The organism is Cronobacter muytjensii ATCC 51329 (assembly GCF_001277195.1).
Taxonomy (GTDB): domain Bacteria; phylum Pseudomonadota; class Gammaproteobacteria; order Enterobacterales; family Enterobacteriaceae; genus Cronobacter; species Cronobacter muytjensii.
This window is the reverse complement of the sequence record NZ_CP012268.1, coordinates 3,716,421-3,774,091: the sequence shown is the minus strand read 5'-3', so window position 1 is coordinate 3,774,091 and position 57,671 is coordinate 3,716,421. Positions and strand designations below refer to the sequence as shown.

The window sequence follows — 57,671 nt, the reverse complement described above, 5'->3', positions numbered from 1 at the left end:
ATCCTGTGGTTTGACGGGCAGACCAGCCTGTCGATGTGGTGCTTCGCCATGATTGCCGCCATCCTTCCTTATATTCTGCTGAACCTCGGCGCGTTCGGGCGGCGATATAAAGTCTTTATGGGCGATGCGGGCAGTACGCTTATCGGGTTTACCGTTATCTGGATCCTGCTGGAAACCACACAGGGGAAAACGCATCCGATAAGCCCGGTGACCGCGCTCTGGATTATCGCGATTCCGCTGATGGATATGATAGCCATCATGTATCGCCGTCTGCGTAAAGGCATGAGTCCTTTCTCGCCGGACCGTCAGCACATTCATCATCTGATCATGCGCGCCGGCTTTACTTCTCGTCAGGCGTTTGTCCTTATCACGCTCGCCGCCGCGCTGCTGGCTGGCATTGGCGTAGCGTCGGAATATGCCGCGCACATTATCCCTGAATGGGTAATGTTGGCATTATTCTTGCTAGCATTTTTCTTCTACGGCTACTGTATTAAACGGGCATGGAAAGTGGCGCGCTTTATTAAACGCGTTAAGCGTCGCATGAAGCGCGGAAGCAACAAGCCCACCGCTAATTAAAGAAAAACGGGGACGTGATGAACCAAAAAGTGCCGGGCACTCCACCTGGAGTGGCAGATAATGAACTGGATATTCGGGGTCTGTTTCGAACGCTGTGGGCGGGGAAATTCTGGATAGTCGGAATGGCCGTACTGTTTGCGCTGATCGCTCTCACTTACACGTTCTTCGCGCGGCAAGAGTGGAGCGCGATGGCAATCACAGACCGCCCCACCGTCAACATGCTGGGCGGCTACTATTCGCAACAGCAGTTTCTGCGCAATCTGGATGTGAAAGCCAATCTGGCGCCGGTGGATCAGCCCTCGGTGATGGACGATGCCTATAAAGAATTCATCATGCAGCTCTCGGCGTGGGATACCCGCCGCGATTTCTGGTCGCAGACGGACTATTACAAACAGCGCAAAGTCGGCAACAGTAAAGCCGACGCCGCGCTGCTGGATGAATTTATCGACAATATTCAGTTCACCGCAGGCGACGTCACCCGCAATCAGAACGATAACATCCGGCTTATCGCGGAAACCGCGCCGGACGCCAACAACCTGCTGCGTCAGTACATCGCCTTCGCCAGTCAGCGTGCCGCCAGCCATCTTAACGATGAGCTGAAAGGCGCGTGGGCGGCGCGCACCGTACAGATGAAAGCGCAAGTGAAGCGCCAGGAAGCGGTAGCGAAATCCATTTTCGATCGCCGCGTGCACAGCGTTCAGCAGGCGCTGCAGGTGGCGGAGCAACACAACATTTCTCGCAGCGAAACGGATGTTCCCGCAGACGAGCTGCCGGATTCTGAACTGTTCATGCTGGGACGCCCGATGTTGCAGGCACGACTGGAGAATCTCCAGGCCGTAGGGCCGACCTATGACATCGACTACGATCAGAACCGGGCGATGCTGGCGACGCTGAACGTCGGGCCGACGCTGGATCCGCGTTTCCAGACCTATCGCTATCTGCGCACGCCGGAAGAACCGGTTAAACGCGACAGCCCACGTCGCGCATTCCTGATGATCATGTGGGGAGCCGTTGGGGCGTTGACTGGCGCTGGCGTGGCTCTGGTCCGCCGCCGCCGCACCGCATAAGCACGCGTCCTGGATGAAGGCGCGCGTCGCCTTCATCGCCAACTGAAGAGAATCGTTGTGAGAGTATTAACCGTTTTTGGCACGCGACCAGAAGCTATCAAAATGGCGCCGCTGGTACATGCGCTGGCCCAGGATCCCGCGTTTGACACACGGGTATGCGTCACGGCTCAGCATCGTGAGATGCTGGATCAGGTGCTGCATCTTTTTTCTATTGTGCCGGATTACGACCTGAACATCATGAAGCCCGGCCAGGGGCTCACGGAGATAACCTGCCGCATTCTGGAAGGGCTGAAACCGATCCTGACTGAATTCCGCCCGGACGTGGTGCTGGTGCATGGCGATACGACGACGACAATCGCCACCAGCCTTGCGGCATTTTACCAGCGGATCCCCGTTGGTCATGTCGAGGCGGGGCTGCGCACCGGCGAGCTCTATTCGCCGTGGCCGGAAGAAGCCAACCGCACGCTGACAGGTCATCTGGCGATGTACCACTTTGCGCCAACGGAGCTCTCGCGCCAGAACCTGCTGCGTGAAAATATCCCCGACGCGCGGATCTTCGTGACCGGCAATACCGTGATCGACGCGCTGATTGCTGTGCGCGACCGCGTAATGGCCGATGAGCCGCTGCGTCTGCGTCTCGAAACGCAATACCCCTTCCTGGACGGCGATAAGAAAATGATTCTGGTCACGGGCCACCGTCGCGAAAGCTTCGGGGAAGGGTTTGAACAGATCTGCCGCGCGCTGGCGGATATCGCCGCGCAAAACCGCGATGTACAGATTGTCTATCCGGTCCACCTCAATCCCAACGTCACCGAGCCGGTTAACCGGATTCTGGGCCACGTCGAAAACGTGGTGCTTATCGAGCCGCAGGAGTATCTGCCGTTTGTCTGGCTGATGAATCACGCCTGGCTTATTCTGACTGACTCCGGCGGGATTCAGGAAGAGGCGCCGTCGCTCGGCAAACCGGTGCTGGTGATGCGTGAAACCACTGAACGGCCGGAAGCGGTCGAGGCGGGCACGGTGCGACTGGTCGGCACGGACACGCGGCGCATCGTCGACGAAGTGACACGGCTGCTGCACGATGAGGCGGCGTATCAGGCCATGAGCCACGCCCATAACCCTTATGGCGACGGCCAGGCATGCGAACGGATATTACATGCACTTAAAAATAATCGGGTATCACTATGAGTTTTAATACCATTTCGGTGATTGGTTTGGGTTATATCGGTTTACCCACCGCGGCGGCTTTCGCCTCACGAGAAAAACAAGTCATCGGCATCGACATCAACCAGCATGCGGTCGATACCATCAACCGGGGTGAAATTCATATTGTCGAGCCGGAGCTCGATAACGTCGTGAAAGCCGCCGTGGAAGGCGGTTTTCTGCGCGCGAGCACGCAGCCTGTCGAGGCGGACGCCTATCTTATCGCCGTGCCCACGCCGTTTAAGGGCGACCATGAGCCGGATATGGCTTACGTGCAGGCGGCGGCGGAATCCGTCGCGCCGGTGCTGCGTAAAGGCGCGCTGGTGATCCTCGAATCCACGTCCCCTGTCGGTGCCACCGAGCAGATGGCGCAGTGGCTGGCGGCCCTGCGCCCGGATCTCACTTTCCCGCAGCAGGCGGGCGAGGCGGCGGATATCAATATCGCTTACTGCCCGGAGCGCGTGCTGCCGGGTCAGGTTATGGTCGAGCTCATTAAAAACGACCGCGTGATCGGCGGCATGACGCCAGTCTGCTCAGCGCGCGCCAGCGAACTCTACAAAATTTTCCTTGAAGGCGAGTGTGTCGTGACGAACTCCCGCACCGCCGAAATGTGCAAGCTCACCGAAAACAGTTTCCGCGACGTTAACATCGCGTTCGCCAACGAGCTGTCGCTGATCTGTGCCGACCAGGGCATTAACGTCTGGGAGCTGATTCGTCTCGCCAACCGCCACCCGCGCGTCAACATTTTGCAGCCGGGCCCCGGCGTCGGCGGCCACTGTATCGCGGTCGATCCGTGGTTCATCGTGGCGCAGAACCCACAACAGGCGCGGCTCATCCGCACTGCGCGCGAAGTAAACGATCACAAACCGCACTGGGTTATCCAGCAGGTGAAAAGCACGCTGGCAGATTGCCTCGCCGCGACCAACCGCCGCGCCAGCGAGGTGAAAATCGCCTGCTTTGGCCTGGCGTTCAAACCGAATATCGACGACTTACGCGAAAGCCCGGCGATGGAAATCGCAGAGCTTATCGCTGACTGGCACAGCGGCGAAACGCTGGTGATCGAGCCGAATATCCATACGCTGCCGGCGCGCCTTGAAGGTAAATGCCGTCTGGCTGCGCTTGATGATGCGCTGGCGCAGGCCGACGTGCTGGTCATGCTGGTCGACCATCAGCAGTTCAAAGCCATTGACGGCGCTACGCTCAACCACGCCTGGGTCGTCGACACCAAAGGAGTCTGGCGATGAAACGCTTTCTGGTAACGGGCGGCGCCGGGTTTATTGGCTCCGCCGTGGTCAGACACCTGATCCAGAACACCGAACACGCCGTGCTGGTGGTGGATAAACTCACCTACGCCGGTAATCTCGGCTCGCTGGCGCCGGTGGCTCAGGATCCGCGTTTCGCCTTTGAACAGGTCGATATCTGCGACGCGCAGAGTCTCGATCGCCTGTTCACGCAATTCCAGCCGGATATCGTGATGCATCTGGCTGCGGAAAGTCACGTCGACCGTTCTATCGACGGCCCGGCGGCGTTTATCGAAACCAACATCGTCGGCACCTATACGCTGCTTGAAGCCGCGCGTCGCTACTGGAGCGCGCTGGGCGATGCGCAGAAAGCGGCGTTTCGCTTTCACCATATCTCGACGGACGAGGTGTACGGCGACCTGCACGGGCTGGATGATTTCTTCACTGAAACTACGCCGTATGCGCCAAGCAGCCCATACTCCGCCTCCAAAGCGGGCAGCGATCACCTGGTGCGCGCCTGGCGGCGCACCTACGGCCTGCCGACGCTGGTCACGAATTGCTCCAATAATTACGGGCCGTATCACTTCCCGGAAAAGTTAATTCCGCTAACCATTCTTAACGCGCTGGCGGGCAAACCGCTGCCGGTGTATGGCAACGGGCAGCAGATCCGCGACTGGCTGTATGTGGAAGATCACGCGCGCGCGCTCTGCCTGGTGGCGATGCAAGGCGACGTGGGCGAAACCTACAACATCGGCGGCCATAACGAGCAGAAAAACCTCGACGTGGTGAAAACCATCTGCGCGCTGCTGGAAGCGCTGGCGCCGCAGAAACCCGCAGGCGTCGGAGCTTACAGCTCGCTCATCACGTTTGTTCAGGACCGTCCCGGCCACGATCTGCGTTACGCTATCGACGCCAGCAAAATCGAGCGCGAGCTCGGCTGGCGCCCGCAGGAAACTTTCGAAAGCGGCATGCGTAAAACGGTGCAGTGGTATCTCGACAACGAGACCTGGTGGAAGCAGGTGCAGGACGGCAGCTATCAGGGCCAGCGTCTGGGGCTTGCGCGTTAAACACGACGGGAGACCGGCATGAAAGGCATTATTCTGGCGGGCGGCTCTGGCAGCCGCCTTCATCCTATTACTCGCGGCGTTTCCAAACAGCTTCTGCCCATCTATGACAAGCCGATGATCTACTATCCGCTGTCTGTGCTGATGCTGGCCGGGATCCGCGAGGTGCTCATCATTACCACGCCTGAAGACCAGAGCTATTTCCATCGCCTGCTGGGCGATGGCTCCGCGTTTGGCATTTCGCTGGAGTACGCCGTCCAGCCGAGTCCGGATGGTCTCGCGCAGGCGTTTATCATCGGTGAAAGCTTCCTCGCGGGCGGGCCGTCGTGTCTTGTGCTGGGCGATAACATCTTCTTCGGTCAGGGTTTCAGCCCGAAATTGCGCCATGTCGCCGCGCGTACCGACGGCGCGACCGTGTTCGGCTATCAGGTGATGGACCCGGAACGTTTCGGCGTCGTTGAGTTTGACGATGAGTTCCGCGCTGTCTCCATTGAAGAAAAGCCGACGAACCCGAAATCCCGCTGGGCGGTCACCGGTCTCTACTTCTACGACAGCAACGTGGTGGAATACGCGAAGCAGGTTAAACCTTCCAGCCGCGGCGAACTCGAAATCACCTCCATTAACCAGATGTATATGGAGGCGGGCAAGCTGAACGTCGAGCTTTTGGGCCGCGGTTTCGCCTGGCTGGACACCGGCACGCACGATAGCCTGATTGAGGCCAGCACCTTTGTTCAGACTGTCGAAAAACGGCAAGGCTTTAAAATTGCCTGTCTGGAAGAGATAGCCTGGCGCAACGGCTGGCTGGATGACGACGGCGTGAAGCGCGTCGCGCAGCAGCTTGCCAAAACCGGCTATGGCCAATATCTGATGGAGCTCCTCCGTGCCCGTCCGCGCCAGTATTGAACCCCTTGAGTGGGAGAGCCAGTTTTTCGGCGTTGACAGCGCGATTGTCCGTTTCTCCGATACCGCAGCGGCGTTAGACGTGGCGCAATTAGACGCCTGGCCGCGCGTGCAGGCGAAGGTGCCCGCCGCCCGCAGCGATCTGCTGGATGGCCTGCTGTCGCTCGGGTTTCAGCTGGTCGAAGGCGAGGTGGATTTCGCGCTGCCGCTGACGCCTGACGCGTCGGCCAATGACGCGCAGGCGATAATCGCGACCCTGGACGATATTCCGCTGCTGCGCGACGCGGCGGCGCAAGCCTTCGCCATGAGCCGGTTTCGGGCGCCCTGGTATGCCCCGGACGCCAGCGGACGATTTTACGCGCAGTGGGTAGAAAACGCAGTCAAAGGCGCGTTCGACCACGAATGCCTGATCCTGCGCACGCCGCAGGGCGCGCTTCGCGGTTTTGTCACGCTGCGCCAGATTAATGAACAAGAAGCCCGCATCGGCCTGCTGGCCGGTCGCGGCGCCGGAGAAGCCCTGATGCAGGCGGCGCGCCAGTGGTGCGTCGCGCGCGGGCTTTATACATTGCGGGTAGCGACCCAGGCGGGCAACCGCGCCGCGCTGCGTCGCTATATCGCCAGCGGCGGCAACATTGAAAGCACCGCTTATTGGTTATACAGGTAACTATCATGATTCCATTTAACGCACCGCCCGTGGTTGGCACGGAAATCGACTATATGCAGTCTGCAATGAGCAGCGGCAAACTGTGCGGCGACGGCGGTTTCACCCGCCGCTGCCAGCAGTGGATGGAGCATCGTTTCGGCAGCCCGAAAGTGCTGCTGACGCCCTCCTGCACCGCATCGCTGGAGATGGCGGCGCTGCTGCTGAACATTCAGCCGGGCGATGAAGTGATTATGCCGAGCTTTACGTTCGTCTCCACCGCCAACGCCTTCGTGCTGCGCGGCGCGAAAATCGTCTTCGTTGACGTGCGTCCGGATACCATGAACATCGACGAAACGCGGATTGAAGCGGCCATTACCGACAAAACTCGCGCGATTGTACCGGTGCATTATGCGGGCGTGGCCTGTGAAATGGACGCCATCATGGCCATTGCCGAAAAGCATCAGCTCTTTGTGGTGGAAGATGCCGCGCAGGGCGTGATGTCGACGTATAAGGGGCGCGCGCTTGGCACCATCGGGCACATCGGCTGCTTCAGCTTCCATGAAACCAAAAACTACACCGCGGGCGGTGAAGGCGGCGCGACGCTGATAAACGACCCGACGCTTATTGAGCGCGCGGAGATCATCCGCGAAAAAGGCACCAACCGTAGCCAGTTCTTCCGTGGCCAGGTAGATAAATACACATGGCGCGATATCGGCTCCAGCTACCTGATGTCCGATTTGCAGGCGGCGTACCTCTGGGCACAGCTTGAGGCGGCAGACCGCATCAATCAGCAGCGCCTGACGCTGTGGCAGACTTACTACGACGCGCTGGCGCCGCTGGCGCGCGCCGGGCGCATCACGTTGCCATCGATCCCGGAGTCCTGCCGTCATAACGCGCATATGTTTTACATTAAGCTGCGCGATATCGACGATCGCAGCAAGCTTATCGCGTACCTCAAAGAGGCGGAGATCCTGGCGGTGTTCCACTACATTCCGCTGCACGCCTGTCCGGCTGGCGAACAGTTCGGCGAATTCCACGGCGAGGATCGCTTCACCACCGCTGAGAGCGAGCGCCTGCTGCGTTTGCCGCTGTTCTTCAACCTCGCGCCGGTGAACCAGCGTACGGTTATCAATACGTTGCTGAGCTATTTCGGCTGATATGTCCCTCGCTAAAGCTTCCGTGTGGACCGCCGGGTCCACGCTTATCAAGATCGGCGCGGGCCTGGTCGTCGTGAAACTGCTGGCGGTCGCGTTTGGCCCGACGGGCGTCGGTCAGGCAGGGAATTTCCGCCAGCTGATTACGGTACTCGGCGTACTGGCCGGCGCGGGCATTTTCAACGGCGTCACGAAACTGGTCGCGCAGCATCAGAACGATGCTGCGGGGCTGCGGCGCGTCACGGGCACGGCCTCGGCGATGGTGCTGGGCTTCTCAACCTTACTGGCCGTGATTTTTCTGCTGGCGGCGGGGCCGATAAGCATCGGCCTGTTTGGACATGATCGTTACCAGAACGTCGTGCGAATGGTGGCGTTCATTCAGATGGGCATCGCCTGGGCCAACCTGGCGCTCGCGATTATCAAAGGCTTTCGCGACGCGGCGGGTAATGCGCTGGCGCTGATTATCGGTAGCCTGACTGGCGTTGCGGCGTATTACGCCTGTTTTCGCGCAGGCGGCTACGAGGGCGCGCTGCTCGGTCTGGCGCTGGTGCCTGCGCTGGTGGCGGTCCCGGCGGTCTGGATGCTGATGCGCCGCGAGCATGTGCCGCTGCGCTATCTGAAACCCTCATGGGACGGTCAGCTTGCGCGCCACCTTGGCAAATTCACGCTGATGGCGCTGATGACAGCGGTGACGCTGCCGGTCGCTTACGTGATGATGCGTAATTTGCTGGCCGCCCGGTACGGGTGGGATGCCGTCGGCATCTGGCAGGGCGTGAGCAGCATCTCCGACGCCTACTTACAGTTTATTACCGCGTCATTCAGCGTCTGGCTGCTGCCGACGCTGTCGCGCCTTGAGGCGAAACGCGACATTACCCGTGAAATTGGGCGCGCGCTGAAGTTTGTGCTGCCAGCAGTCGCGACGGCGAGCCTCGCGGTTTACCTGTTGCGGGATTTTGCTATCTGGCTGCTGTTTTCGCCACAGTTCACTGCGATGCGCGATCTCTTCGCGTGGCAACTGGTGGGCGATGTGCTGAAAGTGGGCGCTTACGTATTCGGTTATCTGATTATCGCGAAAGCCTCGCTGCGCTTTTATATTTTGACGGAAATCAGCCAGTTTGCTTTATTAACCGGCTTTTCATACTGGCTGATCCCGGCGCACGGCGCGGCGGGCGCGGCGCAAGCCTATATGGCGACCTATATTGTCTATTTCGCCCTCTGTTGTGGCGTATTTTTACTCTGGCGCAGACAGACATGACAGCATTGATTCACGTTCTGGGGTCCGATATTCCCCATCATAACCAGACGGTACTGCGTTTCTTTAACGATGAACTGGCCAGCGATAACGAACAGGCGCGCCGCTTTATGGTGGTATGCGCCGATGAACAGCTCGGCCAGCAGTATGAGGCGCTTTCGCTTCGCGTTTATCCGGATAAAAAATCGCTGGCACGCGCGGTCGTGGCGCTGGCGCGGGAAAACCGTCGTCAGCGCTTTTTCCTGCATGGTCAGTTTAATGCGCCGCTGTGGCTGGCCATGCTGAGCGGCGGGCTGAAACCGGCGCAGGTGAGCTGGCATATCTGGGGCGCGGATCTCTACGAAGCCTCGCGCAGCCTGAAGTTTCAGCTCTTTTACCGGCTGCGCCGCCTGGCGCAGGGGCGCGTCGGGCATGTTTTCGCCACGCGCGGCGATCTCAGCCACTTTGCAAAGCGCCACCCTGGCGTGCCGGGCGAATTACTCTATTTCCCGACGCGCATGGACGAAGGACTAAACCAGTTGCCGCCCCCGGAGCGCGACGGGAAACTGACGATCCTGGTGGGTAACTCCGGCGATCGAAGCAATGACCACATCGCGGCGCTGAACGCGGTGCATCAACAATTTGGCGATAACGTTAAGGTGATTGTGCCGATGGGTTATCCGGCCAACAACGCGGCGTGGATTAATGAAGTCACGCAGGCGGGGCTTGCGCTGTTCAGCCCGGAGAACCTGAACGTGCTGCGCGAAAAGCTCGATTTTGACGCCTATCTCGCGCTGTTGCGCCAGTGCGATCTCGGCTATTTCATTTTTGCGCGTCAGCAGGGAATCGGTACGCTGTGTCTGCTTATTCAGGCGGGCGTGCCATGCGTACTGAGCCGCGAAAATCCGTTCTGGCAGGATATGGTGGAACAGAATCTGCCGGTGCTGTTCACCGGCGATAAGCTTAACGAGGTGACGGTGCGCGAGGCGCAGCGTCAGTTGCAGATGGTCGATAAATCGCAAATCGCGTTCTTTAAGCCCAACTACCTGACGGGCTGGCATCGCGCGCTGCGTATCGCTTCGGGAGACGTGGCATGAGCTTACTGCAATTTAGCGGCCTGTTTATCGTCTGGCTGCTGGCGACGCTGTTTATCGGCACGCTCACCTGGTTTGAGTTCCGCCGCGTGCGCTTTAACTTTAACGTCTTTTTCTCGCTGTTGTTCCTGCTGACGTTTTTCTTCGGCTTTCCGCTGACCAGCATCCTGGTGTTTCGTTTCGATGTGGCGGTAGTACCTGCGGAAGTCCTGTTGCAGGCGTTGCTGTCGGCGGGCTGTTTCTACGCGGTCTATTACGTCACCTATAAAACCCGCTTACGGGCGGCGAGGACAACGGCGCGCCCGTCAGGCGGCGGGCTGTTTACCATGAACCGCGTCGAAACCCATCTGGCGTGGATAATGATGATGACGGTCGCGCTGGTGAGCGTCGGCATTTTCTTTATGCATAACGGCTTTTTGCTGTTCCGGTTGCACTCCTACAGCCAGATTTTTTCCAGCGATGTCTCCGGCGTGGCGCTAAAGCGCTTTTTCTACTTCTTTATTCCGGCCATGCTGGTGGTTTACTTCCTGCGCCAGGACAGCCGCGCGTGGCTCTTTTTCCTCGTCAGTACCGTCGGGTTCGGGTTGCTGACTTACATGATTGTCGGCGGTACGCGCGCCAACATTATTATCGCCTTCGCCATTTTCCTGTTTATCGGGATTATTCGCGGCTGGATCTCGCTTGGGATGCTGGCGGCGGCAGGAGTGATGGGGATTGTCGGGATGTTCTGGCTGGCGCTGAAGCGCTACGGCCTGAACGTCAGCGGCGACGAGGCGTTTTACACCTTCCTTTATCTCACGCGCGATACGTTCTCGCCGTGGGAGAACCTGGCGCTGCTGCTGCAAAACTACGGCAATATTGAGTTTCAGGGGCTGGCGCCGATTGCCCGCGACTTCTATGTGTTTATCCCGTCCTGGGTGTGGCCTGACAGGCCGCATATCGTGCTGAATACCGCCAACTATTTCACCTGGGAAGTATTGAACAACCATTCGGGACTGGCTATCTCGCCGACGCTGCTCGGCTCGCTGGTGATAATGGGCGGCGTGTGGTTTATTCCGCTTGGCGCGGTGGCGGTCGGGCTGATTATCAAATGGTTCGACTGGCTGTACGAGCGGGGCAACCGCGAGTCGAACCGCTATAAAGCGGCGATTTTGTATAGTTTCTGCTTTGGCGCCATTTTCAACATGATCGTGCTGGCGCGCGAAGGACTGGATTCCTTTGTGTCGCGCGTGGTCTTTTTTATGCTGGTGTTCGGCGCCTGTTTGTTGCTCGCGAAGCTCCTGTACTGGCTGCTGGATAACGCCGGGTTGATTCAGCCGCGCCGACGTCGCGCGGAACCGCTGTCGCCGACGGAAACGCTTTAAGGTAAGGAATATGATCTCTGAAAACGTCACCGCTCCGGTGTATTTGCTTCGCGGATTGCCGCTGCTGGGGTGGCGCGATATGCAACACGCGCTCGATTATCTCTATGCCGGCGGCGCGCTGCGCCACGGCACACTGGTTGCCATCAATGCGGAAAAGATGCTGACGGTGGAGGCGAATGCCGACGTCCGTGCTCTTATCGAAGCGGCGGAGTTTAAGTATGCCGACGGCATCAGCGTCGTGCGCTCGGTACGTAAAAAGTATCCGCAGGCGCAGGTGTCGCGCGTGGCGGGCGCCGATCTCTGGGAGGCGCTGATGGCGCGCGCGGGCCGCGAAGGCACGCCGGTCTTTCTGGTGGGCGGTAAACCGCAGGTGCTGACGCAGACCATTGAAAAGCTTAAACGCCAGTGGAATGTGAATATCGTGGATGCGCAGGATGGCTATTTCAAGCCAGAGGAGCAGGCGGCGCTGTTTGCACGCATTCGCGACAGCGGCGCGCAGATCGTGACGGTGGCGATGGGCTCGCCGCGCCAGGAAATTTTCATGCGCGACTGTCGTCTCGTTCACCCGAACGCGCTTTATATGGGCGTTGGCGGTACCTATGACGTCTTTACCGGCCATGTGAAACGCGCGCCGAAAGTGTGGCAAAATCTGGGGCTGGAGTGGCTCTACCGTTTGCTCTCTCAGCCAAGCCGCCTCAAACGCCAGCTGCGGCTGCTGCGTTACCTCGGCTGGCACTACACCGGCCAGCTGTGATTTTCCGGCGGCGTCTGCCGACGCCGCCGCTTTTCCCTTCTGATGGTTTATTGCGCAGTGAGCGTATTTTTGCCACGCATTATTTGCCATTTACTAAAAATTGCGGAACCATTCGCCCGCACTTTGCCGGGCGGCGGTACCGTTCTGCTCCCCGCAAACGCACTCAGGTATTAACCATCACAATAACCAGGTTCACCTGGACGCACGTGAAACACAACACAGAGGATCTATGGCAGAGAATAAACCGGAACTACAGCGAGGGCTGGAGGCCCGACATATCGAGCTGATTGCGCTCGGCGGAACTATCGGGGTGGGGCTGTTTATGGGCGCCGCCAGTACGCTGAAGTGGGCGGGGCCGTCCGTGCTGCTGGCCTATATCATCGCCGGGCTGTTCGTCTTTTTCATTATGCGCTCAATGGGCGAAATGCTGTTCCTTGAGCCGGTCACCGGTTCGTTCGCCGTTTACGCGCATCGTTACATGAGCCCGTTCTTCGGCTATCTCACCGCATGGTCTTACTGGTTTATGTGGATGGCGGTAGGTATCTCGGAAATTACCGCCATCGGGGTTTACGTGCAGTTCTGGTTCCCGGAGATGGCGCAGTGGATACCCGCGCTGATTGCCGTAGGGCTGGTCGCGCTGGCCAACCTCGCCGCGGTGCGCCTGTATGGCGAAATTGAATTCTGGTTCGCGATGATTAAAGTCACCACCATTATCGTGATGATTATCGTCGGGCTGGGCGTGATTCTCTTCGGCTTCGGCAACGGCGGCCATGCGATTGGCTTTGATAATCTGACCTCGCACGGCGGCTTCTTTGCGGGCGGCTGGAAGGGTTTCCTGACGGCGCTGTGTATTGTGGTGGCGTCTTATCAGGGCGTTGAGCTTATCGGCATTACTGCGGGCGAAGCGAAAAACCCGCAGGTAACGCTGCGCAGCGCGGTCGGCAAAGTGCTGTGGCGCATCCTGATTTTCTATGTGGGCGCGATTTTCGTGATCGTCACTATCTTCCCGTGGGACGAGATTGGCAGCAACGGCAGCCCGTTCGTGCTGACCTTTGCCAAAATCGGGATTACCGCAGCGGCGGGGATTATTAACTTTGTGGTACTGACGGCGGCGCTCTCTGGCTGCAACAGCGGCATGTACAGTTGCGGGCGTATGCTTTATGCGCTGGCGAAGAACCGTCAGTTGCCGGCGGCGATGGGCAATGTCTCGCGCAACGGTGTGCCAGTGGCGGGCGTGGCGCTCTCTATCGTTATTCTGCTGGTGGGCTCGTGCCTGAACTACATTATTCCTAATCCGCAGCGCGTGTTTGTTTACGTCTACAGCGCCAGTGTGCTGCCGGGGATGGTGCCGTGGTTTGTCATTCTGATTAGCCAGCTGCGCTTTCGTCAGGCGCACCAGGCGGCGATTGCCGCACATCCGTTCCGCTCCGTGCTGTTCCCGTGGGCCAATTACCTGACAATGGCGTTTCTGGTCTGCGTACTGGTGGGCATGGGCTTTAACGATGATACGCGGCTGTCGCTCATTGTCGGGGCGATTTTCCTGGCGCTGGTAAGCGTGGTTTATAAGCTTTTTGGGTTCGATCGGCACGTTCCGACACCCAAAGTGGACGTATAAACGCCAGAGTGCGCAAAGCATAACCAAACGCGCATTTTCTTCAAAAAAGCACTAGACAGCAGGGCGCGAAGTCCGTAGTATCCCCACCCGCAACGGCGCTACGCGCCCGTAGCTCAGCTGGATAGAGCGCTGCCCTCCGGAGGCAGAGGTCTCAGGTTCGAATCCTGTCGGGCGCGCCATTTAACCCGGCGCTTGAGCTGCGGTGGTTTTAATACCGCGTGAAAGAATACAGTGGTGGCTATAGCTCAGTTGGTAGAGCCCTGGATTGTGATTCCAGTTGTCGTGGGTTCGAGTCCCATTAGCCACCCCATTATTTAAGAGTTTGTGGCGATGCGAAGGTGGCGGAATTGGTAGACGCGCTAGCTTCAGGTGTTAGTGTCCTTCGGACGTGGGGGTTCAAGTCCCCCCCCTCGCACCACTACTTGATTGAACAAAAAAGTCAAAAAGCAGTATCCGGCGAGTAGCGCAGCTTGGTAGCGCAACTGGTTTGGGACCAGTGGGTCGGAGGTTCGAATCCTCTCTCGCCGACCACTTTTGAACCTCGCTTCGGCGAGGTTTTTTGTTTTCTGTCGTTTGCCGTTTCGCTTCCCGGATTTATTTTTCCTCACTGCGTTTGTTTTTTTCATCTTGCCCGGGCGTAGTAATGCTTTTCTCCTGCCTCTCTTTTCTCACCAGACAATGTAATCACGATCACAAAATCCGTTTAGCATTATTAATCTCTTGCTTTGCTAAGTAATAGCGTTGCCGTTGCGTTAAAACGCCTTTTTTTTATATTAAAATGATGCGCTTTATAAGAAACGACTTCTCTGTGCGGTTAAATTTTTCATTAAAGAAAAATTTATTATTTATGATGGCATATCAATTTTAGTGCTGCGTTTTTTAGATAACTCTCGCTAATGTTCAATAAATATCAACCCATTGATTTTTAGGGAAATTAAAGAAAACCATCATCAACTTCATGCCTGAAATATATTCTCCAGTTGATTTGATCTTTTGCCAGCACCCATTACAACTATTACATATCCATAGATAACGCTGTCGGGATTGAATGCCTGGGCACCTCCACGCGTTGCTGTCACTCCTGTTTATGTGCGCTATTTCTGCGCGTAACTCAATTTTCCTCTTCCCGTAGTGTGTGGAACCGTTCTGTTAAGACATGGGTGACAATAATAAGCGAGGGGTTATGGCAACGATTCTGAATGGGAGCGCGACAGCGCAGGCGGTGACAATTCAAACGGTGGCGCGACACGGTGGCGAAATCATTACCACCGTGCAGGCGCAGGGTACCCGGACATTATTGCTTTCCGAGCCTTCCGTGGTGCGTGTGCAGGCGTCACCTGATGCGGTGCTGCGCTATGAACGCCAGGGCGAAGACTTAATTTTGCATATGCAGGATGGCAGCACGGTTATCTGCAAAAACTATTTTCTGGAGCAGGACGGCTATCACAGCGAATTATTGTTTGATGACGGCAAAAATCCGCCCGTTCATGCCGTTTTTTCTTCCAGCGACACCCTTGCCGCCAGCGCGCCGGGGCTGACGCCGGAATATCAAGCGGTTGAGAGTATTGAGCCGCTCCTGATTAGCGACAGTAATACGATGACGGTACTCGGCTCCATTCTGGGCGCGGCAGCGCTGGGCGGCGTGATCGCCGCGGCGGGAGCCGGTGGCGGTGGCGGCGGTGATGAAGATGATGGCGACGATGGGGGTGGAAACAGCGGCAGCAACGGCACCATTACGCTTGATACGCTTTCCGGCGACGGCATGCTGAATGCCGAAGAGGCGCAAAACGCGCTGTTGATAAGCGGCCAGACGGTCAACGTCGCGCCCGGCACCACGGTGACGGTAACTCTTAACGGCAAAACCTATACCGCCACAGTAAGCGCGGACCACAGCTGGTCTTTGACCATTCCAGCCGCTGATGTGCAAAACTTTCCGGACGGCCCGCTGCAAGTCCGCGTGACCGCCACCGACACCGCCGGGCGTGAAATCAGCGCCGGGTCGACGTTAGACGTAGCGGCGCAATTCCTCCCGGAGCCGCAGATAGCCCCGGTGTTTGGTGACGACATGCTGGTGCTGAGCGAAAGCCAGGGCAACCAGACGATTAACGGCACCACGGGCATCACCGGCGAGGGCCAGAGCGCGGTAGTGATGATTAACGGCGTCTCCTATCCGGTGGAGGTCGACAGCCAGGGCAACTGGAGCCTGACGCTGAACCCTGCGCAGCTCAGCGCGCTCCCGCAGGGCGAGCTGCCGATTACCGTTATCGTCACCGACGCGGCGGGCAATACCGGCAGCAATACGCTGATCGCGACGGTGGATACCCTCCCGCCGCCGGTCACCGTCGCGCCGCTGACGGGCGATAACCTGGTCAATGCCATCGAAAGTCAGCTGCCCCTGACCATTAACGGCACGTCGGAACCCGGCGCGCAAATTACGGTGAGCTATAACGACACGCAGTACACCACCACGACGGATGAAAATGGGGCGTGGAGCGTGCAGATCCCGGCGGACGCCCTGAGCGGCATGGCGAACGGCAACTATCCGCTCACCGTCACCGCGAAAGACGCCGCTGGAAATACAGGCACGACCAGTGAAACCGTGACGATGGCGCTTACGCCGCCCACGCCTACGCTGGATACCCCCTTCGGCGATGACGAACTCAACGATAACGACACCAACGTCACGCAACTGCTGACAGGTAAAACCGGCGCGTTCGGCAGCGCGCAGGGTGTGGTTATCAACATTGGCGGGCTGGATGTCATCAGCAACGCGCAGCCGGTGCGGGGCAGCGACGGAAAATGGTCGCTGAATATCGATCCGGTAGCAGGCGGCAATAACTATCTGGCGACAGTAGATGAGAACGGCAACTGGCAGCTGGCGCTGCCGCCCGATGTTCTCAGACAGTTTGCTGATGGCGAACTCACTATCACTGTGGTGGCCGTAGACGGCGCAGGCAATATCGGCGCCGCGCCGCAACAGACGTTCGAAGTAGATACTACACCGCCTGTGCTGACCATCTCGCCGGTAACCGGCGATGACCTTATCACGGCGCTGGAAAGCGGCGCGGACGTTGTGATCAGCGGGAGCAGTAGTGGCCTTGAGAGCGGGCAGAGCGTCGATGTGCTGATAAACGGCATAACATATGTTACCGCTGCCGGGCCCGATGGTAGCTGGAGCGTGACGATCCCCGCAGCGCAGGTGCAGGCGCTGCCGCAGGGCGACATCCCCATCTCTGTGATTGCCAGCGATACGGCAGGCAACCGCGGCAACGCGGCCAGCACCGTCACGGTGGATACGGAAGTGACGCTAACGGTTAATCCTGTTGCAACTGACGATATTATCAACTCGCTGGAGATTGCAGGCGACGTGCCGGTCAGCGGCACCGCCTCGCCGGAGGATGTCGGCCGGACGGTCACCGTCACGCTAAACGGTCAGGATTACATCACTACGGTGCAGCCGGACGGCAGCTGGACGCTTAATTTGCCCGCCGCCGATCTCCAGGCGCTTGCCGACGGCACACAACCGCTCGCGGTTTCGCTGAGCGACGCGGCAGGTAACAGCGTCACGGTTAATCATCCGGTAATCATTGACGCTGCCGCCGCAACGCTCCCTGTGCTGATCCTCGATCCTATCTCCGGTAATGGCTATATCAGCGCGTTTGAGCATACTCAGCCGCTGCTGCTAAGCGGCACCAGCACTAATGTCGAGGCGGGCCAGACGGTGACGCTGACGCTTAACGGCAAAACCTATACCGCGACAATCGGAAGCGATGGCACCTGGAGTGTGGAAGTGCCTGCCGCCGATGTGCTGGCGCTGACGGACCAGACATGGACGGTGGACGGCAACGTGACGGACACCAGCGGCAACCCCGCCGCCGCGAACGGCGATGTCACGGTTGTTGCGCAGAACCTGCCCATTATCTCGGTCGATCCGATCGCTGGCGATAACGTCATTAATGCTGTTGAGCAGGGCGTGGGCCTGACGGTCACTGGCACCACGTTAGGGATTCAGGCCGGCCAGACCGTGGAAATGCTATTTAACGGCAAACTCTACAGTGCGCTGGTGGGCAGCGACGGCACCTGGAGCATTCCCGTACCGGCGCAGGCGATGCAGGAACTGCCGGACGGGCCATTGATTGTCGCCGTGGGCGCCGAAGATATTGCCGGCAATCAGGCAACGGCGCAGCAAAACGTCACGGTGGATACCGTCGTGACGCTGACGGTGGATACGGTCGCCATTGACGACATTATTAGCGATTCCGAATCTCAGGCTGACGTGCCGGTCACCGGCACCGCCTCGCCAGCCGATGCCGGACGCACGGTGACCGTGACGGTCACGCCTGGCGGCAAAGACTACAGCGCCACGGTGCAGCCCGACGGCACCTGGCGCGTTGACCTCCCTGCGGGCGATGTGCAGGCGCTGGCGGATGGCGAACTTATCCTCACCGCCTCGCTTACCGATGCCGCAGGTAACGCTGTCAGCGTCGATCATACCGTTACGCTCGATACTACCGCGCCGGTAGTCACGATTAACCCGATTGCTGTAGACGATCTCGTCAGCGAGGCGGAAGCGGGCGCGCTGGTGACGCTCAGCGGCACGGCGGAGGCCAACAGTAGCGTCGTGATTACCATCGGTTCGCTGACGTTTAACGCCACGGCCAACGCAAGCGGCGTCTGGACGACTGACGTATCGCTGGCGACGCTCGCGGACGGCGGCTACACCGCGAATGTGGTGGCGACTGACGCGGCGGGCAACAGTGGCGCGGCGAACCGGCCTTTTGAGATGCTCACCACGCCGCCTGCGCCGACGGTTGAAGCGTTACCGTTCGGCAACGCTTTTCTCTCACAGGCTGAGTCGCAAACCGACCAGATAGTGACGGGCACGGTGGGCACGGCGAACCCGGTGAGCGTAGAAGTGGAAATTAACGGCGTGACGTATCCCGCTACCTTCGACGCCAGCGGCAACTGGCAGATAACCGTTCCGGCGGCGGATTTGCAGGCGATGCCCGCCGACGGCTCGCAAATCCCGATAGTGGTGATGGTCACTGACACCGCAGGCAATACCGGCAGCGGCGATAACAGCTTCAGTGCCGATTTCGTGCCGCCTGCGCTCACCGTCAATGACGTTACCGGCGACAATTTTATAAACCCGACCGAAGCGGCAGGCGTTATCACCGTTTCCGGCACTTCCGATCCAGGCAGCATTATCACTTTCACGCTGAACGGTGTGAATTATGGCCCGACCACCACGGCGGGCAACGGCAACTGGAGCATCGCTATTCCCGCGGGCCAGCTTTCGTCGCTGGGCGATGATGTCTACGACATGGTGGTGACCGCGCAGGACGACGCGGGCAACACGCTTACAGAAACGGTGCCGCTCACTATCGACTTCACCGCGCCGGTGGTCACTATCGACGAGCCGCTGGCGGTGGATGGGTACATCAGCCAGGCGGAGGCGCAAAGCGGCGTGACCATCACCGGCACCGGCGAGGCGAATCTGTCGCTGACGTTGACACTTAACGGCGCGAACTATAACACCACGGTACAGCCCAACGGCACCTGGAGCGTGCTGGTGCCCGCAAGCGCCCTGGGCGCAACGCCTAATGGCGATTACACAGTGAGCGCGACCCAGGCCGACGCTGCCGGCAACAGCGGCGGCGGCAGCGCGCCGGTGACGGTGCTGCGCACGCTGCCTGCGCCAACCATCGCGCTGGCCTACGGCGACGGCTTTCTGAACGAGGCGGAATCGCTCACCGCGCAAACCCTTACCGGCACGACCGGCCTGAACGCTGGCGATCTGGTCGCGTCCGCGACGGTTACTGTCGGCGGGGTTGCTTATACGCCCACGATTAACAGCGACGGCACCTGGAGCGTAACGCTGACGCCCGAGCAGCTTCAGGCGTTGTCGCAGGGATCGGTGCCCATTCGGGTGGATATCACTGATGTGGCCGGCAATGCGGGCACCCGCCAGACGTTTTCAACTATTGATACCCAGACGCCGACCATTAACGTGGCGCCTGTGACGGGCGACGACATCATCGATCAGACCGAAATCGCCAGCGGTGAGCTGACGATGGGCGGCGATTCAGAACCTGGCGCGCAAATTACGATTATTTTCGGCAGCGAGACGCTCACCACCACGGCGCTCGGCGACGGTAGCTGGAGCGTGGCGCTAACGCCCGCGGCGCTGTCACAGCCTGCTGGCAGCTACACGCTGGATGTGACGGCGCGCGATGACGCCGGAAATACGATCACAACCCAGCATGTCGTGCAGTTGCAGAACGCTGACGCGCTGGCAAGCCCGGCTGTCGCGTCGCTAAGCGCCCTAAACCTCAACGATGCGATAGCCGCCGGAGTACAGGAACCGGCGCAGGATGCGGATAATGCGTTGCCGCAAACGCTCACTCTGGCGCAGCTTGGGTTCACAGACAGCACGATCAACGCGCTTAATGCTGACGCGAACGGCGAGGCCAGTCTGCGCTCCGACAGCCTCATAACGTTTACCGATGACGTGCAGTATCCGCAGCGTATCCCTGCTGAGGAGAAGGAGGGCCAGACGACGCTTCTTAATATGCCGGAGAGCCTCTGGGAGATAAGCGGCGAGCGGGTTACCGGCGATCGTCTGTTTGATGTTTATCACAACGGCGCGTCTGGCGCGGATAACACCCTGGGCGACTTGCTCATTCAGGAAAATATTTCCGGCAGATTACCCTAGCGCGTGGGTGACGGGTTCTGGCGACAAGCTGAATTACGCGTGTCGCTGGCAGGAGACACATAAATATTTAATATAAAGGAATAAAATAGCTATGCGGAAAACCCTGTCGCTATTTGATGACACTTACTGGCTGCGCCTGCCAGGGAAAACGCAGTTTGGCCGCGGTCACAGTAGCGATGAAACAGCAAGTTAGCGATGACAGACAAACGCTGCATACCTGGCACGATTAATGCTACAATACCGGTGTAGATGCTCATTCCATCTCTTATGTTCGCTTCGGCTTCATAAACCCAGGAATGACGCAGAGCCGTTTACGGTGCTTATCGTCCACAGACAGATGTCGCTTCGGTCTCATCAAACACCATGGACATAACGTTGAGTGAAGCACCACATTTGTTGTCAAACAGACCTGTTTTGATACCTGCCCTCGGGCAGGTATTTTTTTCTGTGGGTCATCTTTCGCGCCGTGGCAGCCCTGGCTGCGCGCGCTCACCCCGGTCGCTTACTGATGTAAGCTCCCGGGAACTCTCTTGCTGGCCGCCTTGCCACACCCCGAAATCTGACTAAAGGCGGAAGGGGCTTACGCGCCGTGGCGGCCCTGGCAGCGCGCGCTCACCCCAGTCACTTACTCATGCAAGCTCCTGGGGATTCTCTTGCTGGCCGCCTTGCCACACCCCGAAATCTGACTACAGGCGGAAGGGGCGTTCGCGCCGTGGCTGTCCTGGCTGCGCGCGCTCACCCCAGTCACTTACTGATGTAAGCTCCTGAAATTTGCTCGCAAGCCAACGTTATTCACCAGCAGACATAAAAAACCCCTCCGGAGAGGGGTGGGTATTATTGCGGAGTGTTTTGCTGTAGCGTCAGCAGCAGGCCGTCGCGGCGCATGGTCGCGGCCTCTTCAGGCTGGTGAAGTCGGTCAAGGACGTCGGCAAGCCAGGCGTAGTCGAACGCGTCCGGGCGCTGCTTAAGGGCGGCGCGAAACGCGAGGCTCGCCTCTTTCCATTCGCCGTGCGACATCAGCAACTGGCCTAACGTGCTCCAGAGCAGCGGGCGGTCGCCGTAGGTTTTGATCTGCTGGCGCAGCGCTTTTTCCAGCTGTTCCGGATTGCCGGCTTTCAGGCGCGGCATCAGTAACACCAGACGGTCATCATACTGGCGCTTCAGGCCATCGAGGATAATCTCCTGCGCGGTCTGATGATCGTCGCATTCGATAAGATGCTCCGCCATCGCCACCTGCAACGCCGGCTGGTGACGGGTTTTACGGCTCTGGTTACGCCACCAGGCTTTCAGCCCTTCGCTGCCCTGATCGGCGCGCGCCTGATCCATCAACCCGATCCAGGCCTGGCGTGTCAGCGCGTCGCGATGTTCGTCGTCGCCCACGCCCGCTTTCTGCATCGAGGGAATAATATCCAGCAGCGAACTCCAGGCGCCGGTGCGAATATACGCCTGCTCCGCCAGACGCAGCACTTCAGGGTGGCGCGGCGTGACTTCCAGCAGGCGGTCCACGCCATGACGGGCCGCGTGATTTTCATTGCGCGCCAGTTGCAGTCGCACGCGGGTGATCTCAACCGGGATCTGATCGTTATCCGCCAGTTCCGCCGCGCGTTCAAGGTGCTGATTCGCACGCGCTTCGTCGCCGCGCTGCTGGGCGGCTTCGGCGGCCAGCAGATAGTTCACTACCGGCTGTTCGGCATGATCGGCGTTTTTCGACATCAGTTTTTCAACCTGCTGATAGTCGCCTTCGGCAAGCTTCAGCAGCGCCAGTTTGGTCTGCTTGCGCGCCCGGCTGCGTTTGCGGCCCGCGAACCAGCCGCGCGTACGCGCGCCGGTGCGGAACAGACGACGCAACAGCCATTCAAGCGCGAACAGCACCACCAGCGAGAGGATCAGAATGATCGCAAGGCCGGTGACGCTGGTTTCAATATTCCAGGTTTCCGTCTGGATCAGCACGTAACCCTGATGTCCGGCCACCATCGGGCCGACCACGATCCCGGCTATCAACAGCAGGAACAGTAACAAGACTTTCAGCATTACTGTTCTCCCTGCGTCGGTGCCGCGTCTGTCGGTGCTTGCGTCTGCGGGTCATCCACTTGCGGCGCCGTAGCATCGCCCGGCACTGACGGTTGCGCCATCAGGTTACGCACGCGCGTTTGCATGAGCTTTTCCAGAATCGCCTGGCTTTGCAGCGTTTCCGGCACGTCCATGGTGATGGACTGCTGGGTCAGACCGTCGATGGATTCCAGAAACGCTTTGGTGCCCGCGTCGTTAGTGTCGTAGTACGCGCGCACCCAGGTGGAGACGTTATCGAGCGACTGCTTGTAAATTTCATCCTGATGGCGCGGCACGGCTTGTGCGGCCACCAGCAGACGCGAGCGAATGTTTTCGCGCAGATAGATATCCTGATTCGGTGCCAGCAGCGGCACGGCAGTGTCGTCGCGGCGGCGGATGGTGATAAAGCTGTCCATAAAGTTATGCCAGCTCTTCACCAGATTCTGACGCCACTCGCTAAGCGAGCTGGAGAGTTCGCTGCCATCGCTGTCCATCGGCGCGTCGTCGCTGTCGTTATCCGCAAGGCGCAGATTGTCGACCTGGTTAGAGAGTTGATTGAGTTTAAGAATAATGCCGTCGTAATCCACCTGTGTGACGCTCGCCAGCGCGGCGATATCGTCAGTCAACGCGCGACGCGCGGTGATAAGGCTCGGATCGTTCATGTCGGCGAGGCTCGCGTCAGCGCTTTTCAGTAGCGCGGCGGCGGTGGTAGCGTCCTGATCGCTCCAGAGCTTACGCCCGGCGAGCTTCACCAGAAAATCGGCCTGGGCGAGCTGCCAGGTTTTGGCATCGCTGCCGGAGATAGTAGCGACTTTCTTCTGCACCTCGTCCAGCTCGCGCGCCATCGTCTCCTGCTGGCGGTTCGCCGCTGCAAGCGCGTCCGCCTGCGCTTTGATGGTTTTCTCCAGCGCGGCTTTCTGCGCCTGCTGCTCGTTTTGCAACGAGGTTAACTGGGTGGCGAGGGTATCGCTGTTGGCGTTTTGGTTGTCGGCCTGTTTCTTGCCCCAGGTCCACAGGCCCGCGCCTGTCGCCAGCGCAATGGCGATGGCCACAGCGCTGAGCGCGAGCGCGGTTTTGCCGGTGCGGTCTTTTTTCGCGGTCGGTTCCGGCTGTGGCGTTGTCTCCACAACCTGCGGGGTTTCTTCAACCGTAGCAGGGGTGTGTTGTTGTTCCGTCATTGTGGCTTCCCGTGTAAGAGTGATTGCAACGCGCGCAGCAGCGCGTCGTTATCGGCATTATCAGCGACCAGAATATTCTGCCAGCCCAGTTCCCGGGCGAGAGTCGCCAGACGCTCGCTGACGACCACCAGCCGACAGCGCAGCAACCAGTTCGCGCGATACCACGGCGGCATCAGGTCATGCAGCTGACGCAGCATTTCGCCGCTGGTTACCACCAGCGTCGTGATGCCGCGGGTGTGCCAGCGATGCGCTTCCTGCGTGCCGTCGTAAATCTTCGCGCTACGTTGATAGCATTCGCAAAACGTGACCGCCGCGCCGCGCTCCGTTAAGGTTTCCCCTAACAGTTCACGACCGCCGTTGCCCCGCAGAATCAGTGCGCGCTTACCGGCAACGTTTTGTAATTCAGGTAATTGTAGCAAGACTTCGCTGATTTCCCGATCGCGCGGGTAGTGGATGTGCCATCCGCTGACCTGATGCAGCGCCAGCGCCGTGGTACGCCCGATAGCAAACGCTTCCACCGCGCGCGGCCAGCGACGCCCCAGACGCTGCAAATGCGCATTCGCAAAACTGACGGCGTGCTGAGAGAGAGCGAACAGAAGATCGTCCGGCGCGAGCGTATCGAGTAACGCGGGCAGCTGCGGGAGTTCCTGACCAGGGCAGAATTCAATCAGCGGAAAACTCCAGGCCTCCTGCCCCAGTGCGCGCAGACGGCTCACTAATTCCTCCCCGGCGGGAGAGGGGCGGGTGACCAGAATCGTCATGCGGGGCCGTCCCCCTGGTAGACCTCGGCGAGGATCTCGCGCGCGCCGTGGTTTAATAGCTCTTCGGCGAGCGAAATGCCGAGCGCCCGCGCCTCCTGCGGCGTCCCGCGACGTTCGCCGCGTACGATGCGCGAACCGTCCGGCGCGCCAACCAGCGCGCGTAGCCACAGCTCGCCGTCGTTGAGTTCCGCATAGCTGCCGATAGGCACCTGACAACCGCCTTCGAGCCGCGTATTCATGGCGCGTTCTGCGCGCACGCGCACGGCGGTTTCTTCATGGTTGAGCGGCGCGAGCAGATCGCGGGTGCGCGTATCGTCAAGGCGGCATTCGATGCCGACAGCGCCCTGGCCTACGGCGGGCAGCGACTCTTCCGGCGCGAGCGGGCTGGTGATACGCGCGTCGAGTTGCAGACGCTTAAGCCCCGCGACCGCCAGGATAATGGCGTCATACTCGCCGTTGTCGAGTTTGCTCAGGCGCGTACCGACGTTGCCGCGTAGCGAGCGGATGATCAGATCCGGGCGGCGAGCGGCTATCTGGCACTGACGGCGCAGGCTGGAGGTGCCGACGATGCTGCCGGCGGGCATGTCATCGAGGCGCTGAAAGCGATTCGACACAAAGGCGTCGCGCGGATCTTCGCGCTCGCAAATGGTGACCAGGCCCAGCCCTTCCGGGAATTCGACCGGTACGTCTTTCATGGAGTGCACCGCGATATCGGCGCGGCCATCCAGCATGGCAAGCTCCAGTTCTTTCACAAACAGGCCCTTGCCGCCCACTTTCGCCAGCGGCGTATCGAGGATCACGTCGCCACGCGTCACCATAGGCACCAGTTCAACCGTCAGCCCCGGATGGCAGGCTTCCAGCCGTTGCTTAACATATTGTGCCTGCCAGAGCGCCAGCGGACTTTGCCGGGTGGCAATTCTTAATACATTGTCTAACATGCTTGATACCGTAAATGTCGTCTGCTAATCATCCTACCACTGTTAGCGGAAGGCTGTCAGGTCAAACGGCGGCGAGACGCGGCGCGCAGGCGCAACAGAGAAAGGCGTTAAGGGCAGGGGAACGGTGCTATAATTATCTGTAGCGCATCTTTCTTTACGGTCAATCTACAAGGTGTTAGATTGATCACGTTTTAAACCATTTGTCCGCCCGTCACACCATAATCACAAGGGCGATACAACGGTGAACATCGTTTACATTCTGTAACCATCAGGCGATACGTCTTGTACCTCTATATTGAGACTCTGAAACAGAGACTGGATGCCATCAATCAATTGCGTGTGGATCGCGCGCTTGCTGCCATGGGGCCTGCTTTCCAACAGGTTTACAGTCTGCTGCCAACATTATTGCATTATCACCATCCGCTGATGCCGGGGTACCTTGAAGGTAACGTTCCCTACGGCATTTGCCTCTACACGCCTGATGAAACCCAACGCCACTACCTGAACGAGCTGGAAACGCAGCGCGGTATGCCTGCGCAACAAACCGTGAAGGGCGAATTGCCGATTACCGGCATCTATTCGATGGGCAGCACCTCCTCTGTGGGGCAGAGCTGTTCGTCCGATCTCGACATCTGGGTCTGCCATCAGGCATGGCTCGATAACGATGAACGTCAGCTCCTGCAACGTAAATGCAGCCTGCTGGAAAGCTGGGCGGCGTCGCTCGGTGTCGAAGTCAGTTTTTTCCTGATTGACGAAAACCGCTTCCGCCATAATGAAAGCGGCAGCCTCGGCGGCGAAGATTGCGGCTCCACGCAGCACATTTTGCTGCTGGATGAGTTCTACCGCACCGCCGTGCGCATGGCCGGCAAACGCATCCTGTGGAATATGGTGCCGGGCGACGAAGAAGAGCATTACGACGATTACGTCATGACGCTCTACGCCCAGGGCGTGTTGACGCCAAACGAGTGGATGGATCTGGGCGGCCTGAGCTCGCTGTCCGCCGAAGAGTATTTTGGCGCGAGCCTCTGGCAACTCTATAAAAGTATCGACTCCCCCTATAAAGCCGTGCTCAAAACGCTGCTGCTCGAAGCCTATTCCTGGGAATACCCGAACACCCGGCTGCTGGCGAAAGACATCAAACAGCGTCTGCACGACGGGGAAATCGTCTCCTTCGGGCTCGATCCCTACTGCATGATGCTGGAGCGTGTGACGCATTATCTGACGGCTATCGACGATACCGCGCGTCTTGATCTTGTGCGCCGCTGCTTCTACCTGAAAGTGTGCGAAAAGCTCTCCCGCGAGCGCGCCTGCGTCGGCTGGCGCCGGGAGGTGTTAAGCCAGCTGGTGAAAGAGTGGGGCTGGGACGATGCGCGTCTGGCCATGCTCGATAACCGCGCTAACTGGAAAATCGACCAGGTGCGTGAGGCGCATAACGAGCTGCTTGATGCGATGATGCAAAGTTATCGCAACCTGATCCGCTTCGCGCGCCGCAACAACCTGAGCGTCTCTGCGAGCCCGCAGGATATTGGCGTGCTGACGCGCAAACTTTACGCCGCGTTTGAAGCGCTGCCGGGTAAAGTCACGCTGGTTAACCCGCAGATTTCGCCGGATCTCTCCGAGCCGACGCTGACGTTTATCCACGTGCCGCCGGGCCGCGCCAACCGCACCGGCTGGTATCTCTACAACCGCGCGCCGAGCATGGATTCCATCATCAGCCATCAGCCGCTGGAATATAACCGTTATCTTAATAAGCTGGTGGCCTGGGCCTGGTTTAACGGCCTGCTGACATCACGCACCCGCCTGTTTATTAAGGGCAACGGTATCTGCGATCTGCCGAAGTTACAGGAGCTGGTCGCCGACGTGTCGCACCATTTCCCGCTGCGCCTGCCCGCGCCGACGCCAAAAGCGCTCTATAGCCCGTGCGAAATCCGCCATCTGGCGATTATCGTCAATCTCGAATATGACCCGACGGCGGCCTTCCGCAATCAGGTGGTACATTTCGATTTCCGCAAGCTCGACGTATTCAGCTTCGGCGAACAGCAGCAGTGCCTGGTGGGCAGCATCGATCTGCTGTATCGCAACTCGTGGAACGAAGTGCGCACGCTGCACTTCAACGGCGAGCAGGCGATGATCGAGGCGCTGAAAACGATTCTCGGCAAAATGCACCAGGACGCCGCGCCGCCGGACAGCGTCGAAGTGTTCTGTTACAGCCAGCATCTGCGCGGTTTGATTCGCACCCGCGTGCAGCAGCTGGTCTCCGAATGCATTGAGTTCCGACTCTCCAGCACCCGCCTTGAGCCGGGCCGCTTCAAAGCGCTGCGCGTGGCGGGCCAGACCTGGGGTCTGTTCTTCGAGCGCCTGAACGTCTCGGTACAGAAGCTGGAAAACGCCATCGAGTTTTACGGCGCGATTTCGCATAACAAACTGCACGGGTTATCGGTGCAGGTTGAAACCGATCACGTCCAGTTGCCGTCGGTCGTGGACGGATTCGCGAGCGAAGGGATTATTCAGTTCTTCTTTGAAGAGACGAACGACGACGGCTTTAACATCTATATTCTCGATGAAAGCAACCGCGCCGAGGTGTATCACCACTGCGAGGGGAGCAAAGAGGAGCTGGTGCGCGACGTGAGCCGGTTCTATTCATCATCACATGACCGCTTTACCTACGGCTCAAGCTTCGTAAACTTCAACCTGCCGCAGTTCTACCAGATTGTGAAAGTGGATGGCCGCCAGCAGGTGATCCCGTTTCGCACCCAGACCATTAACGCCGTGACGCCGCTCAAAGATGACGACAGCGCCACGCCGCTGTTACAGCAATATCAGTCCTGATTAACGAAAGCTGACCGCTTCGCCCGCCTGCTGCGTGGCGGCGGTTTCCAGCAGATCCCAGAATCCTTCACCGCTGCGATCGCAGACCCATTCGTTATTTTTATAATCGAAGTGGTAGCCGCCCTGTTTGGTCGCCAGCCACACCTGATGCAGCGGCTCCTGACGGTTAATAATGATTTTACTGCCGTTTTCAAACGACAGCGTCAGTACGCCGCCGTTGATTTCGCAGTCGATATCGCTGTCGCCGTCCCACGCGTCGAGACGCTCTTCAATGGTCATCCACAGGCCATCGGCCAGGCGGTGAAATTCGCTGTCGTTCATATCTGCTTCCTGTTGTGCGCAATGGCGGCAGTATAAAAGCAATAGCGGGGAATAGAAACCGGCGGTCGGGATGGCTTTTGTGTCATCCCGCGTTACGCAAACTCTTGCTTTTGCATCTTCACCTGCGATGATAGAAAACAGATGAATGAACAACAGGCACCGATAAATGAAAACGATTTTTCGCTCTCTGGCAGTGATGCTGACGCTGTTTAGCCTCACCGGCTGTGGCCTTAAAGGCCCGCTTTACTTCCCGCCAGCAGACAGCAAAGCCCAGCCGCAGAAAGCGCCGGCTCCGGAAACCCAGTCAACGATGCCGGACACCAACAACCGTGGCGATACCGATGGCCCGACGCAGGTGAGCACGCAGTAATCTACTCGTAACCGCGCAAACGGAGTACAACAATGCAGTTCTCTAAAATGCATGGCCTGGGTAACGACTTTATGGTCGTGGACGCGGTGACGCAAAACGTCTTCTTTTCCCCTGAGCTGATCCGCCGTCTGGCGGACAGGCACCAGGGGGTGGGGTTCGATCAACTGCTGATCGTCGAGCCGCCTTACGATCCTGACCTGGATTTTCACTACCGTATTTTCAACGCCGACGGCAGCGAAGTGGCGCAGTGTGGCAACGGCGCGCGCTGTTTCGCGCGTTTTGTGCGCCTGAAAGGGCTGACCAACAAACGTGAAATCCGCGTCAGCACGGCGAATGGCCGGATGATCTTAACGGTCAATGAAGACGAGCTGGTGCGCGTAAACATGGGCGAACCGGTATTCGAGCCCTCGCAGGTGCCGTTTCGCGCCAATAAAGCCGAGAAGACATACATCATGCGCGCCGCCGAACAGACCGTGCTGTGCGGCGTGGTCTCGATGGGCAACCCCCATTGCGTAATCCAGGTGGATGACGTCAGCACCGCGCCGGTGGAGACGCTGGGCCCGCTGATGGAAAGCCACGAGCGTTTCCCGGAGCGCGCCAACATTGGTTTTATGCAGGTGATGAACCCGGAACATATCCGGCTGCGCGTGTTCGAGCGTGGCGCCGGAGAAACCCAGGCCTGCGGCAGCGGCGCGTGCGGCGCGGTGGCGGTCGGCATTCAGCAGGGGCTGCTGGCGCCGCAGGTGCGCGTTGATCTCCCTGGCGGTCGGCTGGATATCGCCTGGAAAGGGCCGGGCAACCCGCTCTTTATGACCGGCCCCGCCACCCACGTTTATGATGGATTTATTCACTTATGAGTAAGGCTGGAGAACAGCAGGAGACGCTGGCGGCGCTCGATGACGACGCGGTGCTCGACTATCTGCTGCGCCATCCCGATTTTTTTATCCGCAACGCCGCGATGGTTGAACAGATCCGCGTACCGCACCCGGTGCGCGGCTCGGTTTCGCTGGTAGAGTGGCACATGGCGCGCGCGCGCAACCACATCAACGAACTGGAAGAAAACATGACGTTGCTGATGGAGCAGGCGAGCGCCAACGAAGGGCTTTTTTACCGTCTGCTGAAGCTTCAGGGGCGGCTCGCCTGCGCAAACAGTCTTCAGGAGATGCTGGAGCGCCTTAACCGCTGGGCGCGCGATATGGGCCTTGCGGGCGCGAGCATTCGCCTGTTTCCGGAGCGCTGGCGGCTCGGCGCGCCGTCCGGCTTTACGCATCTGGCGCTGTCGCGTCAGGCATTCGAACCGGTGCGCATTCAGCGTCTCGGCCAGCAGACGCATTATCTGGGGACGCTGAACGGCCCGGAACTGCTGGTGGTGCTGCCGGAGGCAAAAGCTGTGGGCTCGGTGGCGATGTCGCTGCTCGGTGAACATGGCGAGCTCGGCGTGCTGATTTTCAGCAGCCGCGACCCGCAACATTATCAGCCAGGGCAGGGCACGCAGCTGTTGCATGAGCTGTCGCTGATGCTGCCCGATCTGCTGGCGCGCTGGATAGAACGCGTATGACAGCGTCGCCGCTCCAGCCGTCCGTCGCGCGCTTTCTGCGCTACCTGAAAGTCGAGCGCCAGCTAAGTCCGGTCACGCTGGTTAATTATGAACGTCAGCTGTCGGCCATCGTTGCGCTTGCGGGTGAGGCGGGGCTGAAAAGCTGGGCGCAGTGCGATGCCGCGATGGTGCGCTCGCTCGCGGTGCGCAGCCGCCGCGCGGGGCTGGGGCCATCAAGCCTCGCTTTGCGTCTCTCGGCGCTACGCAGCTTCTTTGACTGGCAGGTCAGCCAGGGCGAGTTGAAAGCGAATCCGGCAAAGGGCATCAGCACGCCGAAAACGCCGCGTCATCTGCCGAAAAATATTGATGTCGACGATGTGAACCGGCTGCTGGATATCGATCTCAACGATCCGCTGGCCGTGCGCGATCGCGCGATGCTGGAAATCATGTACGGGGCTGGGCTGCGTCTTTCCGAGCTGGTGAACATCGACTGCAACCATCTTGATCTTGCCAGCGGCGAAGTCTGGGTGATGGGGAAAGGCAGCAAAGAGCGACGTCTGCCCATAGGGCGCAGCGCGGTGGCCTGGATTGAACACTGGCTCAACCTGCGTGAGCTGTTTGGCCCCGATACTGACGCGCTGTTTTTATCAAAGCAGGGCAAGCGCATCTCGGCGCGCAACGTGCAGAAACGCTTCGCGGAGTGGGGAATCAGACAGGGGCTGAACAGCCATGTGCATCCTCACAAACTGCGCCACTCGTTTGCGACGCATATGCTGGAATCGAGCGGCGATCTGCGCGCCGTGCAGGAGCTGCTCGGCCATGCGAATCTCTCGACTACCCAGATTTATACCCATCTTGATTTCCAGCATTTGGCTTCGGTATACGACGCGGCGCATCCACGCGCCAGACGGGGGAAACCGTAATGTACTTTTACCGTCCGCTGGGCGAGATTGCCGCCCTGACGTTCGACCTTGACGATACGCTTTACGATAACCGTCCGGTTATCGCCCGCACCGAGCAGGAGACGCTGGCGTTTATGCAGCGTTATCATCCGCGCCTCAACGCCTTCACTGCCGCCGATCTCCACCGCGCCCGCACTGCGCTTCGCCAGCAGGAGCCGGAAATTTATCACGACGTCACCGAATGGCGGCGGCGCGCGATTGAGCAGGTGATGCTCGAAGCCGGGCTGTCCGCGCATGAGGCCTCTGAGGGCGCGAACGACGCGATGCTGAACTTCGCCCGCTGGCGCAGCCGCATTGAAGTCCCGGCGGAAAATCTTGAATGCTTACAGCAGCTTGCCAAAAATTGGCCGCTGGTGGCTATCACTAACGGCAACGCCGAGCCGGAACAGTTTGGCCTCGGCGGCCTGTTTCAGTTTGTGCTGCGCGCCGGGCCGCACGGTCGCGCCAAGCCTTATGGCGACATGTACCATCTGGCCGCGCAGAAGCTGGGCGTAGCGCCTGAGGCGCTTTTGCATGTGGGCGACGACCTGACCACTGACGTCGCGGGCGCTATCCGCGCGGGCGTTCAGGCGTGCTGGATAAACCTGCTGGATGGCGACCTGATGCAGATAGATGACAGCCGCTTGTTACCGCATCTGGAGATTTCGCGGTTGGCATCCCTGACCTCGCTGATATAATCATCACCACTCTGTATATAATTCCAGGTTTTCGCCGGGCGGCGCTTTGCGTCGCCGCCCTGTCATGACCTAAGCCTGGTCTGCGAGACGCCTGCGGGCGTTTTGTGTTTTTCCTGTTTTTAACGCGGCGGTGCCAATGGACGTTTCTTACCTGCTCGACAGCCTTAACGATAAACAGCGCGAAGCCGTAGCCGCGCCGCGCAGCAATATGCTGGTGCTGGCGGGCGCAGGCAGCGGTAAGACGCGCGTGCTGGTGCATCGTATCGCCTGGCTGATGATGGTGGAAAACTGTTCGCCGTACTCCATTATGGCGGTGACCTTTACCAACAAAGCGGCGGCGGAGATGCGCCACCGTATCGGCCAGTTGATGGGCACCAGCCAGGGCGGCATGTGGGTCGGCACGTTCCACGGGCTCGCCCATCGTCTGCTGCGCGCGCACCATATGGACGCGAATCTCCCGCAGGATTTCCAGATCCTCGACAGCGACGATCAGCTGCGCCTGCTCAAGCGTCTTATCAAGGCGATGAATCTTGACGAGAAGCAGTGGCCGCCCCGTCAGGCGATGTGGTACATCAACGGCAAAAAAGATGACGGCCTGCGCCCGCAACATATTGAGAGCTATGGCAATCCGGTAGAGCAGACCTGGCAGAAAGTGTATCAGGCATACCAGGAGGCGTGCGATCGCGCCGGACTGGTGGACTTCGCCGAGCTGCTGCTGCGCGCCCATGAGCTGTGGCTTAACAAACCGCATATCCTCAACCACTACCGCGAGCGTTTCACTAATATTCTGGTGGATGAGTTTCAGGACACCAACGGCATTCAGTACGCCTGGATCCGCCTGCTGGCGGGCGACACTGGCAAGGTGATGATCGTTGGCGACGATGACCAGTCCATTTATGGCTGGCGCGGTGCGCAGGTCGAAAACATCCAGCGCTTCCTGAACGATTTCCAGGGCGCGCAGACTATTCGTCTGGAGCAGAACTACCGCTCTACCAACAATATTCTAAACGCCGCCAACGCCCTGATCGCCAATAACGCGGGGCGTCTTGGCAAAGAGCTGTGGACCGACGGCAGCGACGGCGAGCCTATCTCCCTCTACTGCGCTTTCAACGAGCTGGACGAAGCGCGCTTTGTGGTCAACCGCATCAAAGTGTGGCAGGAGAATGGCGGCGCGCTGCAGGACTGCGCGATCCTGTATCGCAGCAACGCCCAGTCGCGCGTGCTGGAAGAGGCGCTGTTACAGGCGAGCATGCCGTACCGCATCTACGGCGGCATGCGATTCTTCGAACGCCAGGAGATTAAAGACGCGCTGTCGTATCTGCGTCTTATCGCCAACCGCAACGACGACGCGGCTTTTGAGCGCGTAGTGAATACGCCGACGCGCGGCATCGGCGACCGCACGCTGGATGTGGTGCGTCAGACCGCGCGCGATCGCCAGCTCACGCTCTGGCAGGCGTGCCGTCAGTTGTTGCAGGAAAAAGCGCTGGCCGGACGCGCCGCCAGCGCGCTTCAGCGCTTCCTTGAGCTTATCGACGCGCTGGCGCATGACACTATCGATATGCCGCTGCATGTTCAGACCGACCGGGTTATCAAAGACTCCGGCCTGTGGCTGATGTATGAGCAGGAAAAAGGCGAGAAGGGCCAGGCGCGTATCGAAAACTTAGAGGAGCTGGTGACGGCGACGCGCCAGTTCAGCTACAACGAAGAAGACGAAGATTTAATGCCGCTGCAGGCGTTTTTGTCCCACGCGGCGCTGGAAGCGGGCGAAGGGCAGGCCGACGCCTGGCAGGATGCGGTGCAGCTGATGACCCTGCACTCCGCCAAAGGGCTGGAGTTTCCGCAGGTATTTATCGTCGGTATGGAAGAGGGCATGTTCCCGAGCCAGATGTCGCTTGATGAAGGCGGTCGTCTGGAAGAAGAGCGCCGGCTGGCCTATGTGGGCGTCACTCGCGCCATGCAGAAGCTGACGCTGACCTACGCAGAAACCCGTCGCCTGTACGGCAAAGAGGCGTATCACCGTCCGTCGCGCTTTATCGCCGAACTGCCGGAAGGTTGTGTGGAAGAAGTACGCCTGCGCGCGAGCGTCAGCCGCCCGGTCAGCCATAAGCAGCTGGGCGCGCCGATAGCGCAGAACGACTCTGGCTATAAGCTTGGCCAGCGCGTGCGCCACCCGAAATTCGGCGAAGGCACGATTGTGAATCTCGAAGGCAGCGGCGAACACAGCCGTTTGCAGGTGGCGTTCAACGGGCAGGGCATCAAATGGCTGGTGGCCGCCTACGCGCGCCTCGAAAACGTCTGACGCTTTCACACTCAGGCAGAAAAGGCCGCCGGCGCGTTGCGTCAGCGGCCTTTTTCTTTTCTTCACGCGAAGCCGGATTTTCTGTCATCTGGCGCGGCGATAATCGCCCTGACAGGGAAGAAGCGAAGCGCGAAAACGCCCCGGCAAAACGCGCCCGCAGGCACTATAATTCCCATCAATCATTGAGGTGTTTTATCTTAAGTGTACGTGTTGACGCCTAATTTTTGGTGGCGTAACATGCGCCCACGATTACGCTAAGAGGACATTCGCCTTGGACACACCCAGTAGATGCTGGCTCAAAAACCTGTCAAACAGGAACAACTCCTAAGGCTATCCTCTTACGCTGATGGCCTTAGTGGTTGTCAGCGACTGTTTTCTCTCCCGTCGCGCTGAGTCAGGCTGTTTAATGGTCTGAAACCCAATCTGTTTCTGTGTGCCCAACCGAACTGTCCAGAATTTGTTTTTTTGGGAGTCCCGGTCATGCTGAGCGCATTTCAACTGGAAAACAACAAACTGTCCCGCCTCGAAGTTGACGAGGCCGTTTCGCTGAAAGATTCCATCTGGATTGATCTGGTGGAGCCGGAAGAGAGCGAACGACAGCGCGTGCAAACGGAACTTGACCAAAGCCTGGCGACACGCCCGGAACTGGAGGATATCGAAGCCTCCGCCCGTTTCTTCGAAGATGAAGACGGGCTGCACATTCACTCGTTTTTCTTTTATGAAGACGCGGAAGATCACGGCGGCAACTCCACCGTGGCGTTCACGATCCGCAACGGCCGTCTGTTTACGCTGCGCGAGCGCGAACTGCCCGCGTTTCGTCTGTACCGCATGCGCGCCCGCAGCCAGTCGATGATGGACGGCAACGCCTATGAACTGCTGCTCGACCTGTTTGAAACCAAAATTGAACAGCTGGCGGACGAGATCGAAAACATCTACAGCGATCTTGAAAACCTGAGCCGCGTTATCATGGAAGGGCAGCAGGGCGACGAGTATGACGAGGCGCTCTCGACGCTGGCGGAGCTGGAAGATACCGGCTGGAAGGTGCGTTTGTGTCTGATGGATACCCAGCGCGCGCTGAACTTCCTCGTGCGCAAGGCGCGTCTGCCGGGCGGCCAGCTGGAGCAGGCGCGCGAGATCCTGCGCGACATCGAATCCCTGTTGCCGCACAACGAATCGCTGTTCCAGAAGGTGAACTTCCTGATGCAGGCGGCGATGGGCTTTATCAATATCGAGCAGAACCGCATCATCAAAATCTTCTCGGTGGTGTCCGTGGTTTTCCTGCCGCCGACGCTGGTGGCCTCCAGCTACGGGATGAACTTTGAGTTTATGCCGGAGCTGCACTGGAGCTACGGCTACCCTGCCGCGATTGTCGCCATGCTGCTGGCGGGGCTGGCGCCATATCTCTACTTCAAGCGTAAGAACTGGTTATAAAAGCAAAAAAGCCTCTTCCATGAAGAGGCTTTTTTCATAGTGCGAGGGGGGAGCCTTACAAGCTCCAGTCCTGCTTGCCTTTGACTTTCAGATCGTAATACCAGGTATTGGTACGTAAGGCAAAATAGATCGGTACGATATAGATCAGTCCTTTTATCCCCAGCAGCACGGTAATAAAACCGACGATGAAAAAGGCTATCACGCAAATAATACTTTTCTTCCACAGGCCGAGGATAGCCAGATAAATGAAGGAGAAAAAGTAAGTGAAGAAATTGATCATCACCTTAAGGCGTGCCATAAAGCCCATCTTTTTCAGCGCGCCACTCCACTCCGGCGTCGGGAAAAGAATGCCGGGATAACCATGCTCCTCAATGAACGCAAAGCGCGTTTTCCATTTATCGCTTAGCTTCTCGTCTGCCATAAAGTCGTAGTGGTTTTTATTGTTTTCCATGCTGGACATCCTGAAGGCTCCTTAACGCCTGAAATTTTGCTGGGGTGAGCGACATTACCGCCCGATTTTATTGCGCTTTTTTGGCGACGCCAGGTGCCGGGGCGGCCAGCAGCAGTAGCGTCATCACCACCTGAAAACTGCCGCCGAGCGAAAGGTATTCTATGCGGCCTGGCTCGAAACCGCGCAGGTAAGCGATGACTATCCCGGCAATCCACATTGCCAGTGAATAGAACAGGTAATTCCGCGCTTTCAGACCGGCGTCACGGGCACGCATCGCACCGGCGCGGTAATAGAGCCAGAGAGCAATTAAAAAGGGAGCAAGCGCCACATCGTCAGGCGCGATCGCAAGTATCAGGCCCAGACCGAACAACAAACTGATAAGCCATCCCAGATAAGGCAGGCGGCGCATGCTGGCCGTGCGCGGCGGGAAAAAGAAAGCAAGCAGGGCAGACATCAAAATACCTTTAACGCCTTTTGCTGTGGCGATATACAAAAAGCGTAATGCATAAAAGCCGGATTATAGGTAAGCGAATTAGGGTTGCAAGACAGCCTGCTGGCAAATATCAGTAGGTGAGAAACGCGATTATTTGGTGTAAGCAGCCATCACAGGGCGGAAATAAGGCCCCGTGATGGCCGTTATTGTTTAGCTACGACGCAAACGCCGTTGGGTATACAGCGCATCCATAATAAATATCGCCAGCGCCAGCCAGATAAACCCGAAGGTCACCATCTTATCCGGGCCCGGGACTTCATCATAAAAGGCGACGGCCAGCAGAAACATCAGCGTCGGGCCGATGTACTGGAAAAAGCCGAGCGTGGAGAGACGCAGGCGCGTCGCGGCGGCGGTGAAGCAGAGCAGCGGGATCGTCGTCACCACACCTGCTGCCATTAGCAGCAGATTCAGCGACCACGGATTGCTGCCCATATGGCTGGTCGGGCTGTCGGCGATGCCGAACAGGTAAATCGCCGCGACCGGCAGCAGCCACAGGGTTTCCATCAGCATGCCGGTTTGCGCGTCCACCATGATCTTTTTACGTACCAGGCCGTAGAAGGCGAAACTAAAGGCAAGGCCGAGTGCGATAACCGGCAGCGAGCCGAACGTCCAGAGCTGCACCAGCACGCCGCAGGCTGCCAGCAGCACCGCCAGCCACTGCATCCGGCGAAAGCGTTCGCCAAGAAAAATCATCCCCAGCAGCACGTTTACCAGCGGGTTTATGAAATAACCGAGGCTGGCTTCCAGCAGGTGATGATTATTCACCGACCAGATAAACAGCAGCCAGTTGCCGCCTACCAGCACGGCGCTGAGCGCGAGGCTGAACACTTTTTTCGGCGTCGCGAATAACCGTTTTACCGAGCCCCACTGACGGCTCAGGCTGATTAACGCCAGCATAAAGAAGAATGACCAGATAACGCGGTGCGTCAGAATTTCATCGGCGGGAACCGCCTGAATCAGTTTGAAATAGGCGGGCGCAATGCCCCAGATAAAATAAGCGGCGAGCGCGAATAACACACCCTGACGCGTCTGTTTAGCATCCATGTAAAACTCTTATCATGAGAAAAGTGTGAGCAGTTTATCAGCAATGCGCAGGTTACCCCACCATGTAGGTGGCCGTGGCGCTGGCGATATAAACCTGCTCTTCGTTGTGTAATTCGACACGCGCGACCGCGACTTTATTACCTGCGCGCAACAGCGTGCTGGAGGCCGTAAAGCGCTGTCCGCGACCGGGACGCAGGTAATCAACGCGCATATCGATAGTGCCCATCCGGGACAGGCGCTGGCGCAGCTCTTCTTCGCTGATGCTGTCGTGGCGCGTCAGCGTGCTGCCGACGCACACCAGGCCCGCCGCCACATCCAGCGCCGAGGCGATGGCGCCGCCGTGCAAAATGCTCTGCGCCCAGTTGCCCACCAGCATCGGCTGGTTATTAAACGCGAGCTGGGCATACGCTTTTTCGTAACGTTCCAGCTCCAGCCCGAGGGCGCGGTTAAACGGCATGTGATAAACAAAGATTTCGCCGACCAGTTGCAGGGCTGCTTCCGGAGTCAGCAGAGGTGCAGACATGATGATTTCCTCGACCGAAAAGACATGGCACACAAGGTTAAATGAATGTTGATTTTATGCTTCCCATTTGTTGCTTTCCAGTTTAAGAAAGCAGGACTAAGCAGACGCGAAATAAATATGTAGAATGGCTGCCGGATAATAATTCATCATCGAAATATTCGTTCAGGAGAACATTGCCGATGCGCACGTTTCTGGGTTGGTTTATGGCGGCAAGTTTGCTGCCATGCACAGCATTAGCACAGGAAGCGACCATGAAAGAGGTGCATGATGCGCCTGCCGTTCGCGGCAGCATCATCGCCAACCTGCTTCAGGAGCACGATAACCCGTTTACGCTTTACCCGTATGAGAGCAACTATCTGCTCTATACCGTCACCGACGATCTCAATAAAGAGGCGATTAAGTCCTACGACTGGACCGATAACGCTCGCAAAGATGAAGTGAAATTTCAGCTGAGCCTGGCGTTCCCGTTCTGGCGCGGCATTATGGGGCCGAACTCGGTGCTGGGCGCGTCGTATACTCAGAAATCCTGGTGGCAGCTTTCCAACAGCGGGCAGTCGTCGCCGTTTCGTGAAACCAACTATGAACCGCAGCTGTTCTTAGGCTTCGCGACCGACTATCAGCTGGCGGGCTGGACGCTGCGCGATGTGGAGTTTGGTTATAACCACCAGTCGAATGGCCGCTCGGATCCCACCTCCCGCAGCTGGAACCGTCTCTACACGCGCCTCATGGCGCAAAACGAAAACTGGCTGGTGGAAGTGAAGCCGTGGTATGTGATTGGCGATACCGACGACAACCCGGATATCACGAAATACATGGGTTACTACCAGCTCAAGGTCGGTTACCAGTGGGGCGAGGCCATCTGGAGCGTGAAAGGGCAATATAACTGGAACACCGGCTACGGCGGCGCCGAACTGGGCCTGAGCTACCCGATAACCAAACACGTGCGCCTCTACACTCAGCTCTACAGCGGCTACGGCGAATCGTTAATTGATTACAACTTTAACCAGACTCGCTTTGGCTTTGGGGTTATGCTTAACGATCTGTTCTGAGGCATTGCAGTTTCCGACGCAGGCGCTGAAAATAGCGCCTGTTTTATTTTCAGTATCTGGAGTGAGTGTGGCGCAGGCGGAAGTTTACAGTCAGGAAACGCTGGCTAAGCAGGTTTTACAGGAAACCTTTGGCTATCAGCAGTTCCGTCCAGGCCAGGCCACCATTATCGACGCGGTGCTTGAAGGGCGCGACTGCCTGGTGGTGATGCCCACCGGCGGCGGCAAATCGCTGTGTTATCAAATCCCGGCGCTGGTGAAAACCGGCCTGACCGTGGTGGTTTCTCCGCTTATTTCCTTAATGAAAGATCAGGTCGACCAGCTGCTGGCGAACGGCGTGGCGGCGGCGTGCCTGAACTCGACGCAAAGCCGCGACGAGCAGCAGGCCGTGATGGCGGGCTGTCGTACCGGTCAGGTGCGTCTGCTCTATATCGCGCCGGAAAGGCTGATGATGGATAACTTCATCGACAGCCTGAGCTACTGGAATCTGGCGATGGTCGCGGTGGATGAAGCGCACTGTATTTCGCAGTGGGGCCACGATTTCCGTCCGGAATACGCGGCGCTCGGACAGCTGCGCGCGCGGTTCCCGGCCGTGCCGTTTATGGCGCTCACCGCCACGGCGGATGACACCACGCGCCGCGATATCGTGCGCCTGCTGGGCCTTGACGATCCGCTGATTGAAATCAGCAGCTTCGACCGTCCGAACATCCGTTACATGCTGATGGAGAAATTCAAGCCGCTCGATCAGCTGATGCGCTATGTCCAGGAGCAGCGCGGTAAATCCGGCATCATCTACTGCAACAGCCGCGCGAAAGTGGAAGATACCGCCGCGCGTCTGCAAAGCCGCGGCATCAGCGCGGCGGCTTATCACGCCGGGCTGGAGCATGAAGTGCGCGCCTCGGTGCAGGAGAAATTCCAGCGCGACGATTTACATATAGTGGTAGCGACCGTGGCGTTCGGCATGGGCATCAACAAGCCCAACGTGCGCTTTGTCGTGCACTTCGATATTCCCCGCAATATTGAGTCTTACTATCAGGAGACGGGCCGCGCCGGGCGCGATGGGCTGCCGGCGGAGGCGATGCTGTTCTACGATCCGGCGGATATGGCCTGGTTGCGCCGCTGTCTGGAGGAGAAAGCGCCCGGCCCGCTTCAGGATATTGAGCGTCACAAACTCAACGCGATGGGCGCGTTCGCCGAGGCGCAGACCTGCCGCCGTCTGGTGCTGCTCAATTACTTCGGCGAAGGGCGCCAGGCACCATGCGGCAACTGCGATATCTGTCTCGATCCGCCGCGCCGCTACGACGGGCTGGTGGACGCGCAAAAAGCGCTGTCGGCTATCGCGCGCGTCGAGCAGCGCTTTGGCATGGGATATGTGGTGGAGGTGCTGCGCGGGGCGAATAACCAGCGCATCCGCGAGCTCGGTCACGACAAGCTCAAGGTGTACGGCATCGGGCGCGATCAAAGCCAGGAGCACTGGGTTAGCGTTATTCGCCAGCTTATTCATCTGGGCGTGGTGACGCAGAATATTGCGCAGCACTCGGCGCTCCAGCTCACCGAAGCGGCGCGTCCGTTCCTGCGTGGCGAAGCCCCGCTGATGCTGGCGGTGCCGCGCGTTGCGGCGCTGAAACCGCGTGTGGCGCAGAAATCGTACGGCGGCAATTACGACCGCAAACTGTTCGCCAAATTGCGCAAGCTGCGTAAAGCCATCGCCGATGAAGAGAATATTCCGCCGTATGTCGTCTTTAACGACGCGACGCTGATTGAAATGGCCGAGCAGATGCCGCTCAGCCCTGGCGAAATGCTCGGTATTAACGGCGTCGGTACCCGCAAACTGGAGCGCTTCGGCAGACCGTTTATGACGCTCATCCGCGAGCATGTCGACGGCGACGACGAAGAGTAGTCAGCCCCGCGTAAACATGCCAGGATGAATGTTCTCTGATTTTACCTGGCAAACCTCTATGTTAACGCTGTTCTTTACCGTCGCGATGGTGCATCTGGTGGCGCTGGCAAGCCCCGGCCCTGATTTCTTTTTCGTCTCGCAAACGGCGGCCAGCCGTTCGCGCAAAGAGGCGCTGATGGGCGTGCTGGGCATTACCGCCGGCGTCATGGTCTGGTCTGGCGTGGCGCTGCTCGGCCTGCATCTTATTCTCGAAAAAATGGCCTGGCTGCATAACATCATTGTGGTGGGCGGCGGGCTGTATCTGTGCTGGATGGGGTATCAGATGCTCCGTGGCGCGCTGAAAAAAAGCGCGCCGACGACTGACGCGCCGCCGGTAGAGCTGGCGGCACGCGGGCGCAGTTTCCTGAAAGGGATGCTCACCAATCTTGCGAACCCGAAAGCGGTTATCTATTTCGGCAGCGTGTTTTCACTGTTTGTCGGTGACAGCGTCGGCACCAGCGCGCGCTGGGGGATCTTTGTGCTGATAGCGCTGGAAACCTTCGCATGGTTTGCGCTGGTGGCGAGCGTCTTTGCGCTGCCGAAAATGCGTCGGGGTTATCAGCGCCTCGCGAAGTGGATCGACGGCACAGCCGGCGCGCTGTTCACCGGCTTCGGCATCCACCTCATCATCTCTCGCTAATCAGGCGCGGCGCGCGGTAGCCAGTAGCGCGCCGACCAGCATAAACAGCGAACCAAACACTCTATTTAAGGCCTTCATCTGATGCGGGCCTTTAATCCATCCGCCGATACGCGTTGCAAGCGTCGCGTAGCCAATCATCACGATGATATCCACCACCACGGTCGTCACGCCGAGCACCACATACTGCATCATCTGCGGCTGGTGCGGCACGATAAACTGCGGAAACAGCGCGGCGAGAAACACGATGCTTTTCGGGTTAGTGAGGTTCACAAACACCGCGCGCTTAAAGAGTCTGCTGCGCGGCTGGCTTTGCGCCAGCGCGTTAAGGTCGATAGCGCCCGCGGCGCGCCACTGCTGAATGCCAAGCCAGATAAGATACGCGGCACCCGCCCATTTCAGCACTTCGAATGCCATCAGCGAGCGGGAAAACAGCGCGCCCAGTCCGATGCCGACCAGGACGATATGCAGCGCCAGGCCGGTCTGTAGCCCGGCGATAGAGGCCGCCGCGCCGCGATAGCCGTGGCTGATGGCGGTGCTCATGGTGTTAATCGCGCCGGAACCCGGCGAGAGGCTGAGAATAAGGGTCGTCAGAAGGTAGGTACACCACCACTCGAAGGTCATGCGAAGCTCCCTGATTGCGCACTTTTATGCCACAATACGCTATTGTTGAGGTATGTGCTACGAATCACAAAAAAGCCCGGACAGGCGTGGATGCGGAGCAATAAGGACCATGACCAGACACAGGAACGGTTGGTTTTCACGGGAAACAGGATTCGCGGCGTTCACCATGGGGCCGCTGACAGCTTTCTGGCAACAGCGCGAAGAAGACGAATTTTTGGGCGTTGACGATATTCCGGTGCGCTTTGTGCGTTTTCGTGCCGAAAACCACGATCGTGTTATCGTCGTCTGCCCTGGTCGCATTGAATCCTACGTAAAATATGCGGAACTGGCTTACGATCTGTTCCACTGTGGGTTTGATGTGTTGATCATCGACCACCGCGGACAGGGGCGCTCCGGACGTCTGCTTGACGATCCGCATCGCGGCCACGTCGTAAACTTCAGCGATTATGTCGATGATTTCGAACGTTTCTGGCAGCAGGAAGTGGCGACAGGCCCGTGGCGTAAACGCTATCTGCTGGCCCATTCAATGGGCGGGGCGATTGGGACGCTCTTTCTGCTGCGTAACCCGAAAGCGTTTGACGCCGTGGCGCTGTGCGCGCCGATGTTCGGCATTATTATCCGCTTGCCGGACTGGATGTTGCGCTCGATCCTTGACTGGGCGGAAGAGTACCCGTCGCTGCGTGACGGCTATGCTATCGGCACCGGACGCTGGCGGGCGCTGCCTTTTAGCCTCAACGTGCTGACCCACAGCCACGCGCGCTACCGACGTAATCTGCGTTTTTACGCTGACGAGCCGCAACTGCGCGTCGGCGGGCCGACATACCACTGGGTGCGGGAAGGCATCCAGGCCGGAGAACAGGTGCTGGCGGGGGCCACCGACAGCACCACGCCGCTATTGTTACTCCAGGCAGAACTGGAACGTGTGGTGGATAACCGCTCGCACGACCGCTTCTGTGAACTTCGCGCCGCGGCGGGCCACCCGTGTTGGGGGGGTAAACCTTACGTCATTAAAGGCGCGTACCATGAGATCCTGTTTGAGCAGGACGCTATGCGCGCCGAAGCGCTGAATGCCATTGTCGATTTCTTCGACGAGCATAACTGATTACTCGCGACCGGAGCGTCTGGTCGCTCCACCAGAGGTTTATTTTTATATGTATCAGGTCGTTGCGTCTGATTTAGACGGCACACTCTTATCCCCTGACCATACGCTGACGCCGTTTGCCAAACAAACGCTCAAATTGCTTACCGCCCGCGGCGTGAATTTCGTATTCGCCACCGGCCGCCACCATATCGACGTGGGGCAGATTCGTGACGGCCTGGAGATCAAGGCTTATATGATCACCTCTAACGGCGCGCGGGTGCACGACACCGACGGCAATCTGGTCTTTACCCATAATCTCGACACCGATATCGCCGCCGATCTCTTCGGCGTGGTGCGCGACAACCCGGACATCATCACCAACGTCTATCGCGACGATGAATGGTTTATGAGTCGTGAGCGCCCGGACGAGCTGAAATATTTTAAAGAGGCCGTCTTTAAATATTCGCTGTTCGAGCCGGCGTTGCTGGAGCCGCAGGGCGTCAGCAAAGTCTTTTTCACCTGCGACGTGCATGAAAAATTGCTGCCGCTGGAGCAGGCTATCAACGCCCGCTGGGGCGATCGCGTCAACGTCAGTTTCTCCACGCTGACCTGTCTCGAAGTGATGGCGGGCGGCGTCTCCAAAGGCCACGCGCTGGAGGCAGTCGCCAAAGCGATGGGCTACGGGCTGGAGTCCTGCATCGCGTTCGGCGACGGCATGAACGACGCAGAAATGCTCTCGATGGCGGGTAAAGGCTGCATTATGGGTAACGCGCACCAGCGCCTGAAGGATCTGCTGCCGGAACTGGAAGTGATTGGCACCAACGGTGAAGACGCCGTCCCGCACTATCTGCGTAAGCTTTTCCTCGCGTAATTCTCAGGGTGACAAGTGGTTTATCGGTAACCACTTGTCAACCAAATAGTGCAACTTTTCGCCAGCAGCTTCGCTACAATGCCTCTCTTTGTTTTCTGTAGAGATGATTATTGTGGCGTTACTCATCATCACCACGATTCTGTGGGCCTTTTCTTTTAGCCTGATCGGCGAATACCTCGCGGGCCATGTGGACAGCTATTTCTCGGTGCTGATGCGCGTCGGGCTGGCGGCGCTGGTGTTCCTGCCGTTTTTACGCACCCGCGGACAGAGCCTGAAAACGCTCTCGCTCTATATGCTGGTGGGCGCGCTGCAGCTGGGCGTGATGTACCTGTTCAGCTTCCGGGCATACCTCTACCTGACGGTGTCAGAATTCCTGCTGTTCACTGTCCTGACGCCGCTCTATATCACGCTGATTTACGATCTGCTGAGCCGTCGCCCGCTGCGCTGGGGCTACGCGTTAAGCGCGGGGCTTGCGGTCATCGGAGCGGCGATTATCCGCTATGACAAAGTGAGCGATCATTTCTGGACCGGGCTGATGCTGGTGCAGCTGGCGAATATCAGTTTCGCCATTGGGATGGTGGGCTATAAGCGGCTGATGGAAACGCACCCGATGCCGCAGCACAGCGCGTTTTCGTGGTTCTATCTCGGGGCATTCCTGGTAGCGGTCGTCGCCTGGTTCGCGCTCGGCAACCCGCAGAAGCTGCCAACCACGAATTTGCAGTGGGGCATTCTGGTGTGGCTGGGCGTCGCGGCGTCCGGGCTGGGGTATTTCATGTGGAACTATGGCGCCACGCAGGTGGACGCCGGCACGCTCGGCATTATGAATAACGTGCATGTGCCCGCCGGGCTGCTGGTCAATCTCGCCATCTGGCAGGAGCAGCCCCACTGGCCGAGCTTCATCATTGGGGGAGCGGTGATAATGGCTTCTCTGTGGGTCCACCGACGCTGGGTCGCGCCGCGCTCCGCACAAACGGCAGCGAATCACAGGCGTGCTGACGCGCCTGCTGAATAAACGCCTCCGTTACCGGCTGGCGCTGCTCGCCATCGCGCACCGCAGCGTACAGCCGGCTCCATAACCCGTCGCCAAGCGCGCGCGTTACCACCAGCCCCTGCCGCTCGAAATTTTCCACAACCCAGTGCGGCAGCGCGGCGATGCCCATGCGCGCCGACACCATCTGGATCAGCAGCAGCGTGTTATCAACGCTTTTCAGCGTCGGGCTGACCCCCGCAGGCTGTAAAAAGTGTCGCCAGACGTCAAGGCGACTGCGCTGTACCGGGTAGATAAGCAGCGTCTCGCTGGCGAAATCCTCCGGCGTCACCTGCGCTTTGGTCGCCAGCGGATGATCCGGCGCCACCACAAGGCGCACTTCAAAATCAAACATCGGCGAATAGTGCAGGCCGCTGCGCGGCAGAATGTCCGAGGTCAGCACCAGATCAAGTTCGTCCTGCTGCAACGCAGGTTGCGGATCAAACGTCACGCCTGATTTGAAATCCATCTCCACCTGCGGCCAGCGCTGGCGAAACGCCTCCAGCGCCGGCGCCAGCCACTGAATGCAGCTGTGGCACTCAATCGCGATGCGCAGCCGGGTCTGCTGCGGTTCGTTGCACGCCTGCAACGCGCGGCTAATCTGCGGCAGCACCTGGGCTGCGAGCTGCAACAGAATCTCGCCCTGCGGCGTAAAGCGCAGCGGCTGGCTTTTACGCACGAACAGCCGGAAGCCAAGACGCTGCTCCAGATCGCTGAACTGGTGTGAAAGAGCCGATTGGGTCTGATGCAGCGAGGCCGCCGCCGCCGCCAGCGAGCCGCAATTGCGCAGCGCCTGGAGCGTTCGCAGGTGTTTTATCTCGATCATGAAAGTCCTTCACTTGGCCATGAACATTTTGCGCTTGAGGAATATACAGTAACTGCCAATTATGGATGTGTAAACATCTGGACGTCCAAACTCGTCATAATTTGACTTGCAGATGCGTTGGCTTTCCTCGCTCGCCCCAGTCACTTACTGAAGTAAGCTCCTGGGAACTCGCTGCGTCGCCGCCTTTCTGCGAGCCGAATTATTTAGAGTTAGCCCCTTCGGAGGCGGATCCGAAATACGTACGGATTAATTAAATAAGACGAACAGATTCATTTTCTGAAACTCGCGGCTACGCGGATCCATCTTCAAGAGAGGCAGAACATCATGACTATCCATAATCACACCCTCGGTTTTCCCCGCGTCGGCCTGCGTCGCGAACTGAAAAAAGCGCAAGAAAGCTATTGGGCGGGCAAGAGCACGCGTGAAGAATTACTGGCGGTGGGCCGCGAGCTACGCGCACGCCACTGGGAGCAACAAAAAGCGGCGGGGATCGATCTGCTGCCGGTGGGCGATTTCGCCTGGTACGATCATGTGCTGACCACCAGCCTGCTGCTCGGCAACGTCCCGGCACGCCACCAGAACGCCGACGGCACGGTCGATATCGACACGCTATTCCGTATCGGTCGCGGCCGCGCGCCAACGGGCGAGCCCGCAGCGGCCGCTGAAATGACCAAATGGTTTAACACCAACTACCACTACATGGTGCCGGAATTCACCAAAGGCCAGCAGTTTGCGCTGACCTGGACGCAACTGCTGGACGAAGTGGACGAAGCGCTGGCGCTCGGCCACCACGTCAAACCAGTGCTGCTTGGCCCGGTTACTTATCTGTGGCTTGGCAAAGTGAAGGGGGAGCAATTTGATCGCCTCTCGCTGCTGAACGATATTCTGCCGGTCTACCAGCGGGTATTGGCGGAGCTTGCGAAGCGCGGCATCCAGTGGGTGCAGATAGACGAACCGGCGCTGGTGCTGGAGCTGCCGCAGGCGTGGCTCGACGCGTTCAAACCGGCCTACGACGCCCTGCAGGGCCAGACCAAACTGCTGCTGACCACCTATTTTGAAGGCGTGACCGACAATCTCGATACCATCACCGCGCTGCCGGTGCAGGGGCTGCATGTCGACCTGGTGCATGGTCATGACGACGTGAACGAACTGCATCGTCGCCTGCCGCAGGAGTGGCTGCTCTCGGCGGGCGTGATTAACGGGCGTAACGTCTGGCGCGCCGATCTCAGCGAGAAATATGCGCAGCTGAAGGCGGTCGCCGGGCAGCGCGAGCTCTGGGTCGGCTCTTCCTGCTCGCTGCTGCACAGCCCGATTGATCTCAGTGTCGAGACCCGTCTGGATGCCGAGGTGAAAAGCTGGTTCGCCTTCGCGCTGCAAAAATGTGAGGAGCTGGCGCTGCTGCGTGACGCGCTGAACAGCGGCGATACGGCAAAAATCGACCAGTGGAGCGCGCCGATCCAGGCCCGTAAACACTCGGCCCGCGTGCATAACCCGGCGGTAGAGCAGCGCCTTCAGGCGATTACGCCGCAGGACAGCCAGCGCGCCCATGCGTACCCGGTGCGTGCCGAAGCGCAGCGTGCCCGCTTTAATCTGCCGGCCTGGCCGACCACGACGATAGGCTCCTTCCCGCAGACGACGGAAATCCGCGGCCTGCGTCTGGATTTCAAAAAAGGTAATCTGGATGCGGCAAACTACCGTACCGGCATCGCGGAACATATTAAACAGGCGATCGTCGAGCAGGAGCGTCTGGGCCTTGACGTGCTGGTACATGGCGAAGCCGAGCGTAACGACATGGTGGAGTATTTCGGCGAACATCTTGATGGCTTTGTCTTTACCCAAAACGGCTGGGTACAGAGCTACGGCTCCCGCTGCGTGAAGCCGCCGGTGGTAATTGGCGACATCAGCCGTCCGGCGCCGATTACGGTGGAGTGGGCGAAATACGCGCAGTCGCTGACCGACAAACCGGTGAAAGGGATGCTGACCGGCCCGGTGACGATCCTGTGCTGGTCGTTCCCGCGTGAGGATGTCTCCCGTGAAACCATCGCGAAACAGATTGCGCTGGCGCTGCGCGATGAAGTGGCGGATCTCGAAGCGGCGGGCATCGGCATTATTCAGATTGACGAACCGGCGTTGCGCGAAGGGTTGCCGCTCAAGCGCAGCGACTGGGACGCGTATCTCGCCTGGGGCGTGGAGGCGTTTCGCCTGAACGCGGCCGTCGCGAAGGATGATACCCAGATCCACACCCACATGTGTTATTGCGAGTTTAACGACATCATGGACTCCATCGCCGCGCTGGATGCGGACGTCATCACCATCGAAACGTCACGTTCGGATATGGAGCTGCTGGAGTCGTTCGAAGAGTTTGAATACCCGAACGAAATCGGGCCGGGCGTTTACGATATTCATTCGCCGAACGTGCCGGATGTGGCGTGGATCGAAGCGCTGCTGAAAAAAGCCGCGCAGCGTATTCCGCAGGAGCGGCTGTGGGTGAACCCGGATTGTGGTCTGAAAACCCGTGGCTGGCCGGAGACCCGCGCGGCCCTCGCCAATATGGTGAAAGCGGCGCAGAACCTGCGTCAGGCTTAAAGGTTGTGATGAGGGCGGGTGGCGCTTCGCGTACCCGCCATGTACCCATCTCCACACGCAAAAAAACGCCCGGTTTACCGGGCGTTTTTCTTATCCTTTCTTGCCACCGTAGGTCTGGAACCACGCTAACATTCGCTCCCAACCATCCTTTGCCGACGCCTCGTGATAGCTCGGGCGATAATCGGCGTTAAAGGCGTGACCCGCGTCCGGGTAAACAATAATTTCCGCATTCGCGTTGGCGGCGCGCAAGGCATGACGCATCGTTTCCACGCTCTCCAGCGGAATGCCGGTATCCTGCGCGCCATACAGCCCCAGCACGGGCGCGGTGAGATCGGTCGCGATATCCACCGGGTGTTTCGGCGAGTTCAGCGTCTTATCGCCCAATAATTTGCCATACCAGGCCACCGCCGCTTTTAACTGCGGATTATGCGCGGCATACAGCCAGGCGATGCGTCCGCCCCAGCAGAAGCCAGTCAGCGTCAGACGATGCGCGTCGCCGCCGTTACGCGAGGCCCAGCTCGCGACATGGTCTAAATCCGCGAGAACCTGCGCATCCGGTACTTTCGAAACCAGATTGCTTAACAGCGAGGAGATATCGTCATAGTCGTTCGGGTCGCCCTGACGGAAATAGAGCTCCGGCGCCACCGCCAGATAGCCTTCCAGGGCCAGACGACGGCAGATATCGCGAATATGTTCATGTACGCCGAAAATTTCCTGCACCACCATCACCACGGGCAGCGGGCCATTGGCCTCCCGCGGGCGGGCGTGATAAGCAGGCATATTTTCGCCCTGTGTAGGGATCGAGGTTTCACCCGCGATAATGGCATCCTGCGGCGTATGAACTACCGTTGAAGCGACAGGTGAGGCCGCAGCGGCAAAGCCTGCCGGATGGTCAGTTGTGTTGGTCATGGCATTCTCCGTACCCGTTATTGTTTTAGCGCAACCCTAACTATAGCCTGCGTGTGGCGAGCGTGGGGGTGGCAAAAGGCGTCATCAACGGCGCACAATCTCGCTTTTCAGGTTGTATGTGTGACTGTCATCACGAAATAATGGCAAATTAATGCAACTCCTTTCTTTTGAAGTGAATTCGGTCACGAAAAAGGCCGGAAAGGTTCTGTAAAGTACCGTTTTGCTTCTCCTGACAAACCGACCCACAGAGGAGTCACCTATGTCTGATGTTTTTCACCTCGGCCTTAAAAAAAGCGATCTTCAGGGCGCTGAGCTTGCGATTGTTCCCGGCGACCCGGAGCGAGTGGAAAAGATCGCCGCGCTGATGGATAAGCCGGTCAAACTGGCCTCTCACCGTGAATTCACCTCCTGGCGCGCCGAGCTTGATGGCAAGGCGGTCATTATTTGCTCTACCGGTATTGGCGGCCCGTCAACCTCTATTGCTGTAGAAGAGCTGGCGCAGCTGGGCATCCGCACCTTCCTGCGCGTGGGCACCACTGGCGCTATCCAGCCGCACATCAACGTAGGCGACGTGCTGGTCACGACCGCGTCAGTACGCCTTGACGGCGCCAGCCTGCATTTCGCGCCGATGGAATACCCGGCGGTGGCTGATTTCGCCTGCACCACCGCGCTGGTGGAAGCCGCGAAAGCGGTCGGTGCCACCACGCACATCGGCGTAACAGCATCTTCCGACACCTTCTATCCGGGCCAGGAGCGTTACGACACGTTCTCTGGCCGCGTGGTCAGCCGCTTTACTGGCTCTATGAAAGAGTGGCAGTCAATGGGCGTGATGAACTATGAAATGGAATCCGCCACGCTGCTGACCATGTGTTCGAGCCAGGGCTTGCGTGCCGGGATGGTGGCGGGCGTTATCGTCAACCGCACCCAGCAAGAGATCCCGAACGCTGAAACCATGAAGCAAACCGAAAGCCACGCGGTGAAAATCGTGGTCGAGGCGGCGCGCCGTCTTCTCTGAATGCTCCCTTCAGGCCGGCGTTCTGCCGGCCTTTTTGCGTAATGTCTCGCAGGAATAACGCTCCTTACAGAAAAACGCTTTTCCTCTGGAATTATGTACAGCACAATCCTCTCTGGCGTGATACGCGGTCAGGCAGGAGGCGTGGTGGAAATTTCATATCTGGTATTAGCGGTGGTCGCGCTGGCGGGCGTTGCGGTTGGCTGGCTTATGTCGGGCCTGCGAACCGCCCAACAGAAAGCGGAGCTGCTGGCCGAGCAGCGCGATATTTATGGCGAACTGAGCGCCGCCCGCGAGGCGCTGGCGCATAACCAGCACTGGCGCAACGAATGCGAGCTTCTCAATAATGAACTGCGCAACCTGCGGGAAATCAACAGCTCGCTGGAATCCGATCTGCGCGAGGTCACCACCCGTCTGGAAGCCACGCAGGTGCACGCCGAAGAAAAGCTGCGGCAGATGATAAGCAGCGAACAGCGACTCAGCGAACAATTTGAAAATCTTGCCAACCGCATTTTTGAGCAGAGCCGCCGACAGGTCGACGAGCAAAACCGCCAGAGCCTGAACGGCCTGCTGTCGCCGCTGCGTGAGCAGCTCGACGGCTTTCGCCGCCAGGTACAGGAAAGCTTCGGGCAGGAGGCGCGCGAGCGCCATACGCTTGCTCACGAAATCCGCAATCTTCAGCAGCTGAATGCGCAAATGGCACAGGAGGCCATCAACCTGACGCGCGCGTTAAAAGGCGACAATAAGGCTCAGGGCAACTGGGGAGAAGTGGTGCTCGCCCGTGTACTGGAGGCTTCCGGTCTGCGCGAAGGACATGAGTATGAAACCCAGGTCAATATTCAGCTTGCCGACCGCAGCCGCATGCAGCCGGACGTTATAGTGCGTTTGCCGCAGGGCAAAGATGTGGTGATTGACGCCAAGATGACTCTCGTGGCTTATGAGCGTTATTTCAACGCGGAAGATGACTACAGCCGCGAGTTGGCCATCAACGAGCATATCGCCGCTATCCGTAACCATATCCGGTTGCTGGGCCGCAAGGATTACCAGCAACTGCCGGGGTTGCGCACGCTGGATTACGTGCTGATGTTTATTCCGGTCGAACCCGCCTTTTTACTGGCTATCGACAAACAGCCGGAGCTCATCAGCGAAGCGTTAAAAAACAATATCATGTTGGTGAGCCCGACCACGCTGCTGGTGGCGTTGCGCACTATTTCTAACCTCTGGCGTTATGAGCATCAAAGCCGCAACGCCCAGCAGATAGCCGACCGCGCCAGCCGCCTGTACGACAAAATGCGGCTTTTCATTGATGACATGAGCGCTATCGGTCAGAACCTCGATAAAGCCAGCGACAGCTACCGGCAGGCGATGAAAAAGCTCGCCACCGGGCGCGGCAATCTGCTCGCCCAGGCGGAGGCGTTCCGTGGAATGGGCGTCGAGGTGAAGCGCGAGATTAATCCGGATTTGGTCGAACAGGCGACGCAGGAAGATGAGGCGTTCGCGCTTTCCGACGCCGATGCGCTTGCTGAGGCTCCAGATGAAAACAGCCACTTAGCGGCGTTTCGCGTTGCGGGCGAGCGCTGAGCGGCGCGGCAATGCCGCCTTGAATCGTAGGGCAATTGCGGCCAATCTGTTACACTTCACAAACATTTCCTTGATAAGCAGGCACTGAGATGGTTGAAGATTCACGAGATACAACGCACTTTGGCTTCCAGACCGTAGCGAAAGAGCAAAAAGCGGATATGGTGGCGCAGGTCTTCCACTCCGTGGCGGCGAAATATGATGTCATGAACGACCTGATGTCGTTTGGCATTCATCGCCTGTGGAAGCGCTTCACTATCGATTGCAGCGGCGTGCGTCGCGGCCAGAAGGTTCTTGACCTCGCAGGCGGCACCGGCGATTTGACCGCCAAATTTTCCCGTCTGGTCGGCGAGAGCGGCAAAGTAGTGCTCGCAGATATCAATGATTCCATGCTGAAAATGGGCCGCGAAAAGCTGCGTAACACCGGCATCGTCGGCAACGTTGAGTATGTCCAGGCCAACGCGGAAGCGCTGCCGTTCCCGGATAACACCTTTGACTGCATCACAATTTCCTTCGGCCTGCGTAACGTCACCGATAAAGAAAAAGCGCTGCGCTCTATGTTCCGCGTGCTGAAGCCGGGCGGTCGTCTGCTGGTGCTGGAGTTCTCCAAACCCGTGTTCGAGCCCCTGAACAAAGCGTATGACGCCTACTCTTTCCATATTCTGCCGCGCGTCGGTGAACTGGTGGCGAAAGACGCAGGCAGCTACCGTTATCTGGCCGAATCTATCCGCATGCATCCGGATCAGGAAACTCTGAAAGCGATGATGAACGACGCGGGCTTTGAGAACGTTAACTACTACAACATGACCGGCGGGATCGTAGCGCTGCATCGCGGCTACAAATTCTGAGGAGGTGCCGGATGCCTTTCACACCGCTAATGATGGCAGGCATTGAAGGCGCGTTGAACACCTTCCTGTATCGCGAGAGCGCGCTGAAAGCGCCGCGCCAGCGTCTGCAGGGCAAGGTGCTGCGCGTGACGCTTGAAGAGCTCTCCACGCCGCTGGTGCTGGTATTCAGCGAGCAGCAACTGGATGTGCTCAGCAAATGGGAAGGCGAGGCGGACTGTACCGTCATCACCCGGCTTGCCGTATTACCGAAACTGCAGGATCGCCAGCAGTTAACCGCGCTTATTCGTAGCGGCGAACTGGAAGTGCAGGGCGATTTGCAGGTGGTGCAGAATTTCGTCGCGCTGATGGATATGGCCGAGTTTGACCCCGCCGGGCTACTGGCGCCGTGGGTTGGCGATATCGCGGCGGAAGGCATCGGCCGCGTGATGCGTCGCGGCGGGCAATTGCTGCAAAAAAGCTTCACGCGCAACCAGCAATATCTGGCGGAAGCTATTACCGAAGAGTGGCGCGTCGCGCCGGGCGCGCTGGAAGTCGCCTGGTTTGCCGAAGAAATTTCGGCTATTGAGCGCAGCCTGGAAGGATTAACCAAACGGTTGGATAAACTGGAGGGCAAATGACGCCAGGTGAAATTCGGCGCCTTTATTTCATCATTAAAACGTTCCTGAGCTACGGTCTGGATGAGCTTATCCCACGGATGCGTCTTACGCTGCCTCTGCGGGTCTGGCGTCGCGGGCTGTTCTGGCTGCCCAACCGCCACAAAGATCTTGAGCTCGGTACGCGGCTGCGGCTGGCATTGCAGGAGCTGGGGCCGGTATGGATCAAGTTTGGTCAGATGCTCTCGACCCGCCGCGATCTCTTCCCGCCGGTTATCGCCGATCAACTCGCTCTGTTGCAGGATCGCGTCGCTCCCTTTGATGGCCGACTGGCGAAGCAGCAGATCGAAAAAGCGATGGGCGATCGCCCCGTCGAAGCCTGGTTTGATGACTTCGACATTAACCCGCTCGCGTCTGCTTCTATCGCCCAGGTCCATACCGCGCGTCTGAAAGAGAACGGCAAAGAGGTGGTCATCAAAGTGATCCGCCCCGATATCCTGCCGGTCATCAAAGCGGACATGAAGCTGATTTACCGCCTGGCGCGCTGGGTGCCGCGTCTGCTGCCAGATGGCCGCCGTCTGCGGCCGATGGAAGTAGTGCGCGAGTATGAAAAAACGCTGCTTGATGAGCTTGACCTGCTGCGCGAGGCGGCCAATGCCATTCAGCTGCGCCGTAATTTTGAAAACAGCCCGATGCTCTACATTCCGGAAGTCTATTCGGACTACTGCAGCCCGACGATGATGGTGATGGAGCGTATCTATGGCATTCCCGTGAATGACGTTGCGGCGCTGGAAGCCAACGGGACGGATATGAAGCTGCTCGCCGAGCGCGGCGTTCAGGTTTTCTTTACCCAGGTCTTCCGCGACAGCTTCTTCCACGGCGACATGCATCCGGGCAATATTTTTGTCAGCCATGACCACCCGCATGACCCGCAATACATCGGTATTGATTGCGGTATTGTGGGCTCGCTAAATAAAGAAGATAAGCGCTATCTGGCGGAAAACTTTATCGCTTTCTTCAACCGCGACTACCGCCGCGTGGCGGAGCTGCACGTTGATTCCGGCTGGGTGCCGCCAGACACGAATGTTGAAGAGTTTGAGTCGGCCATTCGTACTGTCTGTGAGCCGATTTTTGAAAAGCCGCTGGCGGATATCTCGTTTGGTCACGTGCTGCTGAACCTGTTTAATACCGCGCGACGCTTCAATATGGAAGTTCAGCCGCAGCTGGTGCTGCTGCAAAAAACGCTGCTTTATATCGAGGGCGTGGGGCGTCAGCTTTACCCGCAACTCGATTTATGGAAAACGGCGAAACCTTTTCTCGAAAGCTGGATCAAAGATCAGGTGGGCTTCCCGGCGCTGGTGCGCTCTTTTAAAGAAAAAGCCCCATTCTGGGCCGAGAAAATCCCGGAGATCCCTGAACTGGTCTACAACAGCCTGCGGCAAGGCAAACAACTGCAACAAAGTGTTGATAAGATTGCCCATGAGCTGCAGGAACACCGCGTGAAGCAAGGGCAATCGCGGTACCTGTTTGGCATCGGCGCTACGCTGATGCTGAGCGGTACGCTGCTCTTTATCAACCGGCCTGACTGGGGGATGTCGCCCGGATGGCTGATGGCAGGCGGGATCCTCGTCTGGCTTATCGGCTGGCGGCGCACCGACTAGCAGGCATTGTTATGTAACGGCCACAGGTATACTGTGGCCTGATGAATACCATTATCACTGGTAACTGAGGAAATGTATGGGTGGCATCAGTATCTGGCAGTTATTGATTATCGCTGTTCTGGTTGTTCTGCTTTTCGGCACCAAAAAGTTACGCTCGCTGGGCTCCGATCTCGGTGAATCCATCAAAGGCTTTAAAAAAGCGATGGGTGATGACGATAAACAGAAACAGAGTCAGGATGCGGATTTCACCGCGCCTTCAGAGCAGGATAAACGCATCAGCGAAACCAAAAGCGACGTCAACCCTGACGACGCCAAAAAACGTGATAAAGAGCAGGTGTAATCCGTGTTTGATATTGGTTTTGGCGAACTGCTGCTGGTTTTTGTTATCGGTCTTATCGTCCTGGGGCCGCAGCGTTTGCCTGTGGCTGTCCGGACTGTCGCAGGCTGGGTGCGCGCGCTGCGATCGCTTGCGACCACCGTGCAGAACGAACTGACTCAGGAGCTAAAGCTTCAGGAGTTTCAGGAAAGCCTGAAGAAAGTGGAAAAGGCGAGCATTGATAACCTGACGCCGGAGCTGAAAGCCTCTATGGACGAACTGCGCGAGGCGGCGGAATCCATGAAGCGGTCTTACAACGTTAACGATCCTGAAAAAGCGAGCGACGAAGCCCACACGATCCACAACCCGCTGGTTAAAGGCAATGAGGCTGAACATCAGGGCGTGACGCCGGCCAGGGCCGAGCATCAGGCCCAGTCGCCCGCACAGAAACCGGGGCAGGATGAACCGCACACGGCAACGCCTGATGTGGCAGCGCAGCCTTCCCCTGCGGAATCTGTACACCCTGACACCGGGAAAAACGCTGACGCTGCGCCCGGTGGCATGCGCAAGCCTGAAGCCGTCTCTACCGTGAGTGATAAATCCTGACATGGCAGTTGAAGATACCCAACCCCTAATCAGTCATCTGATTGAACTGCGCAAGCGGCTGCTGAACTGCATTATCGCGGTGCTGCTGATTTTTCTGGCGCTGGTCTATTTCGCCAACGACATTTACCAACTGGTTTCGGCCCCGCTTATCAGCCAGATGCCGCATGGCGCCAGCATGATTGCCACCGATGTGGCGTCGCCGTTCTTTACGCCTATCAAGCTGACCATGATGGTGTCGGTGATCCTCTCCGCGCCGGTTATCCTGTACCAGGTCTGGGCGTTTGTCGCTCCGGCGTTGTACAAGCATGAGCGCCGGTTAATCATACCGTTGCTAGTCTCCAGTACGCTGCTGTTTTATATCGGCATGGCATTTGCCTACTTTGTCGTGTTCCCGCTGGCGTTCGGCTTTTTGACCAAAACCGCGCCCGTTGGGGTGGTGGTATCGACCGATATCACCAGCTATCTCGATTTCGTCATGGCGCTGTTTATGGCGTTCGGCGTGTCGTTTGAAGTACCGGTCGCGATTGTGCTGCTGTGCTGGATGGGCGTCACGACACCGCAGGATCTGCGAGAGAAACGCCCCTATGTTCTGGTCGGCGCGTTTGTCGTCGGGATGCTGCTCACTCCGCCGGATGTTTTCTCGCAAACGCTACTGGCGATACCCATGTACTGTCTGTTTGAAGTCGGGATTTTCTTCTCGCGCTTCTACGTCGGTAAACGGCGTCCGCGCGAGGCAGATGCTGAAGAAGAAGCTGAAGAATAACCAAACCGCCCGCCAGGGCGGTTTTCATATGGAAAGCGCAATGTTTGATATTGGCCTGAATATTACCAGCTCTCAGTTTGACCATGACAGGGATGCGATGATGGCCCGCGCCCGGGCGGCGGGCGTCGACCACATGCTGTTTACCGGCACCTCGCTTGATGAGAGCGAGCGCGCCTGCGAGTTCGCCAGACGCTATGAAGGCTGCCGGGCAACAGCTGGCGTTCACCCGCATGACGCCAGCACCTGGAATGATGAGAGCGCAGC

At 58.5% G+C, this 57,671-nt stretch carries 51 protein-coding genes and 4 tRNA genes (2 of these 55 cut by a window edge); 43 read left to right on the top strand and 12 right to left on the bottom strand.

All coding sequences use genetic code 11. The annotated features are described in order from the left end of the window. The 18 genes from wecA to AFK63_RS17275 all read left to right on the top strand — a co-directional run. Positions 1 to 576, top strand: the 3' portion of a protein-coding gene (wecA, locus tag AFK63_RS17360; RefSeq protein ID WP_038865863.1) for a UDP-N-acetylglucosamine--undecaprenyl-phosphate N-acetylglucosaminephosphotransferase. 525 nt of this gene lie to the left of the window's left edge; the window shows 576 of its 1,101 coding nt (coding positions 526-1,101); the start codon falls outside the window, past its left edge; the stop codon is at positions 574 to 576. Between the two features lie 17 nt (positions 577 to 593). Beyond that, positions 594 to 1,643 (top strand): ECA polysaccharide chain length modulation protein, encoded by a 1,050-nt coding sequence (wzzE, locus tag AFK63_RS17355; protein WP_038865860.1) that lies wholly within the window; start codon positions 594 to 596, stop codon positions 1,641 to 1,643. Between the two features lie 57 nt (positions 1,644 to 1,700). Next, the gene (gene wecB, locus AFK63_RS17350) at positions 1,701 to 2,831 is read left to right on the top strand and encodes a non-hydrolyzing UDP-N-acetylglucosamine 2-epimerase (protein WP_038865857.1); all 1,131 of its coding nucleotides are present in this window, start codon (positions 1,701 to 1,703) and stop codon (positions 2,829 to 2,831) included. Then, positions 2,828 to 4,090: a UDP-N-acetyl-D-mannosamine dehydrogenase gene (gene wecC, locus AFK63_RS17345; RefSeq protein WP_038865856.1), complete on the top strand. Its 1,263-nt coding sequence runs from the start codon at positions 2,828 to 2,830 to the stop codon at positions 4,088 to 4,090. Before wecB ends, wecC begins: the two co-directional genes overlap by 4 nt. Next, positions 4,087 to 5,154, top strand: a complete 1,068-nt coding sequence (rffG, locus tag AFK63_RS21340; RefSeq protein ID WP_038865853.1) for a dTDP-glucose 4,6-dehydratase — start codon at positions 4,087 to 4,089, stop codon at positions 5,152 to 5,154. The genes wecC and rffG overlap by 4 nt, the downstream gene beginning before the upstream one ends. A gap of 18 nt (positions 5,155 to 5,172) precedes the next feature. After that, entirely contained in the window at positions 5,173 to 6,054 is an 882-nt protein-coding gene (gene rfbA / locus AFK63_RS21335; RefSeq protein ID WP_038865851.1) for a glucose-1-phosphate thymidylyltransferase RfbA, read from the top strand. Then, a complete protein-coding gene (rffC, locus tag AFK63_RS17330; protein WP_038865842.1) occupies positions 6,032 to 6,715 on the top strand; it encodes a dTDP-4-amino-4,6-dideoxy-D-galactose acyltransferase in 684 nt (227 codons plus the stop codon). The genes rfbA and rffC overlap by 23 nt, the downstream gene beginning before the upstream one ends. A 5-nt stretch (positions 6,716 to 6,720) precedes the next feature. Then, positions 6,721 to 7,851 carry a dTDP-4-amino-4,6-dideoxygalactose transaminase gene (rffA, locus tag AFK63_RS17325; protein WP_038865840.1) on the top strand — a complete coding sequence of 377 codons (1,131 nt, stop codon included), beginning with the start codon at positions 6,721 to 6,723 and terminating at the stop codon, positions 7,849 to 7,851. 1 nt (position 7,852) lies between these two features. Next, complete coding sequence (gene wzxE / locus AFK63_RS17320) at positions 7,853 to 9,103, top strand: lipid III flippase WzxE (protein ID WP_038865837.1); 1,251 nt, start codon at positions 7,853 to 7,855, stop codon at positions 9,101 to 9,103. Beyond that, positions 9,100 to 10,176 (top strand): TDP-N-acetylfucosamine:lipid II N-acetylfucosaminyltransferase, encoded by a 1,077-nt coding sequence (locus AFK63_RS17315; RefSeq protein ID WP_038865835.1) that lies wholly within the window; start codon positions 9,100 to 9,102, stop codon positions 10,174 to 10,176. Before wzxE ends, AFK63_RS17315 begins: the two co-directional genes overlap by 4 nt. After that, positions 10,173 to 11,537, top strand: a complete 1,365-nt coding sequence (wzyE, locus tag AFK63_RS17310; protein ID WP_038865833.1) for an ECA oligosaccharide polymerase — start codon at positions 10,173 to 10,175, stop codon at positions 11,535 to 11,537. Before AFK63_RS17315 ends, wzyE begins: the two co-directional genes overlap by 4 nt. Positions 11,538 to 11,550: 13 nt before the next feature. After that, positions 11,551 to 12,291, top strand: coding sequence for a lipopolysaccharide N-acetylmannosaminouronosyltransferase (wecG, locus tag AFK63_RS17305; protein ID WP_038865897.1), 741 nt, complete (start codon positions 11,551 to 11,553; stop codon positions 12,289 to 12,291). Between the two features lie 229 nt (positions 12,292 to 12,520). Then, the gene (gene thrP, locus AFK63_RS17300; RefSeq protein WP_038865830.1) at positions 12,521 to 13,906 is read left to right on the top strand and encodes a bifunctional threonine/serine APC transporter ThrP; all 1,386 of its coding nucleotides are present in this window, start codon (positions 12,521 to 12,523) and stop codon (positions 13,904 to 13,906) included. Positions 13,907 to 14,008: 102 nt separating this feature from the next. Then, positions 14,009 to 14,085 (top strand) — tRNA-Arg (locus AFK63_RS17295). Between the two features lie 55 nt (positions 14,086 to 14,140). Beyond that, positions 14,141 to 14,216: transfer RNA gene (locus AFK63_RS17290), tRNA-His, on the top strand. Between the two features lie 22 nt (positions 14,217 to 14,238). After that, positions 14,239 to 14,324 (top strand) — tRNA-Leu (locus AFK63_RS17285). Positions 14,325 to 14,360: 36 nt separating this feature from the next. Beyond that, positions 14,361 to 14,437, top strand: a tRNA-Pro gene (locus AFK63_RS17280). A gap of 652 nt (positions 14,438 to 15,089) precedes the next feature. Continuing rightward, positions 15,090 to 20,621, top strand: coding sequence for an Ig-like domain-containing protein (locus tag AFK63_RS17275; RefSeq protein WP_038865828.1), 5,532 nt, complete (start codon positions 15,090 to 15,092; stop codon positions 20,619 to 20,621). 834 nt (positions 20,622 to 21,455) lie between these two features. Here the strand turns inward: AFK63_RS17275 and hemY are convergent. From hemY to hemC, 4 genes are read right to left on the bottom strand one after another with little or no spacing between them, the layout of a single operon-like run. Then, positions 21,456 to 22,652 carry a protoheme IX biogenesis protein HemY gene (gene hemY / locus AFK63_RS17270; protein ID WP_038865825.1) on the bottom strand — a complete coding sequence of 399 codons (1,197 nt, stop codon included), beginning with the start codon at positions 22,650 to 22,652 and terminating at the stop codon, positions 21,456 to 21,458. Continuing rightward, complete coding sequence (gene hemX / locus AFK63_RS17265; protein WP_038865823.1) at positions 22,652 to 23,848, bottom strand: uroporphyrinogen-III C-methyltransferase; 1,197 nt, start codon at positions 23,846 to 23,848, stop codon at positions 22,652 to 22,654. The genes hemY and hemX overlap by 1 nt, the downstream gene beginning before the upstream one ends. Next, a complete protein-coding gene (gene hemD / locus AFK63_RS17260) occupies positions 23,845 to 24,609 on the bottom strand; it encodes a uroporphyrinogen-III synthase (protein ID WP_038865821.1) in 765 nt (254 codons plus the stop codon). Before hemD ends, hemX begins: the two co-directional genes overlap by 4 nt. Then, entirely contained in the window at positions 24,606 to 25,547 is a 942-nt protein-coding gene (hemC, locus tag AFK63_RS17255) for a hydroxymethylbilane synthase (RefSeq protein ID WP_038865819.1), read from the bottom strand. The genes hemD and hemC overlap by 4 nt, the downstream gene beginning before the upstream one ends. Before the next feature lie 282 nt (positions 25,548 to 25,829). Between hemC and cyaA the strand changes: the two genes are divergently transcribed. Continuing rightward, the gene (cyaA, locus tag AFK63_RS17250; RefSeq protein WP_038865816.1) at positions 25,830 to 28,376 is read left to right on the top strand and encodes a class I adenylate cyclase; all 2,547 of its coding nucleotides are present in this window, start codon (positions 25,830 to 25,832) and stop codon (positions 28,374 to 28,376) included. Here cyaA and cyaY read toward each other — a convergent pair whose 3' ends face one another. Then, positions 28,377 to 28,697 (bottom strand): iron donor protein CyaY, encoded by a 321-nt coding sequence (cyaY, locus tag AFK63_RS17245; RefSeq protein WP_038865813.1) that lies wholly within the window; start codon positions 28,695 to 28,697, stop codon positions 28,377 to 28,379. A gap of 166 nt (positions 28,698 to 28,863) precedes the next feature. On the opposite strand from cyaY, the gene lptM reads away from it, so the two are divergent. The 8 genes from lptM to corA all read left to right on the top strand — a co-directional run bounded on the left by lptM (position 28,864) and on the right by corA (position 35,973). After that, the gene (gene lptM, locus AFK63_RS17240; RefSeq protein ID WP_038865811.1) at positions 28,864 to 29,067 is read left to right on the top strand and encodes an LPS translocon maturation chaperone LptM; all 204 of its coding nucleotides are present in this window, start codon (positions 28,864 to 28,866) and stop codon (positions 29,065 to 29,067) included. A 32-nt stretch (positions 29,068 to 29,099) separates the two neighbouring features. Beyond that, a complete protein-coding gene (dapF, locus tag AFK63_RS17235) occupies positions 29,100 to 29,924 on the top strand; it encodes a diaminopimelate epimerase (RefSeq protein WP_038865810.1) in 825 nt (274 codons plus the stop codon). Next, complete coding sequence (locus tag AFK63_RS17230; RefSeq protein WP_038865807.1) at positions 29,921 to 30,625, top strand: DUF484 domain-containing protein; 705 nt, start codon at positions 29,921 to 29,923, stop codon at positions 30,623 to 30,625. The genes dapF and AFK63_RS17230 overlap by 4 nt, the downstream gene beginning before the upstream one ends. Further along, entirely contained in the window at positions 30,622 to 31,527 is a 906-nt protein-coding gene (xerC, locus tag AFK63_RS17225) for a tyrosine recombinase XerC (RefSeq protein ID WP_038865805.1), read from the top strand. The genes AFK63_RS17230 and xerC overlap by 4 nt, the downstream gene beginning before the upstream one ends. Beyond that, complete coding sequence (gene yigB, locus AFK63_RS17220; RefSeq protein ID WP_038865803.1) at positions 31,527 to 32,243, top strand: 5-amino-6-(5-phospho-D-ribitylamino)uracil phosphatase YigB; 717 nt, start codon at positions 31,527 to 31,529, stop codon at positions 32,241 to 32,243. The genes xerC and yigB overlap by 1 nt, the downstream gene beginning before the upstream one ends. 136 nt (positions 32,244 to 32,379) lie before the next feature. Next, positions 32,380 to 34,542: a DNA helicase II gene (uvrD, locus tag AFK63_RS17215; RefSeq protein ID WP_038865801.1), complete on the top strand. Its 2,163-nt coding sequence runs from the start codon at positions 32,380 to 32,382 to the stop codon at positions 34,540 to 34,542. Positions 34,543 to 34,813: 271 nt separating this feature from the next. Continuing rightward, positions 34,814 to 34,870: a YsgD/CorL family protein gene (gene ysgD, locus AFK63_RS21810; protein WP_350338730.1), complete on the top strand. Its 57-nt coding sequence runs from the start codon at positions 34,814 to 34,816 to the stop codon at positions 34,868 to 34,870. 152 nt (positions 34,871 to 35,022) lie between these two features. After that, the gene (gene corA, locus AFK63_RS17210) at positions 35,023 to 35,973 is read left to right on the top strand and encodes a magnesium/cobalt transporter CorA (RefSeq protein WP_038865799.1); all 951 of its coding nucleotides are present in this window, start codon (positions 35,023 to 35,025) and stop codon (positions 35,971 to 35,973) included. A 55-nt stretch (positions 35,974 to 36,028) separates the two neighbouring features. Here corA and AFK63_RS17205 read toward each other — a convergent pair whose 3' ends face one another. The 4 genes from AFK63_RS17205 to yigI all read right to left on the bottom strand — a co-directional run bounded on the left by AFK63_RS17205 (position 36,029) and on the right by yigI (position 38,484). Continuing rightward, positions 36,029 to 36,433 carry a DUF2628 domain-containing protein gene (locus AFK63_RS17205; RefSeq protein WP_038865797.1) on the bottom strand — a complete coding sequence of 135 codons (405 nt, stop codon included), beginning with the start codon at positions 36,431 to 36,433 and terminating at the stop codon, positions 36,029 to 36,031. 58 nt (positions 36,434 to 36,491) lie between these two features. Further along, positions 36,492 to 36,878 carry a hypothetical protein gene (locus AFK63_RS17200; RefSeq protein WP_038865795.1) on the bottom strand — a complete coding sequence of 129 codons (387 nt, stop codon included), beginning with the start codon at positions 36,876 to 36,878 and terminating at the stop codon, positions 36,492 to 36,494. A 189-nt stretch (positions 36,879 to 37,067) separates the two neighbouring features. After that, the gene (gene rarD, locus AFK63_RS17195; RefSeq protein ID WP_007717103.1) at positions 37,068 to 37,961 is read right to left on the bottom strand and encodes an EamA family transporter RarD; all 894 of its coding nucleotides are present in this window, start codon (positions 37,959 to 37,961) and stop codon (positions 37,068 to 37,070) included. Between the two features lie 52 nt (positions 37,962 to 38,013). Next, complete coding sequence (gene yigI, locus AFK63_RS17190; RefSeq protein WP_038865791.1) at positions 38,014 to 38,484, bottom strand: acyl-CoA thioesterase YigI; 471 nt, start codon at positions 38,482 to 38,484, stop codon at positions 38,014 to 38,016. 179 nt (positions 38,485 to 38,663) lie between these two features. Here yigI and pldA point away from each other — a divergent pair, with 179 nt between their 5' ends. From pldA to rhtC, 3 genes are all read left to right on the top strand, one after another. Then, a complete protein-coding gene (gene pldA / locus AFK63_RS17185) occupies positions 38,664 to 39,533 on the top strand; it encodes a phospholipase A (protein ID WP_038865789.1) in 870 nt (289 codons plus the stop codon). A gap of 67 nt (positions 39,534 to 39,600) precedes the next feature. After that, entirely contained in the window at positions 39,601 to 41,430 is a 1,830-nt protein-coding gene (gene recQ, locus AFK63_RS17180; RefSeq protein ID WP_038865786.1) for an ATP-dependent DNA helicase RecQ, read from the top strand. A 58-nt stretch (positions 41,431 to 41,488) separates the two neighbouring features. Next, the gene (gene rhtC, locus AFK63_RS17175; RefSeq protein WP_038865895.1) at positions 41,489 to 42,109 is read left to right on the top strand and encodes a threonine export protein RhtC; all 621 of its coding nucleotides are present in this window, start codon (positions 41,489 to 41,491) and stop codon (positions 42,107 to 42,109) included. On the opposite strand, the gene rhtB is transcribed toward rhtC, so the two are convergent. Beyond that, on the bottom strand, positions 42,110 to 42,730 hold the full coding sequence (rhtB, locus tag AFK63_RS17170) for a homoserine/homoserine lactone efflux protein (protein WP_038865784.1): 621 nt from the start codon (positions 42,728 to 42,730) through the stop codon (positions 42,110 to 42,112). It abuts the gene before it with no gap. Between the two features lie 109 nt (positions 42,731 to 42,839). Between rhtB and pldB the strand changes: the two genes are divergently transcribed. From pldB to AFK63_RS17155, 3 genes are all read left to right on the top strand, one after another. Further along, positions 42,840 to 43,832 (top strand): lysophospholipase L2, encoded by a 993-nt coding sequence (gene pldB / locus AFK63_RS17165; protein ID WP_038865782.1) that lies wholly within the window; start codon positions 42,840 to 42,842, stop codon positions 43,830 to 43,832. A gap of 49 nt (positions 43,833 to 43,881) precedes the next feature. Then, positions 43,882 to 44,682 (top strand): sugar/pyridoxal phosphate phosphatase YigL, encoded by an 801-nt coding sequence (gene yigL / locus AFK63_RS17160; RefSeq protein ID WP_007754749.1) that lies wholly within the window; start codon positions 43,882 to 43,884, stop codon positions 44,680 to 44,682. 112 nt (positions 44,683 to 44,794) lie between these two features. Continuing rightward, a complete protein-coding gene (locus AFK63_RS17155) occupies positions 44,795 to 45,694 on the top strand; it encodes a carboxylate/amino acid/amine transporter (RefSeq protein ID WP_038865893.1) in 900 nt (299 codons plus the stop codon). On the opposite strand, the gene metR is transcribed toward AFK63_RS17155, so the two are convergent. Then, on the bottom strand, positions 45,582 to 46,535 hold the full coding sequence (metR, locus tag AFK63_RS20795) for an HTH-type transcriptional regulator MetR (protein ID WP_032991423.1): 954 nt from the start codon (positions 46,533 to 46,535) through the stop codon (positions 45,582 to 45,584). The genes AFK63_RS17155 and metR overlap by 113 nt on opposite strands. Before the next feature lie 324 nt (positions 46,536 to 46,859). Here metR and metE point away from each other — a divergent pair, with 324 nt between their 5' ends. Next, positions 46,860 to 49,121, top strand: a complete 2,262-nt coding sequence (metE, locus tag AFK63_RS17140) for a 5-methyltetrahydropteroyltriglutamate--homocysteine S-methyltransferase (RefSeq protein WP_038865776.1) — start codon at positions 46,860 to 46,862, stop codon at positions 49,119 to 49,121. A 90-nt stretch (positions 49,122 to 49,211) separates the two neighbouring features. Here metE and AFK63_RS17135 read toward each other — a convergent pair whose 3' ends face one another. After that, positions 49,212 to 50,030 carry a dienelactone hydrolase family protein gene (locus tag AFK63_RS17135; RefSeq protein WP_038865774.1) on the bottom strand — a complete coding sequence of 273 codons (819 nt, stop codon included), beginning with the start codon at positions 50,028 to 50,030 and terminating at the stop codon, positions 49,212 to 49,214. Positions 50,031 to 50,289: 259 nt separating this feature from the next. On the opposite strand from AFK63_RS17135, the gene udp reads away from it, so the two are divergent. The 9 genes from udp to tatD all read left to right on the top strand — a co-directional run. Further along, positions 50,290 to 51,045, top strand: coding sequence for a uridine phosphorylase (gene udp / locus AFK63_RS17130; RefSeq protein WP_038865772.1), 756 nt, complete (start codon positions 50,290 to 50,292; stop codon positions 51,043 to 51,045). 144 nt (positions 51,046 to 51,189) lie between these two features. Beyond that, positions 51,190 to 52,623 (top strand): DNA recombination protein RmuC, encoded by a 1,434-nt coding sequence (gene rmuC / locus AFK63_RS17125; RefSeq protein ID WP_038865771.1) that lies wholly within the window; start codon positions 51,190 to 51,192, stop codon positions 52,621 to 52,623. Between the two features lie 89 nt (positions 52,624 to 52,712). Continuing rightward, complete coding sequence (gene ubiE / locus AFK63_RS17120; protein ID WP_038865770.1) at positions 52,713 to 53,468, top strand: bifunctional demethylmenaquinone methyltransferase/2-methoxy-6-polyprenyl-1,4-benzoquinol methylase UbiE; 756 nt, start codon at positions 52,713 to 52,715, stop codon at positions 53,466 to 53,468. Positions 53,469 to 53,479: 11 nt separating this feature from the next. Then, on the top strand, positions 53,480 to 54,085 hold the full coding sequence (ubiJ, locus tag AFK63_RS17115; RefSeq protein ID WP_038865769.1) for a ubiquinone biosynthesis protein UbiJ: 606 nt from the start codon (positions 53,480 to 53,482) through the stop codon (positions 54,083 to 54,085). Then, the gene (gene ubiB / locus AFK63_RS17110) at positions 54,082 to 55,722 is read left to right on the top strand and encodes a ubiquinone biosynthesis regulatory protein kinase UbiB (RefSeq protein WP_038865768.1); all 1,641 of its coding nucleotides are present in this window, start codon (positions 54,082 to 54,084) and stop codon (positions 55,720 to 55,722) included. Before ubiJ ends, ubiB begins: the two co-directional genes overlap by 4 nt. 76 nt (positions 55,723 to 55,798) lie before the next feature. Continuing rightward, positions 55,799 to 56,062, top strand: a complete 264-nt coding sequence (gene tatA, locus AFK63_RS17105; protein ID WP_038865767.1) for a Sec-independent protein translocase subunit TatA — start codon at positions 55,799 to 55,801, stop codon at positions 56,060 to 56,062. A 3-nt stretch (positions 56,063 to 56,065) separates the two neighbouring features. Beyond that, the gene (tatB, locus tag AFK63_RS17100; protein WP_038865766.1) at positions 56,066 to 56,644 is read left to right on the top strand and encodes a Sec-independent protein translocase protein TatB; all 579 of its coding nucleotides are present in this window, start codon (positions 56,066 to 56,068) and stop codon (positions 56,642 to 56,644) included. Between the two features lies 1 nt (position 56,645). Beyond that, positions 56,646 to 57,407, top strand: coding sequence for a Sec-independent protein translocase subunit TatC (gene tatC, locus AFK63_RS17095; RefSeq protein ID WP_038865765.1), 762 nt, complete (start codon positions 56,646 to 56,648; stop codon positions 57,405 to 57,407). Between the two features lie 40 nt (positions 57,408 to 57,447). Then, positions 57,448 to 57,671: the beginning of a 3'-5' ssDNA/RNA exonuclease TatD gene (gene tatD / locus AFK63_RS17090; protein ID WP_038865890.1), read on the top strand. Its footprint extends 568 nt past the window's final position; 224 of the gene's 792 nt are visible here — the first part of the coding sequence; its start codon is at positions 57,448 to 57,450; its stop codon lies beyond the right edge, outside the window.

What these genes read in the sequence shown, in the direction of transcription:
- metR (WP_032991423.1), bottom strand. Translation starts at nt 46,535, where the DNA reads ATGATCGAGATAAAACACCTGCGAACGCTCCAGGCGCTGCGCAATTGC.
- rfbA (WP_038865851.1), top strand. Translation starts at nt 5,173, where the DNA reads ATGAAAGGCATTATTCTGGCGGGCGGCTCTGGCAGCCGCCTTCATCCT.
- udp (WP_038865772.1), top strand. Translation starts at nt 50,290, where the DNA reads ATGTCTGATGTTTTTCACCTCGGCCTTAAAAAAAGCGATCTTCAGGGC.
- ubiE (WP_038865770.1), top strand. Translation starts at nt 52,713, where the DNA reads ATGGTTGAAGATTCACGAGATACAACGCACTTTGGCTTCCAGACCGTA.
- hemY (WP_038865825.1), bottom strand. Translation starts at nt 22,652, where the DNA reads ATGCTGAAAGTCTTGTTACTGTTCCTGCTGTTGATAGCCGGGATCGTG.
- yigI (WP_038865791.1), bottom strand. Translation starts at nt 38,484, where the DNA reads ATGTCTGCACCTCTGCTGACTCCGGAAGCAGCCCTGCAACTGGTCGGC.
- rffA (WP_038865840.1), top strand. Translation starts at nt 6,721, where the DNA reads ATGATTCCATTTAACGCACCGCCCGTGGTTGGCACGGAAATCGACTAT.
- wzyE (WP_038865833.1), top strand. Translation starts at nt 10,173, where the DNA reads ATGAGCTTACTGCAATTTAGCGGCCTGTTTATCGTCTGGCTGCTGGCG.
- rarD (WP_007717103.1), bottom strand. Translation starts at nt 37,961, where the DNA reads ATGGATGCTAAACAGACGCGTCAGGGTGTGTTATTCGCGCTCGCCGCT.
- rffG (WP_038865853.1), top strand. Translation starts at nt 4,087, where the DNA reads ATGAAACGCTTTCTGGTAACGGGCGGCGCCGGGTTTATTGGCTCCGCC.
- thrP (WP_038865830.1), top strand. Translation starts at nt 12,521, where the DNA reads ATGGCAGAGAATAAACCGGAACTACAGCGAGGGCTGGAGGCCCGACAT.
- AFK63_RS17205 (WP_038865797.1), bottom strand. Translation starts at nt 36,433, where the DNA reads ATGTCCAGCATGGAAAACAATAAAAACCACTACGACTTTATGGCAGAC.
- hemD (WP_038865821.1), bottom strand. Translation starts at nt 24,609, where the DNA reads ATGACGATTCTGGTCACCCGCCCCTCTCCCGCCGGGGAGGAATTAGTG.
- yigL (WP_007754749.1), top strand. Translation starts at nt 43,882, where the DNA reads ATGTATCAGGTCGTTGCGTCTGATTTAGACGGCACACTCTTATCCCCT.
- AFK63_RS17230 (WP_038865807.1), top strand. Translation starts at nt 29,921, where the DNA reads ATGAGTAAGGCTGGAGAACAGCAGGAGACGCTGGCGGCGCTCGATGAC.
- pldB (WP_038865782.1), top strand. Translation starts at nt 42,840, where the DNA reads ATGACCAGACACAGGAACGGTTGGTTTTCACGGGAAACAGGATTCGCG.
- wzxE (WP_038865837.1), top strand. Translation starts at nt 7,853, where the DNA reads ATGTCCCTCGCTAAAGCTTCCGTGTGGACCGCCGGGTCCACGCTTATC.
- cyaY (WP_038865813.1), bottom strand. Translation starts at nt 28,697, where the DNA reads ATGAACGACAGCGAATTTCACCGCCTGGCCGATGGCCTGTGGATGACC.
- ubiJ (WP_038865769.1), top strand. Translation starts at nt 53,480, where the DNA reads ATGCCTTTCACACCGCTAATGATGGCAGGCATTGAAGGCGCGTTGAAC.
- metE (WP_038865776.1), top strand. Translation starts at nt 46,860, where the DNA reads ATGACTATCCATAATCACACCCTCGGTTTTCCCCGCGTCGGCCTGCGT.
- pldA (WP_038865789.1), top strand. Translation starts at nt 38,664, where the DNA reads ATGCGCACGTTTCTGGGTTGGTTTATGGCGGCAAGTTTGCTGCCATGC.
- AFK63_RS17135 (WP_038865774.1), bottom strand. Translation starts at nt 50,030, where the DNA reads ATGACCAACACAACTGACCATCCGGCAGGCTTTGCCGCTGCGGCCTCA.
- uvrD (WP_038865801.1), top strand. Translation starts at nt 32,380, where the DNA reads ATGGACGTTTCTTACCTGCTCGACAGCCTTAACGATAAACAGCGCGAA.
- AFK63_RS17200 (WP_038865795.1), bottom strand. Translation starts at nt 36,878, where the DNA reads ATGTCTGCCCTGCTTGCTTTCTTTTTCCCGCCGCGCACGGCCAGCATG.
- rhtC (WP_038865895.1), top strand. Translation starts at nt 41,489, where the DNA reads ATGTTAACGCTGTTCTTTACCGTCGCGATGGTGCATCTGGTGGCGCTG.
- lptM (WP_038865811.1), top strand. Translation starts at nt 28,864, where the DNA reads ATGAAAACGATTTTTCGCTCTCTGGCAGTGATGCTGACGCTGTTTAGC.
- yigB (WP_038865803.1), top strand. Translation starts at nt 31,527, where the DNA reads ATGTACTTTTACCGTCCGCTGGGCGAGATTGCCGCCCTGACGTTCGAC.
- wzzE (WP_038865860.1), top strand. Translation starts at nt 594, where the DNA reads ATGAACCAAAAAGTGCCGGGCACTCCACCTGGAGTGGCAGATAATGAA.
- AFK63_RS17275 (WP_038865828.1), top strand. Translation starts at nt 15,090, where the DNA reads ATGGCAACGATTCTGAATGGGAGCGCGACAGCGCAGGCGGTGACAATT.
- hemX (WP_038865823.1), bottom strand. Translation starts at nt 23,848, where the DNA reads ATGACGGAACAACAACACACCCCTGCTACGGTTGAAGAAACCCCGCAG.
- hemC (WP_038865819.1), bottom strand. Translation starts at nt 25,547, where the DNA reads ATGTTAGACAATGTATTAAGAATTGCCACCCGGCAAAGTCCGCTGGCG.
- tatC (WP_038865765.1), top strand. Translation starts at nt 56,646, where the DNA reads ATGGCAGTTGAAGATACCCAACCCCTAATCAGTCATCTGATTGAACTG.
- tatA (WP_038865767.1), top strand. Translation starts at nt 55,799, where the DNA reads ATGGGTGGCATCAGTATCTGGCAGTTATTGATTATCGCTGTTCTGGTT.
- ubiB (WP_038865768.1), top strand. Translation starts at nt 54,082, where the DNA reads ATGACGCCAGGTGAAATTCGGCGCCTTTATTTCATCATTAAAACGTTC.
- xerC (WP_038865805.1), top strand. Translation starts at nt 30,622, where the DNA reads ATGACAGCGTCGCCGCTCCAGCCGTCCGTCGCGCGCTTTCTGCGCTAC.
- rhtB (WP_038865784.1), bottom strand. Translation starts at nt 42,730, where the DNA reads ATGACCTTCGAGTGGTGGTGTACCTACCTTCTGACGACCCTTATTCTC.
- AFK63_RS17315 (WP_038865835.1), top strand. Translation starts at nt 9,100, where the DNA reads ATGACAGCATTGATTCACGTTCTGGGGTCCGATATTCCCCATCATAAC.
- corA (WP_038865799.1), top strand. Translation starts at nt 35,023, where the DNA reads ATGCTGAGCGCATTTCAACTGGAAAACAACAAACTGTCCCGCCTCGAA.
- wecC (WP_038865856.1), top strand. Translation starts at nt 2,828, where the DNA reads ATGAGTTTTAATACCATTTCGGTGATTGGTTTGGGTTATATCGGTTTA.
- dapF (WP_038865810.1), top strand. Translation starts at nt 29,100, where the DNA reads ATGCAGTTCTCTAAAATGCATGGCCTGGGTAACGACTTTATGGTCGTG.